The sequence below is a fragment of the Monoglobus pectinilyticus genome, from assembly GCF_002874775.1.
GTDB lineage: Bacteria > Bacillota > Clostridia > Monoglobales > Monoglobaceae > Monoglobus > Monoglobus pectinilyticus.
This window is the reverse complement of record NZ_CP020991.1, coordinates 461,373-519,043: the sequence shown is the minus strand read 5'-3', so window position 1 is coordinate 519,043 and position 57,671 is coordinate 461,373. Positions and strand designations below refer to the sequence as shown.

The following is a 57,671-nucleotide window of genomic DNA, read 5'->3' as shown; positions in this document are numbered from 1 at the left end:
GGTGTAGGAGACTGTAGATTGATAAGGACGCCAAACGGCGGCGGTACTGTTGGTATTATTATCTGTGATAACGAATATAGAGAACCGCCTCAAGATTTAGTTGACAGTGTTCAGACATTAATTGACCCGGTTATAAACAGCGGTGACGGTGTGGGAATGGCTCCTATAGGACATAGGGCAACTGTATCAGCGGTTGGAACAATGGGGATTGAGGTTATTGCTGATATAGAGTATCAAGACGGTTTTACATGGAGCGATATTGCAGACGGTTTTCAAAATTCGGTTTCAGAATATTTTGATGAGTTAAATGAATCATGGGGGGATTTAGACCCTGATAACATTGTTGTTAGGATAACACAGTTAGAACAAAAAATATTAGGTCTCAATGGGGTTTTGGACGTTAGAAACATAAAGATATACCCTTACGGTGAAGCGGTAACAACGAGCAATTTTATTGTTTCTGACAGTAAAATTATTAGCAACTGTTCTACAGGTTGGGAACCGTTATCATTAATTCAAGGTATATCAGCAGAGGCTACACATTCTCCGTCAGACAGTGGGAATGCTGTTGAATTCTGTTATGGTCCTGGAGTGAAAGGAAATGGTTGGTCTTATGATATAGTCAGACTTTTAGATACTAAACCGTCAGACTTTTCGACCGCAACAGGTTATTTAAATGTTTCTTTTGACCTTTTTCAATCGAATGATAATAGGGGAATGGGTAACTTTTTTATTGATTTAAGCGGAAATAAAACAATTAAATCAAGTGACGGAGGAAATTCATATACATATGGAAGATTAAGCGGATATGAACAAAACGAAACAGAAATTAAAATAATAGGTGGAAATTCTAAATCAAGTGATGGAGCAGACAAAGTATATACAGGCAATGATAAAGTTTTAGGTGAGTGGGTTAATGTTACTTTTAAAATTGATTTTTCTACACGTCAAAATTTTACATGCGTATACAATGGGACTGAACATACGGTTACAGGGTTCCCGGCAACTGTTGACCCGTCTACACTGTATCTTAATATACAGCTTACCGACAATTTACAACATACCAATGCCATAAAAACATATGTAAAAAATGTGTCAGCGGTATATATAACGGAGTAATAAAATATGGAAAAAATAAATACACTTAAAAATTTGCCTGAGCTTTTGCAGGATATAACGGAGTTCGTAGAATTATGTAAAACTTATGATGTAGAATTTGAACTTATTGAATCCGAAACCGAAAAATTGACAAACAACTTTTTTTTCGATACTCTTGATGAACAGGGGTGTAGGCGTTGGGAGGATATGCTCAATATTTCTCGGCGTGAGACGGACACGCTGGACGATAGAAGATTCAGAATAAAATCAATATATTTAGGTGACACACCATACACTGAAAGAACGCTGCTGGAAAAGCTTGAAATGCTTGTCGGAACGGGCAACGTTACGGTTGATATAGATGTGGAAAATAGCAAGGTTACGGTTAGATTATCTTTAAGCCGAAAAAACAAAATTGCAGAAGTCGAAAAAATGATAGATAGAATGGTACCGCTAAATATGGTTATAGACAGCGACTTGTTATATAATACGCACGAAAGGTTGGGGTTGTATACTCACGCATATTTAAGCAAGTTTACACATCAAGGATTAAAAGAAAACGTGCTGGGAGGTTAATAATGGCTACAACAACAAAAGTATATGGATTAAAAAAACCATCACTGACAGACATTTATAACATTATGGATTTTAATAATAATTTTGATAAAATTGACGATGTCTTGAATACAAAAACAGAAATTGAAGATATAGGAACATTAAACGGGACTGAAAGCGTATTTAATACACAAACAAGCCCGGGTTTTTATAAAGGAATATGGAATAATCCGTCTATGAAGCAAAAGGGTGATTTTACGCTTTTTGTTTTTGATGTATTATCTGCTAATACGGCAGAAGATACAAAGGAAACAGTAGTAATGCAAGTTTTATTTCATGAAAATCAAGTCTCGGTCCGTTTGGGTGTGTTAGGTGTTCCGGCGAATTGGGGTAATTTCTCTCCGATAGCAACAATGTCTAATATATCAAACATAGAACAAAAGATAGGCAATTTATCAAATCTTACTACAACGGCTAAAACAAATATCGTTACAGCGATAAATGAGTTGATAACGTCAATATCAAAAAAAGCGGATAAAGTTACAAATAACGGATTTATAGCCGGAGGAGCGGAGGCCGGAAAACTCGGAAGTATATCAATAGGAAGTGGTATAGGCTCCACCGGAGAATATGGAATAGCAATTGGCGCAGGAGCAGAAGGGGCAAATGACAGTGTGGCGATTGGACATGGGTCAATTGCTTCCGGGATTGATTCCGTTGCAATAGGAGATGTAGCGGAAAGTTTGGCTCAAAATGCTGTGCAAATATGCGAAGGCAGTAACAGCGAAAGTGAAAGTCTGCAATTTAGAAAATATAAAATAGTTAGATATGATACCACAGACGATGAATATTATTTGAAAGATGTTGGCAGGTTGAGCCGATTATATACTACTAATCGGTCAAACATCGTTGAAGCAATTAATGAATTAGACAATGAAGCGGAAAATAACACAACTGAATTACTATCAAAAATAACGGAACAAAATAATAGCTTGATAATGCTGATACAAATGCTTGCTAATACTGGGATTAACATAGTTCCATTACTCGAAATGCTGGGTAACACTATTACCGTTATTTCTGATACTGTAACTCAAATATATCAATACTCTGACAATAATAATCCTGATAATAAATTAAAAGGAATTGTTTATGCACCAAATCTTGAAACAGTTGAATCACGTTCGATAGACGATAATTCAGGCATGACAACAATAATCATGCCAAAAGTCAAGACAATTAAAAGTCAAGGCTTTTGGGCTAGTTATGGACTTAAAACGGTCTTTATACCTAATGCTTGTACATCTCTTGCCACTAACGCATTTTCTATGTGTGGAAATTTAACTAACATATATATTGATAATGTCGAAGGTACATTTGGAGATATAGCAGCAGATTCAAGTTTGCCTAATTTAAAAGTTACATATTTAAAAAAGTGAGGTGTCTAAAATGGAATACAGACTAATAAATGGTATTTGCCATATATGCAAATATAAAACGGTTGTAACAAATGAGAATGGTACAAAACTTGAATTTTATCATTTGGACGAGGTTGAAACTAATCAGTCATTGGAACTACATCAGCAACTCAGCGACTTGCCAGCTGAGATTGTTCCTCTTGATGTATCAGACTGTATTTGGCTTGACGGTAAAGAGTTCTCGTTTGATACAGAAATTATTCAGGCTTATGAAATGGGGGAAACAGAATATATAAAATATCTTTTGGAAAAATCCCGTCTTAACAATGCAAATCTGCTTAATGAAATTAAAACATTGGGTCAGGCTCAGACTGATTTAGAGTTAGAATTAATCGAACAGGGACAATACATAACAGACCTCGAATTACAACTTTTGGGAGGGGGTGAAAGCAATGTATGAAAAGATTAAAAACAGATACGAAAAAGGATATGTAACCAATAGTCAGCTTATGCGTTATATATCACTCGGAGTATTGACGGAAAAGCAGGCAGAAAAAATTAAGGCGTTGGAGAATGAATAATTATGATAATTGATTATAAAGTTGATTCGCAAATTTTACGCAGAACCAGCAGAAATTTAATAGTGGCGGACAGCATAAAATATTTGGCTGTCCGTTTTAATTTTTCTGATGAATGGAAAGGCACTAAAAAGACAGTTGTTTTTTTATATGATGGATATAGCTATAATGTTCTTTTGGATGAAAACGAAATAGCGATTGTGCCGCATGAAGTTATAAAAAGTCCTGGATTTAATTTATCTGCATATGGCACGAATAACGGAATGCGAATAACAACTAACACATGCAAAGTATCTGTTATAAAGAGTGGATATTGTGAGGGAGAAACACCACCTGAACCAACACAAAACGTATATGAGCAAATATTAGATAGATTAGATAATAGCGGTGGAGGAACAGAAAAAAACGGAAAATCAGCTTATGAAATAGCCGTAGAGAATGGATTTAACGGAACTGAAAGTGAATGGTTAGAAAGCCTAAAAGGTCAGCCGGGCAAAGACGGAATAAACGGAGCAGACGGCAAAGACGGAGCAGATATAACAGCTATAAATGATTCCGAAACCTCATCAGAGACCACGTGGAGCAGTGCGAAAATCACTACTGCTGATACGGAGCTACAGACACAAATTAATAATACATATAATCATCACCTGAACGATAGTAACAATATTGGCAATGAGGTATACGACGGAGCGGTTCTTACTATAGTTGATGATGACGGGTCCATTGAATTCTTAAATAATTTTGTGCCGATATATAAAGATAAGGGTGTTAGGTGCAGTTTTGCAGTCGTAGCTTGCAGAGCAGAAACACCAACAGGTACAACAACAAGCGGTGACCCTTACAAGGCTTTAAGCTGGACACAAATAAAAGAACTTGTGCACGATGGCTTCGACATGCAAAGTCACACATACAGTCATGATGTGAAAGTGTTTCGGACAGGCGAAAACTTAAACGAGGAACAACTTGAACATCAATTTGGTGACGCTGATAGATTATTTAGACAAAACGGACTTGATTATAACTGTATGGTGTATCCATGGGGTACGGCTCAACAAATTAAGAAAAAAGTTGCGAAGCGATATGCCAAATATGGAATGACGTTGATTAGCGGGGATACGGGACTAAATGATGAAATAAGCGAACCTATGGCAATATCAAGATTCACATTGCAAAGCGGTTCAACGAGTTTGGCAAGTGCTAAATCTCAAATTGATACAGCCATTGCCAACAAGCAATGGCTTATTTTATGCAGTCATGCAAATGCAAATCAACCTAGTGCCGACACGTTGGGAAATATTATTGATTATGCTATTAGCAAAAAAATACGCATAGAAACGTTTTCGAGAGCCGCAAGGCTCAAGGCTCCTGTGTATTATACAGGCGAGGGAGACAATATGTTTCGGGTTATGCCCAATGGTGATACTAAATGCAAGCCTGATGATGATACTGTGAGATATATCGTGCAAAGGGCTACAGTATTAGGATTATTTGAAGACACGGAAGCGAGCATATCGGCAAGTTACGGAAAAACTCAAAACATAGCAGGTGACACATTGGATAAGTCGCTTATAACAGTTATTGTGACAATGACGAGTGGTAAAACACATTCTGTAACCGATTATGCTGTAGAAGAAACGGATTTAACGTTGGCAGAGGGCGAAAATACGTATCATATAAAATATAAAGGACTTAGTTGCACATTAACGGTAACAGCGATAGCGGCGGCGGAAGCCGCAGAAATTACACAACAGCCGCAAGATGTAACAACAGAGGTCGGAGAAACTGCAAATATGTCAATAATCGCCAAAGGTACAGGTTTAACTTATAAATGGCAGTGGCTTGACGTGAGAGGTGATGACCCCGTTGGAATATGGACTAATTGTGCAGACGGCACATCAAGCATATTGCAATTTACAGTAGAGCCGTATCATAATTTACGTAAATACAGATGTATTGTAACAAGTAGTATGGGGGAAACGCTAACGTCAGATATTGCAACCTTGCATATAGGAAGCAAATACAATATGTTGATAGAGCACACCTCTGAATCAGAAGCTATCGAACGAACATGGTACAGTATCCCTTTATCGGCAGGTGCGTATCATTTTCGTGCTACTGTGGAAAAAGCTGAATACGCTTGTACATTCCAGCTTAAGACAGCTATCAATAATGTAGATGATAAAAATGGTACGGTTATGTTTATCGCGCCAACAGGCACGTTTAACGCCGCAAGCGCAATATATACGTTTGAGGGTGATTTTACGTTAGAATCAGGCACGGAATACCTATTTTTGTACACAAAAGGAATTACTGCCGGGAAAACAATAACTATTGAATATTATAAAACTAATTAGGAGGGCAGAACATGGACGAAAACGAAGCGGCAATCAGAGAGCGGCTGACGGCGGTTGAATCCTCCGTCAAGTCTGCTCATCATAGGATAGACAACATTGAAGAGCTGACCCAATCAGTGAAATCTTTAGCTATTGAAACTAAATATCTCAAAGAAGATATTTCTGATGTTAAAGAAAAAATAGACGTTATAGCCGGACGACCTTCACAGATTCTCACGGTTATTATAACAGCACTAATAACGGCGACTGTAAGCGGATTTGTAGGATTCGCAATCACAAATTTATTAAAATAAGGAGGCAAAAAAGCATGAAGAATAACATAACGGCAGGAACAATAGCAAGAACCATAGTATTAATATTAGCACTAGCAAATCAGGTATTGGCTATGTGCGGTAAGCAGGTGCTAAATATAGCGGACGATGATATATATCAGGTTATAAGCCTATTATTTACAATTGGTGCGGCAGTATGGGGCTGGTGGAAGAATAACAGTTTTACCCAGGAGGCTATAAAGGCGGATGAGGTAATGACAGAGCTTAAAGAAAACGAAAATTAGCGGTTGACAAATTGAATACATAAGTATATAATAATAGCAGATAAGAGATAACCGTTAAACGGTTGTCATAGTCGGGTTAAAATTTATATAACCGTCCTGTGCAAGAGGGCGGTTATACTGCTTTTATGGAGACAATCACAAAAATTATTATAATTGAAACAATTACTTTTAATAAGTATTTCCACATAAGCTACACCTCCTTTCAGCTGTGAGAAACAGCATATGGAGATGACAACCGTCCTTCAATTTCCTCTTACCTGCTCGACAGTATTATACAAGAATATACATAAAAAATCAAGTTAAAATAGCATTACGGGATGTCACTAAGTGGCATTCTTTTTTTGTTATAATATAATAGATTGGAGGAATATAAATGGCAAAGATATACATAGACCCGGGGCACAACCCAACCGGAAACGATACGGGAGCCGTAGGTTACGGACTAAAAGAGCAGGATGTATCTGTGCAGGTGGGAATAATCCTTAGAGAATTATTATTGGTTAGCGGACAAACGGTAAAAATGAGCCGTGAAAATATAACTGATACGGTATCAAGCAGTTTAAATGGAAGTCTTGCAGGCAGATACAACGCCGCCAACAGCTGGGACGCTGATATATTTGTTTCTATCCACTGCAATGCGGCAAATACGAAAGCATATGGCTGTGAGACATATTATTGCACAGGCAGTAATCAGGGTAAGGTGTTAGCGGAATGTGTACAGCCGCATATGGCCGCGGAGACGGAAAGATATAACAGAGGTGTCAAATCTGCCAATTTTGCGGTTATAAAACACACAAATATGCCGGCTATATTGGTAGAGACTGCATTTATAGATAACTATGATGACAACAGGTTTTTAGCCAGCGATGACGGAAAATATAAATGTGCAGTGGGAATTTATAAAGGAATTTGCGACTATTTGGGAATAGAATATAAATTAGAAAGCGAGGACAAACTAGTGAGCAGAGAATATGAAGAACTGAATGAAAGATTAGAAAAAGTGGAAAATCCAATGATTTATGATTACGTGGACGAAAATATGCCTGAATGGGCAAGACCAACAATTACTAAGTTAGTTGACAAGGGATTTTTAAAAGGTGATGAGGAAGGCAAGTTAGGTCTTACAGAAGACCTAATACGAATGTTTATAGTCAATGATAGAGCTGGGGTATATAGGGAATAAATGAGATATAACAAGTATTAAAATATTTAATTTTCATAATTCCACACCAAAATATTTATTAAAAAACAAAAATATGAGACTAATCACATATGTGTTTATGAGATAAATTGATAAAATATTTGTATATTTTATCAAAGGGTGTGGAATTATGGAACCTGTTGACATTTTGAAAATGTGTTTTAGTAATATCCTGTATTTTAAAAGAAAAGAATTTAATCTCAGTCAGGGAAAGATGGCTGAAAAATGCTGTATGTCATTAAGACAATATGCAGATATTGAAAGCGGGAAGAGGTTTCCATCTTCTATTAGCCTAATTAACTTTATAATAAATGGCGAGATAGATATAAATAAGTTTGTTTCTGATATTCAAAAGTTAGGTTATATGCCTAAGGACAGAGTTACAAAGTCTAAGAAATAACACAATAATTATTTGTAACTAAATAATTTTAAAATGAAAAAGGATAGTATACAAGCTATCCTTTTTTATAATGTGAATAATATGCTTATATTTCTGACTGACATTTGACTGACATTTATAATGAATTTTAATTAATTATACTAAACTTAAAAAAGTGTTATATATAACACAAAAGCCTTAAATGCGCTAAATACGTGCATTTAAGGCTTTTTATAAATGGTCGAGGTGACAGGATTTGAACCTGCGGCCCCTACGTCCCGAACGTAGTACTCTACCAAACTGAGCCACACCTCGAAATTTATATCAACAACTTTTTTAGTATATCATGGTTACCGAAATATGTCAAGAGTTATTTTTAAATAAATTTGTATTTTATTCTTGACCTTAGCTAATTGAATTGATATAATATTTCAATAGATTGTGATATTTGTTAACTATGCTAAAGTTATGAGTTATAGACGGTGCAGAATTTAATAATAAATTAAAATCAGTCTTTGCCATAAACAAAAATTTTCATTGTATACGTCGAAATTTGGCTCTTATAAAATTGTGAAAAAGTGGAACAATAAGAGTAAACTATGTGGAAGAAGGCGTATTATGAAAGATAACTCTGTTAAAAAAATGCATTGGTTAACGCTTGCCCTTATGTCGTTTGTACCTCTTTGGGGATTTAATAATATAACTCAGGGCTTTTTTTATTACAATGGTATGGGGGCTATTATCCCATGGATTGTTGTGCTGGTTCTGTATTTCCTGCCGTATGCGCTTATGGTTGGTGAAATGGGTGCCGTTTTCAAAAAATCAAGCGGCGGCGTAAGTTCTTGGGTAAACCAGACTATGGGCAGAAGAATAGCGTTTTATGCCGGATGGACTTATTGGGTAGTACATACCCCGTATCTGGCTCAGAAACCTACTAGAATTCTTGTTGCCTTGGGGTGGCTTTTTTCCGGAAACGGTAATTTTGTAAATGGGCTGGCTCCTATAATCGTTCAGGGAGTTGCTTTGATAATGTTTATTATAGCTATATTTCTGACGCTTCGCGGTCTTAATTTCTTAAAACATCTATCCTCGGTAGTTGGATTCTGCTCTTTCTTTATGTCTATTTTATTTATACTGATGATGTTTGCGGCTACTGCTATAAATAAGGATGTATCGTTTGCCGCTATCAACTGGGGATCTTCTGATACCTGGCTGTCCGGCATAAATATAAATTCACTTTTAAATTTGTCTATTCTTATTTTGGCTGTGGGCGGATGTGAAAAGATGGCGCCTTATGTTAATCATTTAGAGAAGCCGTCTAAAGGATTCCCAAAGGTAATGATTACTTTAACCATCATGGTAGCTTTTTGCGCTTTGCTGGGTACTATAGCTTTGGCAATGATGTTTCCTACGGGTATTCAAAAGGAATTTCTTGCAAACGGCGCTTATGAGGCTTTCAGAAACGTTGGAAATTATTATGGCGTTGGAAACTTGTTTACCTATATCTATGCAATACTTGAAACACTTCTCAATATGACAGTAATCATTGTGTCTATAGACGCTCCGCTCAGGGTTTTGCTTGGCAGCACAGATAAAGAATTCGTACCTGGCTGGCTTTTTAAGAAAAACAAGAAAGGTGTGTATATAAACGGCGTTATATTAGTTGCAATTATTGTTTCTATACTGATTATAATACCTGCGCTTGGAATTGGAAGCGTGGATTCTATGATAAAATATATTATAGAACTTAACTCAATCTGTATGCCGCTTAGATATTTGTGGGTATTCTTGGCTTATATTATGTTAAAGAAATCCGGAGAGTTTGCCAATGCTGAATATACTCTCACAAAGAATAGAGGATTTGGTATGCTGCTCGGAATATGGTGCTTTGCTATAACTGCTTATGCCTGCGTTTCACAGATGGTTACAGTGGATTATGGAACTGCGGAGGGCATATTTAAACTTGTTTTGAATTTGCTGACGCCGCTGATACTTTTGGGACTTGGTCTTATACTTCCGGTTATAGCTAGACGGAGTAACGGTGATGTTTATATAGACGGAAAATATCATCCCGAGCTGGATGAATACAATTTGGAAATACAAAGATTGAAAAAAGAGGCGGCAATTAAAGGTCACGAATAAGAAAGTAATGGAGGATAATTATGAGTAATACTGAAAATATTATATTAACTAATGAAATTATGAATTTCATAGAAAAGAGTCCTGTTTGTTTTCAAGCGGTAGAGAACATTTCAGATATATTGTTGTCTAAGGGTTACAGAAGATTGTATGAATCCGAAGCATGGGACTTAAAGCCCGGTGAAAAGTGTTTTGTTGTTAGAAACAATTCTTCTGTAATAGGGTTTAAACTGCCTGAAAATATTCCAGGTTCATTTATGATTATTGCAAGTCATAGTGATTCTCCGACTTTTAAAATAAAACCAAATCCGGAAATAGTTATTGAAAATAATTATATAAAATTAAATGTTGAAAAGTACGGCGGAATGATTTATACAAGCTGGCTTGACAAGCCTCTTTCTGTAGCTGGAAGAATTGTTGTAAAATCAGACAGCGGAGTGGAAACAAAATGTGTTAATATAGACAGGGATTTGCTTTCAATACCCAGTCTTGCAATCCATATGAACAGAGAGGTCAATGACGGGTATAAGTTTAATCCGCAGAAAGATATGCTTCCGCTGTTTGGTGATAGCCATAACGGGCATAAGTCATTTATTGACCTGATTGCTGCTGAGGCCGAAGTAACAGTTGAAGATATTTTAGGAACAGATTTGTTTTTATATAATAGGATGAAGGGTTCTATTTGGGGAAGAGATTCCGAATATTTTTCGTGTCCTAGGATTGATAATCTGGAATCTGCTTATTTGTCTTTAAAGGCGCTGCTCAATTCTGAATCTACCGCAGCGGTTCAAATGCTTTGTGTTTTTGATAATGAAGAGGTTGGAAGCGGTACCAAACAGGGGGCGAAATCCACATTTTTATATGACACAGTTATGAGAATTGCTGAGGATTTGGGTTTCTCAAATTATTCCAAACTGCAAAAAATTCTAGCGTCCAGTTTTATGGTTTCGGCAGATAATGGACATGCTGTGCATCCGAATTATCCGGAAATGGCCTGTCCGACCAACCGTCCTTATATGAACGGCGGCGTGCTTATCAAGTATAACGCACAACAGAAGTATACAACCGACGCTGTTTCGGAAGGCATTTTTAAGAGAATATGTGAAAAAGGCGGTGCAGAATATCAGGAGTATGTGAACAGAAGTGATATATTAGGAGGTTCTACGCTGGGTAATCTTTCGGGAGAGCATGTTTCCATTAACACAGTGGATGTTGGAGCGGCACAGCTTGCTATGCACTCGGCTTACGAAACCGCAGGAGTTAACGATACAGGATGTATATATAAATCGTTTAAAGAGTTTTATAGTTCTGAGATTATTGTAAAATCTGATACGAGTTATGAAATAGTATAATGTTTTATTTGCCGCACCGCAATTTATACAGATTGCGATGCGGTTTTATTTATATCTAGTATGATTTGTGAATTAATTATTAAATATAAAAATATATGTAGAAAAATCAATTTATATATGTTATAATAATAAAACAACTAAAATAATGGAGGTGTAATTATGAGTATGGGAAAGATTGTGGCTTTGATGGCAGCAACCAGTGCAGTGGCATTTACGGCGGCTACAATAGGGACAAAGGTTGTTATCTCGAAGCTGAATTTAAAGAATAAGAAGAATTCGATTGATTTGGGAGAGGTGACACAAAGTCAAAAATGCGGCTCAGAACAAAGCGGTGGACAGAATGACCGGTCTTCTGTTTCCGGCACCGGTAATTCACCTCATGAAAAATATGAAAATGGAAAGATAGTTGACTTTAAAGGGTTTACAGACGATGTCTTATATGCAATGATTGACACCTTTGAAAAGAAAATGCCCTATTCTGAAGGCCATTCAAAACGGGTTGCCGATATTTCAAAGGCTATAGGCGTTAAAATGGGTTATAAAGATTTGGATGGATTATATTATGCTGCCCTGCTTCATGATATAGGAAAGATTTATATGGCAGGAGAACTGCTTAATAAGTCGAAGCTCAGTATGACTGAGGCTGAAAAGGAATTATGGCATAATCATCCAAAGACGGGCGCGTCAATTGTAAAAAGTATTTCTGAGATAAGCGATTATGCTGAGGATATCAAGCATCATCATGAAAGGTTTGACGGCAGCGGATACCCTGACGGTTTAGTGGGTGAAGACATACCGTTGGGCTCCAGAATAATCGCGGTTGCCGACGCATATGAGGCAATGTCAAGCGAGCGTCCTGGACGTGAGGCCTACCCGAGAGAGTACATTATAAGCGAACTCAGCAAATGCAGCGGCAAACAGTTTGACCCTGCTGTTGCAAAAGCGATGATGGCTGTTATAGCGGATATTGAGACGAAATAATATAAGTCAGGTATTAAATTTTAAATGGGGTTGTATATAGAATGATAAGAAAATCACTTATTGAAACAATTTTTGATGCGGCTTCAATAGAGCGTTGGAACGACCATATAAGACCTTCCCGCGGTTTTACTGAGCTTGATAAGCAGGCTCATAAAATGGTTTATGCTTATACATTAGGTAAAATTAATAAAAATACTGATTGGAGAAAGCTGATTGAGGGAGGAATATTTGAGTTCCTTCACCGGCTTTTGCTGACCGATATAAAACCTCCGGTATATCATAAATTAATGGACAGAAAGGGAGACGAGCTCAATCATTGGTCTGTTGAACAAATAAAATGTGATGTGGAGCATATACCGCAGAACTTTTTGGAGAAGTTTGAAAAATATTTGATTGACCCAAAGTATTCTGAAAACGAAAAGGGCATTTTGAATGCGGCTCATTATTTGGCGACTAAGTGGGAGTTTGATATTATATATGATATGTGCCGCAGTTATTATGGTATAGATGATACCAGAAGGGAAATAGACAGCAAGATAGACTCGTTTTCCGATTTGGAATATTTTAAGACATATCAGAGCGACAATAATTTAAAGAGTTTTACAGCGCTTATAGGTCAGCTTAGATTTCAGCAGAGATGGTCGCGGTCTCCCAGAATACCGGCTACTTCGGTTATTTCACATATGCTGGTCGTGGCTGTGTTGTCTTACTTATGTTCATGTGAGATTGGCGCGTCGGATGAAAGATGCGTAAATAATTTTTTGGGTGGTTTGTTTCACGATATACCTGAGGTTTTGACCCGAGACATTGTTTCGCCGGTTAAAAATTCTGTTATCGGGCTTGATGAACTGATAAAAGAAATTGAGGATGAACAGATGGAAAGTGTTCTTTTTCCGCTTATTCCTGATGATTGGCGCAGCCAAATATCCTATTACACCAGTAACGAGTTTTCAAGTAAAGTAGTTGTTAATGGAGAGATAAAAACAGTAACCAGCAATGAAATTTCAAAAAACTATAACCGTGACGGTTTTTATGCAATTGACGGAGAGATAATAAGGGCGTGTGACCATTTGGCGGCTTGCGTTGAAACGTACATTTCTCATTTGTACGGAATATCTACCCGAATTCTTGTAGACGGCAACCGTTCGTTATATGAGAGATATAAAAACTCTGTAATAGGCGGAATAGATTTTGGTTCATTGTTTGATTATTTTAGAATTTAACATATTAATCTAATAACCCTGACATTTGTCCGGGTTCAGACCACTGACAGACCTGCCTCAAAAAGGCGGGTTTTACACTGAAGACAAACGCCATTTCGGAATATTCTGCAATGGCGTTTGTCTTTAGTCTGAGCGGTTAAGCTTTTGCTTAGCCGCTTTTATTTTCTACTTTAGAAGGTTCTTTCTTTTAAAAATCGCTTATTTAAAATATTTTTATCTTATTTATTATATATATTGACAAATTTCGTAAGTTATAGTAAAATTATACTATAAAATAAAAAGCCTGCTTAAAAAAGCAGGCAAAAGTTACAAATAAAATGCACAACTCTTGTGCGAACATAAAGAACGATTTGAAATAATTTTTATTTGAACTCGTAGTGTAAATTTATAGGGTAGTAAATCCTATAAGCAAATACTACCACAAGATAAGGGAGTTGTCAATATGCAAAAGAAAAATTTTTATGGCGATTGGCTTTTGGGGCTTGACATAGGTACAAACTCTGTGGGTTGGGCTGTTACAGATACTGGCTATAATATTTTAAAATATAAAAGCAACGCCATGTGGGGCGTTCATCTTTTTTTCCCGGCCAACCAATGCGAGGACAGGCGAAGCTTTAGAACAAGCCGCAGGCGCCTTGACAGACGGCAGCAGCGCATATCTCTTTTGCAGGAATTAATGGCAAAGCCCATAGCGGAAATCGATCCGGATTTTTTTATACGCTTAAAACAAAGCGCATTATACCCGGAGGATAGGTCAACCGGCACACAAAATATCTATTTTAATGATATAAATTACACAGATAAAGAATATTTTTCTGAATATCCTACAATCCACCATTTGATTGATGAACTTATGAAGAATACTTCACCTCACGATGTGCGGCTTGTTTACCTTGCCTGCGCATATATACTGGCGCATAGGGGTCATTTTCTGTTCAGCGTTGATAAAGACAATATTTCAGAAGTGCTGAACTTCGACAAAGTTTATCAAGTATTTACAAACTGGTTTAATAGCGCAGACAAAGCGCAGCCATGGGAATGCTCATCAGAAAAGTTTGCTGAAATATTAAAGCGTAATATAACCAAAACAGCAAAGGAACGTGATTTTAAGCTCTTGCTTTGGGACGGCAAAAAGCCAACGCTTACCGAAGAGTCTGCTATTAATCCGGTAACCGCCATTAAGTTAATTGTTGGCGGTAAGGCAAAATTGTCAGATTTATTTCTAAACGAAAGCTATAAGGAATTAGAAACAAATTCTATAACCTTTAATGACGATAACTTCGACGACTTATTTGAGTCGCTTATCCCCGCGCTCGATGACGGAGATTCCGACCTTTTAGCTTCAATAAAAGCAATATATGACTGGTCATTGCTAAGCGGGATTCTTAAAGAAAAGAGTTGCATTTCAGAAGCTAAAAAAGAAATTTATGAACAGCATAAATCAGATTTAGCCTTTTTAAAGTACGCCGTTAAAAAATATATTCCCGAAAAGTATGACTATGTGTTCCGCATTGCTGACAGCAAACTTCCTAATTATCTTGCATATTCGTATAACACCAACGACTATAAATCAAAAAACAAAACTATACCATCTGACCTTAAAAAAGCATCGCCTGAAGATTTTTGTAAATACATAAAAGGCATATTTAAAGAAACAAAATGCGATAATGCTGACCTCTCTAAATTTGATGATATGTTAAACCGTCTTGACTTATCAAGCTTTTGCCCTAAACAGGTCAATTCTGATAACCGCGTTATTCCTTATCAGCTTTATTGGTACGAGCTTAATTTAATACTTAATAACGCATCAGCATATCTTGATTTTCTAAATGATTCTGATGAATACGGCTCTGTTAAAGACAAAATTTTAAGCCTTATGGAGTTTAGAATACCCTATTATGTCGGACCATTAGTTTCATCAGATAAAAGTAACTTTGCATGGATGAAACGAAAAGCAGAGGGAAAAATATATCCGTGGAATTTTAAAGATATGGTAGATGAAGACGCAAGCGAAGAGGAATTTATCAGAAGAATGACGTGCAAGTGCACATATCTTCCGGGCAAAAATGTTCTGCCCAAAAATTCACTTCTATACTGCAGATTTAATGTTTTAAATGAAATCAACAATATAAAAATCAACAACAAACCCATCACTGTTGAATGTAAGAAATTAATATATAATGAGGTATTCTTAAAGCACGACAGAGTCACATTAAAACATATTAAAGATACCTTGCGTTCCCACGGCTGTTATGAAGACAAAGACTCTATTACGGGCATTGATATAACGGTTAAATCCTCCTTAAAGCCGCTCAGAGATTTTAAACCGTTGATTGAATCAGGCATGCTGACAGAAGAAGACGCAGAAAAAATAATTGAAAAGATAACTTTTTCAAACGATAAATTAAGGATTAAAAAATGGCTTAAGGAAAACTATACGCTTTCCGATGAAGTTATTAAAAAGATTGCAAAATCGAATTATAAAGATTTCGGCCGACTCTCAAGGGAGTTTTTAACAGAGGTCTTTGATATTGACCCCAAAACCGGCGAAGTTGTTAATCCAAATATAATCACCATGCTTTGGGAGACCAATAAAAACCTTATGGAGCTGCTGTCCCAAAGCTATGGATATTCATCAAATGTAAAGAAGCAAGCAAAGGAATACTATAATGCTTATCCCAAAAACGTTATAGACCGGCTAAATGAAATGTACATATCCAACGCCGTTAAGCGCCCTATTCTAAGAACCCTTGACATTGTTAAAGAATTAAAGTATATTATGCCCACGCCTCCAAAGAGAATATTTATTGAAATGGCGCGCGGAGAAGGTGAAAAAAAGCGCACAAAATCCAGACGCGACCTTATACTTGAAATGTATAAAAATTATGGTGAAGATGAAGTTGGAGAATTAAAAAAACAATTATTCCCGAAAGCTGACGGCGAGTTGCGCAGCGAACGGCTGTTTCTCTATTTTACTCAGCTTGGAAAATGCATGTATTCGGGTAAATCCATTGATATCAGCAACCTTGCAAGTAAGGCATATGATGTGGACCACATTCATCCAAGGTCAAGAAAAAAAGATGATTCACTTGATAATAAAGTTCTTGTGCTATCAGAAGAAAACGCAAAAAAAGGAGATAAATACCCGATTTCAAGCGAGATAAGGCATAATATGAAATCCATGTGGGAGAAACTTGCAAAAGGCAATTTGATAAGTAAAGAAAAGCTTCACCGGCTTGAAAGGGACACCGAATTCACTGATGAAGAGCTGGCTGGATTTATCAATCGCCAAATTGTTGAAACGCAGCAATCCACTAAAGCTATCGCTCATTTACTAGAGGAAATGTTCCCCGACACGCAAATTGTTTATGTCAAAGCCCGGCTTGTATCCGAGTTTAGGCAAACATATGATATGCTTAAATGCAGGTCTGTCAATGATTTGCATCACGCGAAAGACGCATATTTGAATATAGTCATGGGTAATGTTCAATACGTTAAATACACAAATAATCCTTTAAACTTTATTAAAAGCGGACAAAAATATTCACTTAAATTAGATTCACTTTTAAAGCATGACATTATTCGCGGCAATGATACCGCATGGCTTAAAGATGGCTCCAGTTTAACCACCGTTAAAAATACAATGGAAAAAAATAATATCAGATTTGTCCGATATTCCAGCTGTCAAAAAGGTGAGCTGTTTAATATAATGCCGCTTAAAAAGGGACTTGGTCAGATCAGCTTAAAGAAAGATAATATATCGGATATATCAAAATATGGAGGATATAACAGCGCCACATCAACTTATTTCTATTTGGTTAAGCATATTAAAAAAGATAAAGTTACCATATCCTTTGTGCCTATAGATTTAATATATGCAGGTCAATTAACATCAAAGCAAGAAGTTTTAAATCATCTATGTGAAAAACACGGTTTAATTGAGCCTGAACTGCTGCTTGGCGGCAGAAAAATTAAATATAATACTCTGCTTGAAATAGATGGCTTCCGTTCGCATTTGACATGTAAAACCAACGATAGAATTAAAATAAAGAGGGGCCTTCAATTAATTCTCCCATACGAATGGGAAAAATACATAAAACGCCTGGAAAAATATAATGACAGAAATTCTGAATATCAAAGGCTTAATAAAATGACCCTTGAAATCACTGTAAAAGATGAAATAACCAAAGAGAAAAACGTAGAACTATATAATATTCTGATGGACAAATTAAAAAACACTAAATACAATGTGTTTAAAACCCCCAGCGAAATTGTTAAAAAAGGTAAAGAGGTATTTGAGACTCTCAATGTTGAAGAACGAAGTATTGTACTTTTTAAAATGCTTGGACTTTTTAACTGCACCCTGCCAAGTGGAATTGACTTAAAGCTAATCGGCGGTTCACAAAGCTCTGCTATACTTAGCATATCCATGGATTTAAACAAGAAGAGCTTTTCCTCTATAAAAATCATTGACCAATCGCCAACGGGGCTTTTTGAGAAAAAGTCCCCTAATCTACTTGACCTATGAGCTGGCGCATAGTAGTAATATCAAAAAGATGCAAGCTGGATTTAAAAATGGGATATATGGTTGTCCGCTCCGAGGAAACTAAACGAATTTATCTTGATGAAATATCAATGGTCATCATTGAAAATATTGCCGTTTCTATAACAGGCTGTCTTTTAGCAGAGCTAAACGCACGAAAAATTAAAGTAATTCTCTGCGATGAAAAGCGTAATCCCGCATCGGAACTCGTTTCACTTTATGGCAGTCATGATTGCTCATTAAAAATAAAAAACAAATTGGGTGGACTTCTGATATTAAAGCTAGCGTTTGGACTGAAATAGTTTCAGAAAAAATACGCAATCAGTCCTTCTGTTACGTGAAGTAGAGCAAATTGAGGCGGCAGAAATGCTAAGCGGTTATATCAAAGAAATAGAATTTAATGACGCAACCAATCGTGAGGGACATGCTGCCAAAGTGTATTTTAACGCATTATTCGGAATGGATTTTAATCGAAACGCTGATAACGCTATAAATGCAGCATTAAACTATGGCTATAGAATAATTCTATCGGCTGTAAATCGTGAAGTTGTTTCTAACGGCTATCTGACACAGCTTGGATTATTTCATGATAACATGTTTAATCAATTTAATTTAAGCTGTGATATTATGGAGCCGCTGAGAATTTTGATAGACAGACTTGTTTATCACGAGAACTTTGCAATGTTTAACTCCGATGAAAAACATAAGGTAGTAAATATTTTAAATGAAACAATATACATAGACGGCGGCAAGTATACTTTTTTAAACGCAATAAAAATTTACTGCAAAAGTATATTTGACGCACTTAATGACAACGACACATCGTTAATACAATTTTATAGATATGAGTTATAGATTTATGAGAATATTCGTATTTTTTGACCTTCCCGTTGAAACCTCTGAAAACAGGCGGGATTACAGGCACTTTAGAAAATTTTTAATAAAAAACGGCTTTGTCATGCTGCAGGAATCAGTCTATTGCAGGATGGCTTTAAATCAAACCATTGTAAACTCTATCACGCAATTAATCAAGAAAAACCGACCGCCCAAGGGGTTAGTTCAAGTTATGAACGTTACAGAAAAGCAATTTTCAAGGATGGAATTTATTACAGGTAAGTTCACTTCCGATGTTATAGACAGCGATGAAAGGCTGGTGATATTATGATGCTCGTGCACCCTTATATAACAGAAGAAATCGTTTTTAACGAAAATATTATAAATATACTCGTGATAGAAAACCAGCCCTTTTTTGCTGAGATTATATCAGATATTTATAATCAAACACTCCGGCTCCCCGGAAGAGTTGTATTATCAGATGATAATATACCTATTGAAATACATAAACACATGAAACTATTAACACAAATAGTACCATTCGATATTAATGAAAGAACGTTAACGTCTAAGTTTTATTCTGCTTTAAAAAACATTGCCGTCGATGAGGAGCACTATTATAACACTCAAGAAATGATAGCTAAGATAAAACAATATATTTTTAATTTATACGATTCATTTGATTATGATTTAACAATTGAAGATGATATTGATATCTCTAACCTTTTAAAACTTTTCGGTTTAAAATTCAACGAAGAATGTTTAAGCATTTCCGAAAAAATTATTGAGCATATGCTGGCAGTCACTGAATTTGAAGGCGAAAAAATATTTGTTTTTGTGAATTTAAAAAGTTATATCCCCGAAGCTGAACTTGAGGCTCTTTATAAAACCGCAATTCATCATAAACTTAAACTGCTTTTAATTGAGAGTACAGACCGCGCATTATTAAAACATGAAAAAAAGCTTGTAATAGACAATGATTTATGTGAAATATAATTGAAAAATATTAATTATAATATATAATATAAATAGATAATTTTGCTTTCTATAAATTTCCGGCGGTGAGTAGTGTCTCCGCTTCAAACTGAAAATCTGACATTTGAGGTTTGAGAGTAGTGTAAATTTATAGGGTAGTAAAACTTATAGGGTAGTAAAACTCTTCCCAGCGTTTACACCCTTGCTCATCCGTTTGAGAGTAGTGTAAATTTATAGGGTAGTAAAACATATAAGGAGAATAAAAAATGAAAATGTCTGTTTGAGAGTAGTGTAAATTTATAGGGTAGTAAAACAGTGTAATTAATGCAGAAAACAGCAAACTAGTTTGAGAGTAGTGTAAATTTATAGAGTAATAAAACTCAATAATCCTATATCAATTGTTGGTCAAGGTTTGAGAATATTGTAATTATCAAAGCAAAAAACCGCCATTAGGTGGCTTCAGACCCCGGACATTTGTCCGGGCTTTTTTATTTTCTATATTTTTATGTTTTTACAGTTCATATAATTTTTTTAATTAAGAAACAAAACCGGTAATTAAATATTTTATTTGGAAATTAAACTTTCATTGTTAAATTAAGATGTCTCTAATTTCTTTAATATCGAAGCATATCAATTTAGTTATAAGTTCTAATTCAGGACAAAGCCTCATAGAATACTACAAATAAGAAACAAACAAGCTAAGAGCCGGTGATACAATGATTGAGTATGACACAATATTGGACTATATGCCTAAAAACGGGCTTAGAACCGTGGTGCATCAAGGTCTTAAAAATGCTGGATTTAATGTGGATGAAATCCGCGTCCGAACAGACAGACCTCTGTCTTTTGTTTCAGGTAACAAAATATATTTTGTGAAGCCTGACGGCGCTCTAACTGCTGGAATGGATAAGGGGTTTATTGTTGAGAGATTCAGCCTGAATACTTTGTTCCGTTCGATATGTGAAAATTCTGTTTACGCATATTTGGATGAGATAAGGCAGGGGTTTGTAACTCTCCGCGGCGGTCACAGGGTGGGGTTTGTAGGCAGGGCAATATGTGACAGTGATGGCAGAATTGAAAATTTTCGTGATATAAGTTCTGTTAATATAAGAATCGCCCGTGAAATAAAAGGAAGCGCGGATGATATAATGCCTTATATTCTTAGCGGAACGAGTATTAAAAGCACACTTATAGTTTCGCCGCCGGGAGTTGGCAAGACAACTGTTCTTAGAGATATGGCAAGACAGCTTTCGGGTTTTGGAATAAAGGTTGGCGTAGCAGACGACCGCGGTGAAATTTCTGCAATGTTTCAGGGCGTGCCATGCAATGATATAGGTGCAAATACTGATGTGATTGAAAACGCTCCGAAAGCTGATGGGATTAATATATTGCTTAGAACAATGTCGCCTCAAGTCATTATTACTGACGAGCTTGTAACAGACAGGGAGGTAAACGCTGTATGTTATGCGAAGGGGAGCGGCTGTGCTATTATAGCCAGTGTTCATGGAAGTACGTTTGAGGAGGTTAAAGAGAAACCGGCATTTTTGCCGCTATTTCAAAATCATGTCTTTGAGAATTTGGTTATATTGAGCATGAGCAATTCTGGAAGCCGGAGAGTAGAAACGGAGGTAAGACAGCTGAAATGACAATGAAATTATTATGTTCGTTTGCGATAATCGCAGGGTGTGGGTATATCGGACTTGTTGTAGCTTCTGAATATGAAGCCGGAGTAGTACAGATTAGAGAATTTATAAATGCTCTAAAATATCTTGAGACAGAAATTTCTATAAACAGCTCGGTGCTCAGTGAAGCGTCCCGTAGGGTTTCTGAAGTTGAGAATGGAGTGGTTTCAGATATTTTTTTGGAGTTATCTGATGGTATGACTGGTGCTCCCGGAGAAAGGGTTGACGAGATTTGGATGAGAGCGGTTGATAATAATAAAAAGCGTCTTTGTCTGAATAGAGAAACTATTGATGTAATAAAAGAGTTTTCAGTCTGTTTAGGGAGCGGGACTCGCAGAATGGAATCAGACAATATCAAAGCTGTATGTCAGAGATTGAAGCTGGCTGAGGAAGAGGCAATGAGAAAAAAAGCAAAAAATTCAAAGCTGTTTAAAAGTTTAGGTTTTGCAAGTGGAATATTAATCACAGTTCTTCTTTTATAACTTCGGAGGTATGGAATGACAGGTGTTGATTTGATTTTTAAAGTGGCGGCAATAGGTATTCTGGTGGCGGTTCTTAATATGCTTTTGTGCAGAGCCGGCCGTGACGACCAGGCGATGATGACAACAATAGCCGGATTGATTGTGGTTCTGTTGATGGTGATACAGGAGATAAGCAATCTCTTTACCACGATTAAGGATATATTCGGACTTTAACATAAGGAATGGATATAAAAAATGGAAGTCATGCGAATAGTTGGTATAGGACTGATAGGAGCAATTCTTTCGATACTTTTGAGAAATTCAAAACCGGAGTTTTCGATGCTCATACCTGTTGTGGTATCGTTTACAGTTTTGGCTTGCGCTATGCCGTATCTTATAAGAATCACGGAAGAACTGAGCAGAATGGCGTCAAGCGCCGGTATAAACAGTTCATATATGAGGATTGTTATAAAAGTTATAGGAATATCCTATCTTGTGTGTATTACAGCAGAGTTATGCAAGGATGCAGGTGAAAACGCCATAGCGGCAAAAATTGAGCTTGGAGGGAAGCTTATAATACTTGCTATGGCGATTCCAATCATAAACAGTCTTTTGAATTTAGTTAAAGAAATAATTATGCACAAATGATAGCTTACCGGAGGTGTACCTTGAAACATTATACTATATGCTGCATTATAATTGCCGCGGTTATAATTTTTTTTGGTTCGTCTGCGGTTATGGCGGAGGAGCAGGACGGAGAGGATTTAAGCGGAGAATTAATCAGTGGATATTCAGAACTGTATGGAGAACAAATTGAAGGCGGCGCCGGTGAAATAATAAACCAGTCGATTACGCCATATGCTAACGGAATGAATATCGGGGAGTTTATAAAAAGGGTAGCCTCAGGCGAAGTTCCGCTAAATCCGATCGGGATAGTAAAGGAGTTGTTATCAGCATTATTTGGGGAAATGCTGGGAGTGACGAAAAATATGCTGCTTGTAGTCGCTATGGTTATACTAAGCTCGGTTTTATCAGCTGTTGTGACCGGGTTTGAAAAAAACGCGACCGGTAAAATAGCATATTATGTGTGTTTTATAGCCGTTGCAGGGCTGGCTTCATCAACCTTCTACAGCTGTCTTGAGGGAGCTTCGGCAGCAATAGAAAATCTGACATTGTTTATGAGGTGCATAGTGCCGATAATGATTACGGCTTTACTGTCAAGCGGGGCAATCGTTTCCGCTACCTCACTGGAACCTGTGCTTCTCACAGTAATTGAAGCTGCGCTGACTTTAATAAAATCTATATTTATGCCGCTCGTTATGGTTGGCACAGGACTTGGAACAATAAACGCCCTGTCGGCTAATTTGAAAACGACCAGGCTGGTCTCTTTGATAAATAATACGGTTAAATATGGACTCAGCGTTTTACTGACAGTTTTTGTGGCATTTGCAGGGCTTCAAAGTATTGCTTCTTCCGGAGCTGACGCACTGACATTAAAGCTTACAAAATTTGCTTCGTCAAATTTGATTCCTGTTGTTGGGGGGATACTCTCTGAATCTGTTGAAACAGTGTTGAACTGCAGTTCGGTTATAAAAAACTCTGTTGGTGTTGTTGGGGTAATATTGGTGTTTTTTATCGCTGTGATGCCTATAGTAAATATTATAGCCGCAATGTTAACCTTCAGGCTGGTAGCAGCATTTTGCGAGCCTATAGCTCATAAGTCGCTTGTTGAGTGTATTTCATGTATGGCTAATGGGATATCAATGGTGTTCTCAATGCTAGTGTCGGTGTCAGTGATGTTCATAATAATTATTACTGTAATGATAAATATTTCAACGTAGAGGTGCTTTGTTGTGGACTTAATCAGAAATTGGGCATTTTCGGTTTCGGCTGTAGTCGTGTTTGGAACTCTGGCAGAGGCGGTTATGCCAAGCGATGAGTATAGAAAATATGTTCATTTGGTGCTCGGGCTTTTGCTGATTATAACTATATCTAGTCCTGTTATATCTTTGCTGGGAAATGGAGTTGATATAGAAAGTTTTTTGGATGCCGAAGGAGCCCGTACTTTGATGAGTTCTGAAATAAGTCCTGAAAGTATTGAAAAGAAACAAAAAGAGGATGTGATTACAATATACAAAAAAACTCTTGAAAATAATATTAAAACTAGAATTGAAACAAAAATCCCTGAGCTTAAAGATAATATAAAAGTCAGTGTTTCGGCAGCGGACGACGGAAGCGAATATGGGACTATTGAAGAAGTGGATGTAGTTTTGAGCGGAGATGATACCGAGAGGGCAGACGAGATAAAAACAATAGTATCAGCTATAACCGGGATTCCGGAGAACGGCGTGATAGTAACCAGAGAGTAATACACGGGTTTTATCCCGATAAAAAGGTACTAAGGATGTGCAGTGATGAATCTAAAAACTATTTTTTCAAAACTTAAAAGTCACAGCAGCGATCTTTATCAAAATTTTAAAGAAAACGACTCTCCCGGCGAAAAGAAACATATGAACATGATTGTTATATGGATAATTATAATAGCTATCATAGTGTTATTCTGCATAAGAAGTTTTGGCTCAAAAGACGTTTCAAAAACTTCGGAAGCAAAGAATAGTTATAATCAATATCAGACTGAAGCCGGATATAAAACGGAGCAGGAATATGTAAATAAAATGGAGGAAGATTTAAAGGGGATACTTGAGAAAATCAGCGGTGCAGGCAACGTCAGCGTCAGAATTTACATTGACAGCACCAATGAAAAAATTCTTGCCGCAGACAGCAAAAAACAAAGTGAGACAAGCGAAGATAAGGATGGAAAGAAAGAGTCCAGCTCATCAGAAAACGGACCGATTATGTCGTCGGGAGGAAGCCTTGGAGGAAACGCTTCTCCATATGTTGTTCAGGAAAAGCTTCCTTATCCTATTGGTGTCGTTGTTGTCGCGGAGGGCGCTAAAAACGATAATGTAAGAAATGAAATCTATGAGGCTGTGAAAGCTCTTTACGGCTTGGCGGCCAATAGAATTAAAATTACTTATTAATATATAAAAACGAAAAAAATTAAAGAAAATTTATAAATAAGGAGAGTACGCTTATGAACTCAAAAAAGAAGGCAAAATTTAGAGGCAAACAGGTATTGGTTGTTGGATTAATTGCGCTTGTGCTGGCGGCAGGGTATTACCGCTGGACTATAAGCGCTGTCAAATCAGACGCCGTCAGTGTTTCCAGCACTGCCGCGCCCGACGATGCGGAGACATTTTGGTCAAATAATAAAAATGATGAAAATAAAGATAATAACGATGAAAAACAAAATAACAGCGATAATAATGAACAGCAAAATCAGGATAATCAAAATAATCAAAGTCAAAGTGCCAATGTGATAACACAATCCCGTCAGGACAGAGATAAACTGAGAGGCGACACAATGGATAAATGGAAAGAGATTTCATCAAATAAAGACGCAACAGAATCAGCAAAAAAGGAAGCAGAAAGCAATATAGTTAAATTGACAAAATATTCCGAAAATGAAAATGCAATAGAGACCGGAGTAAAGTCAAAAGGGTTTGAAGATTGTTTTGCGCAAGTCAGCGACAGCGGAGTTTCAGTTGTGGTTAAAGGCGGAAACTTAGACAGCGCTTCTGTGGCTCAGATAAAAGATATTATAATTGCTGAGACCGGAGTTGCAGCTTCGCAAATAAAAATTAGTTCTGAACAATAAAAGTATGATAAAAATTAATAAAATCGCCTAAAATAATCATTGTAATCTTAAAATTGTTATGTTATAATCAAACGTAGTGTTTTGAAAATTGAATTAGGAGGTTTTATATTATGGCAGAAGACAACAATGCGCCTCAGGAGCAAGCTGCTCCAAAGACCGGAGATGTCAATATTTCAAACGATGTTGTTTCTATTGTGGCGTCGCTTGCGGCAAGCAGTGTTAAAGGCGTATCAGGAATGGTAAGCTCGATTTCCGGCGGAATAGCCGAGCTTCTCGGCAAAAAGAATATGTCAAAGGGCGTAAAGGTTAATGTGAACGATAAGGACGTAACGCTCGATTTGTCTATTATTGTTGAATACGGCGCTAAGATACCGGATGTTGCTTGGGAAATCCAGGAAAAGGTTAAGAGTGAAGTTGAAGCAATGACCGGTTTAACAGTTGTTGCTGTAAATGTCAGCGTTGAAGGCGTCAGTGTTCCAAAAGAAGATAGCGATAAGTCTCAGAGCGGGTCTGCAGCGTATACAGTCAGTGAAGCTGTAGATAATGCGGCCGAAGCAGCGGGAGAAGTGGTTGACAAGGCGTCAGACTATGTTCAGAAAGCAGGAACAAAAGCCGGGCAGTTTGTCGATTTAGCTAAAGATAAAGCAGAAGATTTAACCGGCTTAGCTAAAGATAAGGCGGAAGACTTAGCTGATATTGCTAAAGATAAAGCTGAGGATTTTGCCGATAAGGTTAAGGATAAAGCTGAGGAAGCTGTTGAAATAGGTTCTGATATCTTGGAAGATTTAAAGGATAGATTGAGCGAAGAGCCGGAAAAAGATAAAGCTGAATAGGCGTTTTTATTAAATTTGATTTAGAAGGGGCAGAATGTTATTCTGTGGTTGGTTATGGACAGAAGAAAAGCAAGGGAATATACTTTTATAATTCTCTTTCAATATAAGTTTCAGCCTGAAGATATCAGCGAAATATTAGATGATTTTTTCAAAGAGTATGATACTGGTAAACAGGGCGAATATATCAGCCAGGCAGTTGCCGGCGTTGTAAAGAATATTGATGAGATAGACAAAAAGATAACTGAGTTTTCAAACGGATGGGATATTGAACGTATTGGAGCTGTCAGCCTGGCGATTTTAAGACTGGGTGTGTTTGAAATGCTCTATATGGATGATTTGCCGCTGCCTGTTTCGGTTAATGAGGCTTCAAATCTTACCCGTGAATATGCCGGTGAAGAGGCGGTTTCATTTGTAAACGGAGTTTTGGGAAGTATCCAAAAACAGCTTGAAAACTAGATGTATAAACTTAATATTCAGACAGAGCGAGTTCTAATCCGGATTATAGCGGATTGCTTCCGCTCTGTTTGACGTATATAAAATATAAAGCATATTATATTTTGATGCCGTAAAATTTTGAGGTAAATTATGATAGAGAGACAAGCGTTGACTGTAACACAGGTCAATTTATATATAAAGCAGGTTATTGCGAGAGATGATATTTTAAATAACGTATTGGTTAAAGGTGAGCTTTCAAACTTTAAAGCTCATTCCTCCGGGCATATGTATATGTCACTGAAAGACGAAACCGGAGTTATGAGAGCCGTTATGTTTAGAAGCGCAGCTGCCAAGCTCAACTTCAGACCCCAAAACGGAATGAAAGTTTTGGCTAGAGGAAGAATTGGGGTTTATGAAAGAGACGGACAATATCAGTTATACATAGAACATATGGAGCAGGAGGGGATAGGCGACCTGCATGTGGCTTTTGAGAAACTGAAACAAAAACTGGATGCTGAGGGATTGTTCTCTCCTAAGTATAAAAAACCTCTGCCTAAGTACCCTGGGAGAATTGGAGTTGTCACTGCTCCTACAGGAGCCGCTATCAGGGATATTATGAATATACTGTCAAGACGTTTTTCATATTCTGATATACTGCTTTATCCGGTTCTTGTGCAGGGGGAAAATTCGGCTCAGAGTATTGTTGAAGCCATAAATTATTTTAACGATACTGATTCAGCCGACGTTCTTATTGTAGGCAGAGGCGGCGGCTCGATTGAAGATTTGTGGTCTTTTAATGAAGAAATAGTCGCCAGAGCAATTTTTGCCAGTCATATACCTATAGTGTCGGCTGTAGGTCATGAGATAGACTTCACTATATCGGATTTTGTCGCGGATTTGAGAGCGCCTACGCCGAGCGCTGCTGCAGAGCTTGTTGTGCCATCTCAGGTTGAACTTAGAGAAAAGTTCAATAATGTGTATTCCAGAATGTATACATGCGCTAACCGTATAGTTGAAAGAAGCAGAATGAGAGTAAAAATGCTGAGTGAAAATACTGTTTTGAAAAATCCTATGGTAAAAGTGGAGGATAATAGGATATATTTAGACAGCTTATATAAGAATTTTGAAAACGCGTTCCAGGGAATATTAAATGAGAAAAAGCAGAGTCTTGCGCTGAATGCGTCAAAGCTTGACGCTCTCAGTCCTCTAAGTTCGCTTCAAAGAGGATTTTCTGTTACTAAAGATACAGCGGGCAAAGTGGTAAAGAGCGTCGGCCAGATTTCAGACGGTGATGAAATCACAGTTTTAGTCAGTGACGGAAGCTTGCTTGCAGATGTGAAAAAAATAGAGAAAAATTAATAAAATAAATAGAAACGGTATAATTTGGAGATTGCTATGGAAAATAAAGAAAATAGAGAATTATTTGAGAAAAATTTAAAAGAACTTGAAGTTGTAGTAAAAGAGCTTGAAGGCGGAGACGTAACTCTTGACCAAATGCTGGAGCTCTTTGAAAAGGGAGTTAAGCTTACAAAACAGTGTACGGCAGCGCTTGACGCGGCGGAACAGAAAATTAATATATTAATAAAGAACAGGGAAACAGGGCAGATTGAGGAACAACCTTTTGCGGGAATGGGAGAACAAAACTAATGGTTAAGCCTTCAAAGGAATTTGAAAAAAAGCTGGAACTTTATATAAAATTGATTGAAGAAAAATTGCAGAGTATTGCTGCTGTGCCAAATTCACCTGATGCGATGGTCTGTGAGGCTATGAAATATAGTCTTTTAGCAGGAGGCAAGAGAATCCGTCCTGTTATTACTATTGCTTGTGCTGAGCTTTTCGGCGGCAATATTGACGATGCGGTAACAGTTGGCTGCGCTCTTGAGTGTATACATACTTATTCCTTGATTCACGATGATTTGCCCTGCATGGACAATGATGATTTAAGACGCGGAAAGCCTACCTGTCACAAAGTGTTTCCTGAAAATATTGCTTTATTAGCCGGAGATGCGCTTTTAAATAAAGCTTTTGAAATTATGTCCGATAAAGATAATTTTATATCTTTAAATGAAAGAACTATGATTGAACTTGTTAGAACACTGTCACAGGCTTCTGGAACAAAGGGTATGATTGGCGGACAGGTGATAGACCTTATAAACGAAAAAAGGGATGACGTTGATATTCAGGAGCTTATTTTAATGCACAAGAAAAAGACCGGGGCATTGATAGAAGCGGCAGCAAGTTTAGGCTGTATTATAGGCGGAGTTATAGAGAATGAAGAATTTAATAAAATAAGTCAATTTTCTTCAAATTTAGGGTTGGCATTTCAAATAAAAGATGATATACTAGACGTTACAGGCAATGAGGATATTCTTGGAAAACCGATTGGCAGCGACAAAGAGAGTGGAAAAAATACATTTGTTACTTTGCTCGGCTTAGAAAAAGCCGAATACATTCTGAAACGCCATACTGAGGTTTCTATCTCAGCTCTTGAATATTTTGGAGATAAGGCTTGGTTCCTAAAAGAATTGGCTGTATCTCTGCTTATAAGAGAAAAATAATTCGATTATTGCCTGTATAAACCAACCTAATTTTGAAAGTGGATGTGTATATGAGATATTTTGAGGAGTTTTTCAGCAACAGGATTTTCTTTATAGTCTTGTTTGCATGGTTATTATCCTGCGTTATCAAGGGAATAATTGAATGGATACGAAATAAAAAGATTAATTGGGGCAGATTTTTCGGCCCGGGCGGTATGCCGTCGTCCCACTCGACAATTGTGGCTTGTTTAGCTACTTGCGTTGGTATGTCTGAGGGCTTTGACACCGCTTTGTTTGTGGTATGCTGTGCTTTGGCGCTTATTGTTATGTATGACGCGTCGGGGATAAGAAGAGCTGCCGGTGAGCAGGCAAAGATGATAAATATGATAGTTGAAGCATGGGAAGAAAAAGACCCGGTATTGAAGGATGAAAAGCTAAAAGAGCTTTTAGGGCACACTCCGCTGGAAGTTTTGGGCGGTGCTGTTTTGGGTGTTTTTGTGGCACTGGTTTCAGGCGTGTTTTTGGGATTGTAAAATAGTATTTTATGATTTTGATAAGGAAGGATGATATAAAATGATAAAAGTTACTCTAAAAGGCGGAGACGTAAGAGAATATGAAAATGGGACAAACCTTCTTGATATGGCAAAAAGTATAAGCGAAGGATTGGCGCGTAACTGTTTGGCCGCTGATGTAAACGGCGAAACAAAAGAGATGAACTTTGTTCCCGAAAGCGACTGTGAGGTCAGTTTTCTGACATTTAATGATGAAAATGGCAGAAAGGCGTACCGTCACACCGCCTCGCATGTTTTGGCTCAAGCTATAAAGAGGCTGTATCCAAATACAAAACTAGCGATAGGTCCGGCTATTGAAGACGGATATTATTATGACTTTGAATTTGAGACTCCTATCACAACCGGAGATTTTGAAAAAATCGAGGCTGAGATGAAGAAAATAATTAAGGAAAATATTCCTCTCGAGAAATATGAACTTCCGAGAGATGAAGCAATAAAACTCATGAAAGAAAAGGACGAGCCGTATAAGGTTGAGTTAATAGAGGATTTGCCTGACGACGCGGTTATTTCTTTTTATAAGCAAGGAGATTTTGTTGACCTATGCGCAGGTCCTCATCTTATGTCAACCGGTAAACTGAAAGCTATTAAGCTGCAAAGCTTGGCCGGTGCTTATTGGCGCGGCAATGAAAAAAATAAAATGCTGTCGCGTATATACGGAACAGCTTTTCCAAAACAGTCCGAACTTAATGCTTATTTAGAAAAACTTGAGGAAGCCAAGAAGAGAGACCACAATAAAATAGGCAGAGAGTTAGGGTATTTTAGAACGGTTGACTATATTGGTCAGGGGCTTCCGATTATGCTTCCAAAAGGTGCAAGGGTTCTCCAGCTTTTGCAAAGATTTGTAGAAGACGAAGAACAGAAGAGAGGATATCTTTTAACTAAGACTCCGTTTTTGGCAAAGCGCGACCTTTATAAAATTTCAGGGCATTGGGATCATTACCGTGACGGAATGTTTGTTTTAGGCGACCCTGATGCAGAGGGAGAAGTTTTTGCACTTCGTCCTATGACCTGTCCTTTCCAGTTCCAGGCATATTTGGCTGATATGAGGAGTTACCGTGACCTGCCTTTGAGATATAATGAGACTTCTACTTTGTTTAGAAATGAGGATTCCGGTGAAATGCACGGATTAATTCGTGTGCGTCAGTTCACAATATCAGAAGGGCATTTGGCTTGCCGTCCTGACCAGCTTGAGGATGAATTTTCCGGATGTTTGGACCTTGCGAAATATATGCTGGAAGTATTAGGTCTTGATGACGACGTTAGCTACCGTTTTTCAAAATGGGATGAAAATGATAGGGACAAGTATATAGGAAGTCCGGAGCAATGGGAAGAAGTTCAGGACAGAATGCGTGTAATCCTGGACGACATGGGTATCGACTATACTGAAGAGGATGGAGAAGCCGCTTTTTATGGACCTAAGCTTGACATTCAGATAAAAAATGTATATGGCAAAGAGGACACATTGATTACTATTCAAATTGACTTTCAGCTAGCTGAAAGATTTGGTATGGAGTATGTTGATTCTGACGGTACTAAAAAATATCCTTATGTTATACACAGAACTTCTATTGGATGTTATGAAAGAACCTTGGCGTTACTGCTGGAGAAATATGCAGGCGCGCTGCCGACATGGCTCGCTCCTATACAGGTTAAAGTTCTGCCTATTTCAGACCACTATATGGAATATGCAAATAGCGTCAGCGAAGAACTTCAAAAGGTAGGAATAAGAGTTGAAGTAGACACTAGAAAAGAAAAAATAGGTTATAAAATAAGAGAGGCTCAGCTTGAAAAAGTGCCGTATATGCTTATTGTCGGAGAAAAAGAGCAGGCAGAAGGCGCCGTATCTGTACGAGACAGAAAAGAAGGCGATACAGGCTCAGTTAAGCTAAATGAGTTTATAGATACCATTTTAAAGAAAGTTGCGTCAAAGTCTAAAGACTAATATAGTAAATTTAAGTATTTTGATAATAAAGTTTTTTAGTATATTAAAAGGGTAAACAATATTGAACCGACCTCCTATTCGTTAGATTTCTAATCTAACTTTTGGGGGTCGGTTCAATTGTGTACCCTTTTTGTATATTAATTCTGTGTAAATTTAGTTTATTATTTGTTCTGTTTGTGGGTATATATTAACCGAAGCGTCAAACGGAATCATAGAATTTGGATTCTGCCACGCAAATACTTTTATAATATCATATTCAGAATCCGAGAATGCCTTTGAAAATATAATGGAGTTATTAGCTTCAACATTATAACTTTGGTCAAATATATCGGATAATATTTCTTCGCCTTCAACTATTTTGTAAGCTGCAATTACAATATAAGGTTCAACTTGAATTGAAGTATTATTATCAAATTCAACATCAATAGTGTTCATATCACCATCATTAACCGCTGCAAGCAGTTTATATTCAGGCTTAGGCTCAGAGGATGGAGAAGGGGAAGCTGTTACGTCAGGCTGTGCAGATGGAGTGGGTGAGGAAGTCGGATCAGGCGTTGGCAAAATTGTTGGGTCGCCTGAAAGGTCAGCGCCTATTTGTCTGTCCTTATATGTTGTTCCATCAGCTACTTTTAAAAAGTTACCCATATTTATACTTCCGTCAGGATTTCTCCATAACTTATGTACATTAGCCCCAAATTCCGGAACTTCCACTGAGACAAACGTAGAGTTGCTTACGGTTTCCATTGTGTCAGAAGGAAGAATAGTGCCTTCTTTGCTATTCCAATTGGTGTAAGGCATATCTTCATAAAAATAGTATATTTTTTTATCTTTGTTATAAAAAACAGAGTTTTTCATACTTCCAATAAACTTATCTGAACAAATTTGCTGCGGCGCATAGGATAAACAATTTGTGAGGCTGTTATTTGATTCCGGCAGTCTTGCAAAATCAAAATTGCTTTTGTTTGTTCCGCCTTTAAGTGCGTTATTGTATGAAGTACAGTTTGTTAATGTAATAGGTCCCGGGTTTGAATTATCTGTAAATCCATGGTTGGCATTTTCGAATGCAATACAGTTATAAAGAGAATGCGCAACAGCGATTTTCGTGCCGCCCATTTTAAAACCGTTCCCATCGCAATTTTCTGTGAATTTTCCGTCAGTTGTCTGACCGCTTCTGAATGCCACGCAATTTCTCATTACTAATGAACCTATTGGTCCTGTTGCAGTTTTGGTAAAACAATCCCATCCGTCATCACAGTTATTATATGCAATACATCCGTCAAAGACGTTGTTATTGCCGCAGGTGAGTTTTGCGGCAAATCCGTCAGCATTCTCTCCGGTTGCAGGGTCAAAACTGTCAAAAGAAGTACAGTTTAATATCAGATTATCGCTGGGCCAGTCATTAAAATTAGTTACAGTTGAAGCCCGTCGTGAAATCTGGATTCCTGTGTCGCGGTTACCATTTGCTACACATAATTCCAATGTATTATGTTTTCCTGCAATAAAGAAGCCGTTATCTGCTGCCTGATAGGCTTCAAGACCTTTAATGTACCAGTAGCTGCCGTTAATCTGTACTCCTCGAGCATTTGTTCCAACGTCGTTGGAGTACGGTTCTCCTGAAAAATTAAATAATGTATCATCTGAGCACTCTATGCGTTTTTCTTTGCCGTCCTGACCGCTGTTGTCTGCTCCGATTACCAAACAGTTGTCAAATTGATACTCGCCGCTGCAATAAATAGTACCTCCCGGAGCAATATTTAATATGGCGGAAGCTATGCTCATTGGTTCGTTTTGAGTTCCTTTTCCCTCGGCACTTGCTTTAGGTGCAGTGTAAATAGTGTTCATAGGTTCAAGCACAACGCCGTTCAGGTCTTCAAAATCATAGACCGGGTCGGGCGGCTGAACTTCATAAGTAAGTTTTAAATAGTATACATTTATACCGCTGTCTGTAGAATAAAACCAGTAATCTCCGGCTTCGGGTACAGTCATTTTTTTATAGGTAAGACCCGACGCAAATTCGCCTGAGGCGACTGTTTCTCCGGCTGAGTTTACCAAAACGCCTGTTCTGACAGCTGAAGAGTTAGCGCTCGCTGCCTCTATCATAAATGTTGCAGGCTCAGAAGCTGTAAATTTTATAGCTCTGTTGGTTTGATTTCCGGTTCCGTTTAGTTTTAATCTTTTTGTATATTTGATTCCGGTAGTTGTTGATGTTTTTTTATTTCCGTCAACAGCAATAGCAGTATTTCCGTCTGTAGCGGCAATAATAGAAAAATCACCGATTTGCGTATCTTGAGAGATAGTGCCCGTTGACATGTCAGAAATGTTGTAAACAGAGTCGGGCGGAAGAGCGCTTACAGCTGACATACAGAAAAATAATACTGCGACCGTTGACAATACAAACAGCAACATCTGTTTTTTGATAAAACTTTTCATAATGACCCCCTAAGTTTTGACATAAATCACAATATGTCAGTAATTTATATCAAAAATTATAACAATATTAATAGAATAGTTCAAGATATAAAGGAGTAAATAACAATAAATATATACAATAGAGAAAAAAGACTGTAATGTAAAAGAGGCATAATTCTACGTAAAAATGTAAGTTGTAAGAGGATAATATTACTTTCTTGTCTTTCTATAAATTTTTTGCTATTTATTTTGTAGTGAATATAATTACTTTTATTAATAAACACAAAAAAGTTTTCATATAAAAACTTTTTTCATAATAAGTGAAGATAATAATTTTGTAAAATAATTGCCCGGTCTTTGAATCAAGACCGGGCAATTATATGATGATTATTCATCCATTTCTATTAGAGCATAGTTTCCGTCTTTTCTTTTATACACAATATTCGGAGACATAGTATCCGGATTTGTAAAGATAAAGAATGTGTGGCCGAGCATATTCATCTGAAGAATAGCTTCTTCAACCATCATTGGTTTTGCAGAAAAACTCTTTCTCTTTATAATTTTGAATTCAGTTTCTTCTTCAACCTTTTCAGGCTGACCTTCAAGAGCGATATAATCGTCAAATCCGCTGTCACGCAGGCGTTTTGAAAGCTTTGTTTTATTTTTTCTGATTTGGCGGTCTATTGCTGCCAGGCAGTTGTCTACAGCAGTGAGCATATCATGGTTTTGATCCTCAGCTCGAATTAAGAAGCCTTTATATTTGAATGTAATTTCAACAGCTATATCGTCTCTTATTTCTGAAACAATAATTTTGCATTCATTTGAGTCATCGTCAAAAAACTTGTCCAGCTTTCTAACCTTATCCAAAATTTTTTCTTTGCTGGAATCCGCTAGATTAAATTTTTTAGTAATAATGTTGTAAGTCATAATACTACCTCCAGTCAATTGTGTAATATAAACTAAGAAATATTTTATATTAATACTTCTTATGTAGATATTATATAATATAATTAGACAAATAGCAATAGTAAATTGTAAATATTTTAAAAATTTTTTATGAATTTGTTATTTAAGACGGTTAGCATTAATAAAATTTATATGCTGAATTTTATAATATGGAAAAATTAATTGGAATCTACTATATCACAGATAGCCGAATACTTTATTTTGTTATAAACTGAAAATAATCAGCCTTTTTCTTGCATGTGAAGTTTAGTTATGATATAATATTATCTATGTTGGGTATTTTTAGTACTATTGCTATTTGTTTAAGTCTGTGGTGTCGGATATAGAAATAGTCTTTCCGTTTTTGGATAGGTCTGTTATATCCGCAGCAATTATTTGAGATTTATACACAAAAACATCAGCGCGTATTCTTCCGGTGCTGGAGAGCTTGTGATTTAATACCCTATATGAATAACGGGTAACATTTTTTCCGCAGTATTCCGAGAGACTGCTGCCGTCAACAGACGCAGTATCTGAGTATGTTTTGTACAGCGCGTTCAATTCTTCCGGTATGGTGAGATGTGATATATCTTTTGGAGAAGTTTCTGTTACCCAGCCGAAAGAGCTTATGTATTCAATATTTTTGGAGTTAGTTATATTGTCAACCGAAAACAGTGCGAAAACCACTGTTATTACGATTATAGCGGCCAGTATAAAAATTATTTTATATTTGTATTTTTTGAGCTGCTTTTTCATAACTGCCTCCTGATATTGTTTTGTTGGTCTTTACATTATATTAATGTTTTTGAGAATTATGAAATTTTTATATATTTTAATAATAAAAAGAGGGTAGAGAATGAGACTTGATAAATTTCTGTCATCAGCTATGGGACTCGGTTCAAGAACAGACGTTAAAAAGTTTATAAAAAATGGCAGAGTTGAGGTCATAGGTACTGATAATCCGAGACCTGAGCTCAGTATAGACCCTGAAAAATCCGAAGTGTATTTTGATGGTAAACTTCAGAAATACAAAAAATTTGTTTACTTAATGCTTAATAAACCCAAAGGATATGTGTCAGCTACTGTTGACAGAGATAATCCGACAGTAATAGACCTTGTGCCTGAAAATTTTTTGCGTTTTGAACTTTTTCCGGTTGGCAGACTTGATATTGATACTGAGGGTCTTTGTATATTAACAAACGACGGAGAACTGTCTCACAAACTTCTCAGTCCTAAAAATCATATTTCAAAAAAATATCGCGCTAAATTGGACGCAGTTCCAAAGGATGATGAGTTAGAAAGAATCAGAAATGGTATAATTTTGGAAGACGGATATAAATGCAAGCCGGCAATAGTCACATTTGACGTCGAAAATGAGGCGTTTTATATTACTATTTATGAGGGAAAATATCATCAGGTTAAACGAATGTTCGGAGCTATTGGCCGAAGGGTTCTTGAGCTTAAAAGAGTGGAAATGAATAAGCTTACTTTAGATGATAAACTGGCTCCGGGTGAAATTCGTGAGTTAACTGATGAAGAGTTAAAACTGCTTCAAGTTTAAAAATGGATTGGTGAAATTTGATGAAAAAAGATATAAAAGATACAGAGAGAAAAAATATAATACCGAGGGCGTGTGCTGTTCATGACTTATCCGGTTTTGGAAAGGTTTCTTTAACTGAGGTGATACCTATAATGTCCGCTATGGGAATAGAGGTCTGTCCTCTTCCGACAGCAGTTTTATCCACGCATACATATGAGTTTACCGACTATACGTTTTGTGATCTTACTGACCAAATGCAGGCTGTTATTGACCATTGGTATAACTTAGGTATAAAATTTGACGCTGTTTACAGTGGTTACATGGGAAGCCCGAGACAGCTGGATATTTTGAAGGACTTTATGATAAAATCAAAAGAAGACGGTGCTTTGATTGTGGTTGACCCTGTTATGGGGGATAATAATCTTGTTAAAGAGGATTTTTATTCAGAAAAGGTAAACGGAATGCTCGCAGGGATGCAGGATTTATGCAGCATAGCCGATATAATTACTCCCAATGTTACCGAAGCGTGTCTGCTTATTGGGGAAACATATCCCGATGGTCCGGTAAATAATGCAAAAATAAAGAGCTATCTAAAACGTTTGGCTGAGCTTGGCGCTAAAGATGTGGTTATAACCAGCGTTATGGATTCGGAAAATTCTATGTGCGTTGCAGTGTATGACAGTGAAAACGATAAGTATTATAAGGTTGACTGCGGATTTGTAAACAGGCCTTTTCATGGCACAGGAGACGTATATACATCTGTTTTGACCGGAGCATTGCTCAAAGGCAGTGATATTACTGAAGCCGCCAATATAGCGGCAGGTTTTGTATATAAAGCTATACAGGAAACAATAAAACATCCTGAAATTAAGGTTAGAGAAGGTGTTTTGTTTGAGCCGGTGCTTTCAACATATTTTTCCAGGGTTGACTATGATAAGAGGTATGTTGAGATATAATTTTAAGTATTGCGGAGTTATTATAAAAAGGCGGTGCGGTTTTTGATAACAAAAATAAACAGCTGTGGTCTTCGAGGGATAGACGGCTATATTATAAGTGTTGAAACTAATGTAAGCGGCGGTTTTCCGTCTTGGGAAATAGTCGGTCTGCCTGATACTTCTGTTCGTGAATCTAAGGAGCGTATAAGAAGTGCGTTAGGCAGTTTTGGGTTTGTGATTCCCGGAAAGAGGATTGTTATAAACCTGGCTCCGGCTGATGTGAAAAAGGAAGGGGCATATCTTGACCTTCCTATAGCAATCGGGCTGTTAACAGCGTCCGAGCAGTTATTTATTGATGAATCTGATTTGTGTGCTTTTATGGGAGAATTATCTCTTGACGGCAGTGTTCGGCGTATAACTGGGGTTTTGCCTATGGTTATTAAGGCTTATCAGTCCGGTATAAAAAAGATATTTGTTCCGTTTGAGAATGCGGAAGAAGCTGCCGTAGTCGAAGGAGCGGAAATTTATGGAGTTAAGAATTTACAGGAACTTATTGACCATCTTGTCGGTAATGAAGTTTTAAAACCGGTTTCTGTAGATGTGAATGAGATGTTTTCTCAGGCAGCACGGTGTGCTTTGGATTTTTCAGAAGTTAAAGGGCAGGAAAACGTAAAACGAGCGCTGGAAGTAGCAGCGGCAGGAGGACATAATTTACTGTTGATTGGTCCTCCGGGTTCAGGAAAGACTATGCTTGCCCAAAGGCTTCCGTCAATTCTTCCGGATATGACGTTTGACGAGGCGCTGGAAGCTACAAAAATACATAGTATAGCAGGAATTTTGCCAAAAGATATGCCTATGATTCTAAACAGACCGTTTAGAAGTCCGCATCATACGATTTCAGCTGTTGGGCTTTCCGGCGGAGGTACAAATCCAAAACCGGGTGAAATAAGTTTGTCGCACAATGGGGTTTTATTTTTAGATGAATTGCCTGAGTTTAAGAAAGACGCTCTTGAAGTTATGCGCCAGCCGCTTGAGGACGGAATGGTGACTATAACCAGAGTGCATGGGACGTATTCGTATCCATGCAATGTTATGATGGTTGCTTCTATGAACCCGTGTCCTTGTGGATTTTATGGAGATAAAAAACACGACTGTACTTGTACGTCAAAAAAGATAAATGCGTATCTGAATAAGGTGAGCGGACCGCTTTTGGATAGAATTGATTTGCATATTGAGGTTCCGGCTGTGGACTATAAGGATTTAGAAAATAAGGATAAGCCTGAACCATCTGCCTCAATAAAAAAGCGCGTGAATAAGGCAAGAAAAATTCAGCTTGAGAGATATAACGGCACGGGAATTTATTCTAATAGTCAGCTTACTCCTGGATTGATTGAGAAATATTGTGTTTTGGGAGAGGAAGCAAACGGTCTGCTAAAAAATGCTTTTGAAAGTTTGGGTTTGAGCGCAAGAGCGCATAACAGAATTTTAAAGGTGGCGCGGACAATTGCAGATATTGATGAAAGCCGTGATATTGAACCGAAACATATAGCTGAAGCAATTCAATACCGTTCCTTAGACAGGAAGTTTTGGGCATAAGTTTATTTTTGAATTCACCGGGAGGTGTATATATGGATTTTAATTGGATTGAAGAATATTGCCTTTCAAAGAACGGGACAGCAAAAGATTATAAAGAAGAATGGGATGCTGTCCGTTTCCAGATTGGAGATAAAATGTATGCTATGCTGGGGGAAATGAAAGGGGAACCGGTATTCACCTTGAAACTTCCGCCTGAATACGGAGAAACATTAAGACGCATATACAGCGGAATTATAATCCCGGGTTACTATATGAATAAGGTGCATTGGAATTCATTGCTGTTGAATAAAATTGATGCTGTAACTGAACAGTTGGTTATGGAAATGATAGACAGTTCGTATGACACAATATTGAAAAGTCTGCCAAAAAAGAAGCAGAAAGAAATAGAGGAGATGTGAAACATTGAAGTTAAATATAGTTCTTGTTGAACCTGAAATACCGTCAAATACCGGTAATATTTCCAGGACATGCAGTGTTATCGGAGCGGCGCTTCATTTGGTTCATCCTTTAGGATTCGATATCAGTGAAAAGCAGGTTAGGAGAGCAGGGCTTGATTATTGGTCAGACCTTGACTTGCATGAGTATCAAAGCTTTGATGAAGTGAGAAAAAAATATCCTGACGGCAGATTTTTTTATTGCTCAACAAAGTCTGAAAATGTGTATTCAGATATAGATTATAAAGCTGAGAGCAGCAATGGAGAAGAAATATTCCTTGTGTTCGGCAAAGAGACAAAAGGATTGCCGGAAAAGCTGCTGCATGATAATTATGGCGATTGCATAAGAATACCTATGCTGGAAAACATGCGTTCTTTAAATCTGTCAAATTCTGTTGCGATTATAGCATATGAAGTTCTGCGTCAGTTTGATTTTGAAGGATTGCAGGGTCAGGGTCATTTAACTCAATATTAGAAATAAGGAGAAAGTTATGATTAAATTTATGGTTGACCGTGCCGCCGATATTGAAAAAGAAACTGCGGAGCACTACGGTATAGAAGTTTTGCCGTTTATGGTTAATATGGACGGCGAGGGTATAGTTGCAGATAAAGATATGGATATCAAAGAGTTTTATGATAAGGTAAAAGCCTGTGATGAAATACCTTCAACCAGTCAGATGTCACCATATGATGTTGAAACTGCTTTCAGACGTATTGGAAAGGAACATCAAATTATATATGTTTCTATATCTGCCAGAGGAAGCGGAATAAATAATACAGCTAATATGGTTGCAGAGCAGCTTAAAAAAGAAGAGGGGTTTGACATTACTGTTATTGATTCCGGTATGTTCGCTATGGCTATAGGATACCCTGTTATTGAAGCTGCAAAACTAGCGGAGAAAGGCGCCTCGCTAAGCGAGGTTATAGATTTTCTTAATGAATCGTTTAAGCGTAACACGGCTTACTTTATTGTAGATGACTTAACGTTTTTAAAAAAGGGCGGAAGAATCAAGGCAACCACTATGGCGATAAGTTCGCTGCTCGATATAAAACCAATTCTTATGATAAACGATGGACTTGTTGAGGCGTATAAAAAAGTTAGAGGGCTTAAAAAGGCGATGTCTGTTTTAGTTGGATATGCAGAGGAAAGAATGGAAAACCCGGAAGAAAATGAAATTATAATTCTTGATACTGACGCGCCTGAAAAAGTTGAGATTTTGGAAAAGATGCTCAGGGATAAGGTGAACCCAAAAGGTTTTATATATAGTAAAGTTGGTCCGGTTATTACGGCTCATGCCGGTTTGGGACTCGTTGGAATTTATTTTAAACATAAAAAGCCATATACTGAATATGAAAAATAAGTTTTGGAGAGGTAAATATGTTTTTGGAAAATGATGAGATGAAGTTTGCGATTTTATATACTCTCAATGTATATAAATATCCGCTTTCAATTGAAAGATTTGCTGAATTGCTTACCTGGGATGAAGAGGTTATGAGCTATTTTGATTTAACGATCCTGTTGAGCGAGCTTATTGAAGACGAGTTTATTGAAAGACTTTATTATCGAAATGAAGAATGCGTCAAACTAACCCAAAAAGGCGAATCAGCCAACGAGTTTTTTTATGAAAGGGTTCCGCTCAGCATAAGAGAAAACATTAAAAGTCTGGCTGATAAGGAAGGATTTGATGAAAAGACAAATCCTAACGCTATATTAACTGATATATTGCCTGTTTCGAGAAACAGATATATGGCGTCTATGACAATTTTGGACGCTGGAACTCCGATTTTAGAGTTAAAAATTGATGTTGGGCACCGTTCAGAAGCAAATAAAGCAAAAAGTATTTTGAAAGACCATGCTGAGCAAATATATAAGTATCTATGTAAAACTATTGACGAGAATAAATAATATTGATATAATATATAGTTAATGAAATAAAATTAATAAAGAGGTATTGAGATGCAGAAATTAGGATTAAATGAAATTAGAGAAAAGTTCCTTTCTTTTTTTGAAAGCAAGGGTCATTTAAGGCTGCCGTCATTTCCGTTGGTTCCGCAGAATGATTCAAGTTTGCTTTTGATAAATGCCGGTATGGCGCCGCTTAAACCATATTTCACCGGTAAGGAAGTTCCGCCGGCAAAAAGAGTGACCACGTGCCAAAAATGTATCAGAACTCCTGATATTGAACAGGTTGGTCAAACTGCGAGACACGGCACATTTTTCGAAATGCTGGGCAACTTCTCTTTCGGTGATTATTTTAAGATGGACGCCACAAAGTGGGCGTGGGAGTTTGCTACTGAAGTTTTGGAAATGCCAAAAGACAGGATTTGGGTCAGTGTTTATAATGATGATTACGAGGCTGCTGATATTTGGACAAACCACGTTGGCGTTTCAAAAGATAGAATAGTGTATTTAGGTAAAGATGACAACTTCTGGGAAATCGGCACAGGTCCATGCGGTCCATGTTCAGAGCTTTATTATGACAGGGGCGAAGAGTATGGCTGCGGCAGTCCTGATTGTGCAGTAGGCTGTGATTGTGACAGATTTGTGGAGTTCTGGAATTTGGTGTTTACTCAGTTTGATAAAGACGAGAATGGAACATATAATAAATTAGATCACCCTAATATTGATACCGGAATGGGACTTGAGAGAATAGCTTGTATTATGCAGGGGACAACTTCAATTTTTGAGGTTGACACAATTAGAAAAGTTCTTAATGCAGCAGCCGAGATTGCCGGTGTTAAGTATGGTGAGGACAATCAGATTGATACTTCTTTAAGGGTTATAACCGACCATATAAGAAGCACTGTGTTTATGACAGCTGACGGAGTTTTGCCGTCCAATGAAGGCAGGGGTTACGTTCTTCGCAGGTTGCTGAGACGCGCTGCCCGTCATGGAAAAATGTTGGGTATAAACGAAATGTTTTTATACAAACTTGCTCGTGTTGTTGCTGATGAGTCTATGACCGCTTATCCCGAACTTGACCAGAACTTCGCTTATATAGAAAGTGTTATAAAGAGCGAGGAGGCAAGATTTGATGAGACTATCGACCAGGGAATACTTATACTCAATCAATATATGGAAGAGATGAAACAGAGCGGAACTAAGGAACTTGACGGTGAAAAGGCGTTTAAGTTATATGATACTTATGGATTCCCTATAGATTTAACAAAAGAAATCATGGGTGAAAATGGATTTGTTGTTGCAACAAAACTGTTTGATGATTTGCTCAACGAACAGAGGATAAAGTCAAAAGTTGCCCGCGGAAATATGGATGATGCGGCATGGGAAAATGATATATTTATAGATGTCGAAGGCTCTACTGTTTTTGATGGGTATGCGAAACTGAAAGGCACTTCAAATGTTTTGGCAATCGCAAAGGGTTCTGAAAGAGTAGAAGAAGCCGAGGCAGGAGAAGAAGTTACTTTAGTTTTGGATAGATCTACTTTTTATGCTGAAAGCGGCGGTCAGGTCGGCGATACCGGAATAATTGAAAGCGATGACGCGTCTCTTAAAGTTATTGACACCAAAAAGAGTAACGGAAAATTCCTTCATATATGTAAGGTAGAAAACGGCGTTGTTAAAGTTGGTGATAAAGTTACTACGCTTGTAGATAAAGAGAGACGGCAGTCCATAAAGAGAAATCACTCTGCTGTTCATCTTGTTCAGGCGGCGCTCAGAGAAGTGCTGGGAAAACATGTCGCACAGGCAGGCTCATATGTTGATGAATATAGGTTTAGATTCGATTTTTCACATTATCAGCCTTTGACTGAGGATGAGATACTAAAAGTGGGAATGTTAGTTAATAAAAAGATAATGGAAGCTATTCCTGTTGAATGTTTTGAGGAGGATGTTGCCACAGCTAAGTCGATGGGGGCTATGGCGCTGTTTAGTGAGAAGTATGGCAGCAGGGTTCGTGTGGTAAAAATGGGTGATTTCAGCACTGAATTGTGCGGCGGCTGTCATGTAGAAAATACCGGAAAGCTCGGGCTAATGAAAATACTAAGCGAAACCGGAGTTTCAGCCGGCGTCAGACGTATTGAAGGAGTGACAGGCTATAATGTTATTCTTCAGATGCGTGAGAAGAGTAAGCTTATTGATGATGTTTCCAGCGTTTTGAAAACTAACCCGTCAGATCTGCTTAACAGGGCTGAAGGCATAGTTGCGGAACTTAAGGATGCAAGACATGAGATAGACAGCTTAAAGAGCAAGCTTGCTAAAAACAGCGTTGATGATATTTTGGGAAATACTGAGGATATAGGCGGAGTTAAGGTAGTAACAAAAATTCTTGACGATAATATTGATATGAACACAATGCGTGAAATAGGTGATAATATTAAGAATAAAATCCCTAACGCTTTTGTAGTTCTTGCTTCCAAGATTGGCGAGAAAGTTAATCTTATTTCTATGGCTTCAAAAGAAGCGATAGATAAGGGCGCTAATGCGGGTGCGGTGATTTCTGAAATTGCTAAACAATTAGGCGGCGGAGGCGGCGGAAAGCCGGACAGTGCTCAGGCTGGCGGCAAGAAGCCGGAAAAAACAGAGGAAGTTATGAAAAATGTTTCTGATATCCTGAAAAAACATCAGGAGAAAAATAAATAATATATTTATTTATGAAAGTGAGGACAGATAATTATGGATGATTGTTTGTTTTGTAAAATAGCGGCGGGGGACGTGCCGTCAAATAAGGTTTATGAAGACGAATATGTGTATTCATTTTTAGATATTGACCCAAAAGCCCCGACGCATATAATTTTTATACCGAAACAGCATATTGGTTCCGCTAATGAGCTTGATGATAATAACGCTGAAATTATCGGCAAGATTTTTACTGCAATCTCAAAAGTTGCAAAGGAAAAGGGCTTTGATAAAGCAGGGTATAGAATAGTCAATAACTGCGGCGAAGATGGAGGACAAACGGTTGGGCATTTGCATTTTCATGTTTTAGCAGGCCGTTCTCTACAGTGGCCTCCGGGTTAAAAAATAAAAGGGTATCTTTTTGATACCCTTTTTGTTTAATAAAAATATTTTTAGAGGAAGTGATAAATTTGAAACCAATAATTCTATTGTATAATGTTAAAGAAGAAAAATATAACAGAATGAAACCTGTATTGGGACTAATGGGTATAAAGGTTAAGTTAGTTGATAACGGTTCTCTTGGAGACAAAGTTGAATATATTGCCTGGCCTGAGGAATATGCAAATGAGAAAGAGCCGGCAGTTCTATATTCAAATGATATTGATTTTGAGTTTATGTTATTATGCGGTTTAAGTAAAAGCGATCTTGATAAGGTGTTGAATTTTATGAAGAAAAATAAAATAAGTATATCTGCTAAGGCTATGCTTACAGATACAAACCGCCGCTGGAGTTTTATAAAGTTGATTCATGAGATAGATGCTGAAAGAAAGGCTATCTCCGGCAAGAATATATAAAAGATATTTTAAAAGAAGTATTCTGCCGAAAGTTTGCAGAAAAAAGTGTAAAAAAGTTATTGACATTTACTCCATAACCTGCTATAATATTACAAAAGTGTTACAAAAGGTTTTCTGAATGATTTCTGAAGATTGATATTGTATTTATTAACTGTTAATATTTAAGGTTAGTCAGGTTAGGAGTGTCGGTAATGAATTCAGCTGTTGTAAGAAGTTTTGTTAATAAGAGCGTTGGTAATATTGAAGAAGTAAAGCGTGAATCCAATGATTTAAGAAATGGAACAATGAGCAGAATTGATAAGATGAAAAGGGATATTGCTTTGATTATTTCAGAATACGACTGTGATGAAGTTCAAGAAATCCAAAGCACCTGTGCAAACAATTCTAAATCTAAGGATTTTACTTCTTTAAGTGAAAGCGTAAGATTAATAAAGCTGAAAAATAATTAAGACTTTTAACTTGATGATTAGCTATTGCTGATTAAAAAGACCACCCTGTGATAACGAACAATAAGTTCGCCGCAGGATGGTCTTTATTTTAAGTAATAATCTATTTAGTCGTCTTTTTTGCTGTAGTCTTTGAAGTTGTTTTTGCTGCAGCCGGTTTTGCGGCAGATATAGTTGCTTTTTTAGCAGCCGGTTCAGTAGATGCAGCCTTTTTAGCAGTTGTTTTCTTAGCAGCGGCTTTTTTAACTGCAGGCTTTTTAGCACATGAAGATATAGCTGAAAGAGCGTCAGCATTTCCTGTAACAGTAACAGTTCCTTTTTCAATAGCTGTAGCAGCATTGAGTCTGCCGGTTAAAATCTTTGTAAGGTCGCCATACATTAATTCTATTGCAGCGTCGCAGTCTTTATAGTCGTAGCCTTGAACGTCAATCTGACCGTTTTTTGTAGAAATGTACATTGTTCCCTCGCAGTCCTTATTAGTAAAATGAATCTGAATAGCAACGCTGTCCATATCATTTACATTTGCGTCTTTCATAATGCCTTGAACCTTTTCAACTGCCTGGTCAAAAGTCATTTAAAATCACCTATCCTTTGAATATAAATCTTTTCTATAAAGAGTATACCCTAACGAATTTCTTCTGTCAATGTTTGGAAAGCAATTTTTTACATTTTACACTAATGAATAGGCTAACTTTGTTTTATTTCGGTAATTTTTATCATAGAATTTACATAAAAAGGCTTATTATGGCGAATCCGTATTTTACTAAAAGACACAGCAGAATACCTACGACGCATGGAATCACTATTGATAAAGCAACGGTTTTTAAACTTTTGGTTTCACTATATATTGTGAGCAGTGTTGTTATACATGGTGAATGATATAATGTAAGAAGCATCATATTAATTGCGGTAACAATTGTCCAGCCGTTTGCGGTAAGAATATTTTTTAAGGTTTCCATATCGCTTATTTCTGTCATTGAACCTGTCGCTAAATATCCCATAACAAGTATGGGCAGAGTTATTTCGTTTGCAGGCAGAGATAGTATAAAGGCCAATATTATGAAGCCGTCAACTCCTAAAAATCTTCCGAATGGGTCAAGGGCGTTTGAAGCGTAGCTGAGTAATGTTATGCCGTCAATTTGTATATTTGCCATAAGCCAGACCAGTGCGCCTGTCGGAGCTGATACCAATAAAGCTCTGCCGACAATTTTGGCAGTTCGGTTTACAAGCGAGATTATCAGCGTCTTTGCAATTTCCGGTTTGCGGTATTCTGGAAGTTCCAGTGCAAAAATTTCATTGTCATTTTTGTATATTGTTTTTGTAAGACAATATGAAACGCACCAGGTAACAACAACCGAAAGACAAATAAGAAACAAAACGCATAGCATAGGTATTACTCCGGATACCTGAACGGCCATGGAGCCGCCGATAAAAATGGTTGACATTGCAATCAACAGAGCGAAGCGACCATTGCATGGCATAAGACTGTTTGTTAGTATTGCCACAGTTCTCTGAGTTTCGTTTGGCATTATACGAGCGCCTACAACTCCGACACAGTTGCATCCAAGCCCCATGCATTGTGTAAGGCATTGTTTCCCGCTCATGTTAGTTCGTGCATAGCATTTGTCAAGATTAAAAGCAATACGCGGCAGAAATCCGAAATCTTCCAGCAATGTAAAAAGAGGAAAGAAAATTGCCATCGGAGGCAGCATAACCGCGATTATCCAAGTTACAGTTTCGTATACACCGTCACACAAAATTCCAATCAGGAATTGGGGGAAGTGTAAATAAACAAAAAAGCCCTCAACATATGGTTTTAAAAACCCAAATAGTTTTGCTAAAAGGTCCGATGGATAATTTGCTCCGCATATTGTTAGCCATAAAATGAATCCAAGACACAGAATCATTATTGGTATACCGTATCTTTTTGAGGTCAGAATTTTATCGAATTTATATTCAAAGTTTTTTTCATTTTGGTCTTTTGTATATTTAACACACTCATTCATAATCTTTTTTGCTGTTTGCATACGTCCGGAGATTGAAGAAGAACAGTCATTTTTGAAGTTAACGGCGTCTCCGTCTAACCCGGATTTTATTTTAATATTTTTTGGATTCAGCATAAAATCATCTATTAATGTTTTTAGTGAATTGATGTCAGATTTTTTCTTAGCAGATATCCCGATAACGGGAATTCCAAGTGTTTTCTGAAGTTTTTCAAAATTTATTTCTATACCCTTTTTTTTCGCAATATCACAAAGATTTACACAAAATATAGCGTTGTTTCCGCACTTTTCTAAATAATCCAGAGCAAGCCCGATACTTCTTTCAAGACTGGTTCCGTCTCCGATTATAATAGTGGTTGAGCGGCAGACTGATTCCTGTGAATCTTTTGAGCCCAGCATAATTTCTGTTCCTGTAACTTCTTCTTCTGAAAAACAGGAGTTGACAGCATGTGTTCCGGGCAGGTCTATTATTTTGTGTTCGATATTGTTATATGTATATTTTCCGAATGCGGCGTCTACTGTTTTCCCGGACCAATTGCCTGTGTGCTGTTTTAGTCCGGTCAAAGCGTTAAAAACTGTGCTTTTTCCTACGTTAGGATTGCCTAGAAGGTAAAGAGTAAGCTTAGCCGCATTTTTTTCTCCGTTTCCGGATTTAAACCATTTCAGTTTCATATAAATCTCCTGTCACAAATATTTTTTTTGCCTCCCTCTCACGAAGAGCAATGCGAATACTTCTGCCAATGATATATGCAATCGGATCTCCCAGCGGGGACTTAAAAACCGGAGTTATTTTTTCACCGGGCATAAAGCCTAAATTGATTAGATGGTTTTTATGTTCTTTTATTTCAGAATCAATTTTTACTATTATAGCTGTCTCGCCCGGAACCAGTTTATTTAGTGGAAAAATTTGATATTCACTATTTTCACTCATATTATCACCCTTTTCTACAATCATACTATGCGTGCTAATTTCTTTTTGTCACATATTTATTTTGAAAAGTACTTGAAATAAGGGCAAAAGTTTGGTAAAATAAGTTACATTGTTATTTTTGTAGTCAAATGAGGGTGATTGGTTTGGAAATTGATATAGCGAATAATATTAAAACAGTAGAATTGCTTAAAGTAGAGCTTCTTCAAAAAGTAACAGATTTATTTGGTGATATTTCAGCGGAGACAGATTGTGAAACTCTTACAAATCTCACCGAGGATACTGCATGCCTTTTAAACGTCGCATATGTATTGGCGTTTAGATTGGGTGTTGATTTTGATGATATAAATGACGTTATGAAGCAGAAACTAAAATCTGAGATTGATAGTGAACATTTTATTGAGAGACGTTATGGAGATTTGTCTAAACTTCTTAAGTCTCTTTGATATATTTGTTTTATACAATCTTTAATTACAAGAAGGTCTGAATATGAAAAAAGTTACCGCAAGAGCGGTTTGTGAGGGGGCAATAGTTGCTGCGCTCACTGTTTTATTGATGTTTATGGGGATTTATGTTCCTGTTTTCAGAACGCTGGCAATGTTTGTCTGCGGTATACCTCTCGCATATTTGATGATACGGCAAGGCGTATATATATCTGCCGCTTCATTTATTGCGTCATTGCTGCTTATTTTTATTGTGACCGGTGATATAATTTCAGGTCCGTTATCAGGACTGATTACTTTGCTTCCGGGATTAGTAATCGGTTATTGTATGTCGCATAACTGCAGATACTATGTGACGCTGGCGTCCGGCATAGCTGCTGTTTTATTTGGTCTTGTCTTAGATGTCATGATTCTTAACGTTATGGCAGGCGGAGAAAACGGAATTGCCGGAATGCTTGACGAGACGATTAATTCCGTTCAGGGCGCTATGAACACGTATATTTCATCTGTTGAAAATTCTGCAGATATGGGAAATATAGTCAGCGAGGCGTTAAAACAAACTAAAGAAATAATATTAACTTATTTCCCGACAATACTTGTGGTTGCGGCTTCAGTAATGGGTTATATTATAACTTCTCTTTGTATTTTTTTTATGAAAAGATTTAGAGTGAAGAATTACGAGTATGTTAGGTTCTATATGATAAAAGTTCCTAAGAGTTTGAGCGTAGTGACTGTTCTTTTAATGATTGTGTCATTTATGTCAAATGACAGTTCGATATATACATTAGCTCTAAAAAACGTTGTTGCGGTTTTATCATTTGTCCTTGTTATTGACGGTTTATCGCTGGTGGATTTTTCTTTGCGGAAAAAGTTCAGAAGCGGTTATTCAAGGTTTGGGATATATTTGCTGATTCTTATTTTGGGATATTTCTTTATCTCAATAATTTTCTATATTTTAATGTTTGCGGGTATGCTTGATGCAAACATAGATATTAGAATGTTGAAAAAGGCTGGTGATGACAGTGAAAGTTAATAAGTCAAAAGATTATACTATTTCTGAAATCAGATCCGGTTTTTTTAACACTGTTGTCAGCTGTATTGTTGTTTTCCTCTTTGGTTTATTTACTATATTATTCAATAATAAACCTGGAAATGATATGTCAGCCTTTGGATTTGTGGAAATTTTATTTTCCATTGCGCTGCTTGTGTATGGAGTCGTAACTTTAAAATCCAGGAAGAAACGGTTTTATCATTATATGCAGAGTTACTCTTTTTGTGTTGACGCAGTCACACAGACAGCGGTCAAAACATTTGTTCATCCTATGGTAGTTATAAACTCAGAGGGAGAAATAAAATGGAGTAATGATAATTTTCTTGATATGATTGGCAGAGAGTCGCATTATGGAGAGTATATTCAGGATTTATTCAATAATCTTTCCATAAACAGATATCTTGAGAGTCAGGTAAATGTAGTAGATGAATTTGAATTTAATGGAAGAACATATTTAATAAATGGCAGAGCTGTCCATTCAGACTTGATTTCCGATACATTGGCAGGCTTATATTTTGTGGATATTACAGATTTTATGGAATTAAAGCAGGATTTTGACGATAAGCAGTGCGTTCAGTGTCTTGTTGTTATAGATAATTATGACGAGGTTCTTAAAGAGACTCCGAATTCAAATCATGGAGCTTTGCTTGGAGAGATTGAGAGGTGTGTTAACGCATGGGTTTCAAATGCCAATGGTGTATCCAGGAGATATGAAAGAGAAAAGTTCCTAGTCTTTTTTCATAATAAGGAATATAATGATATTATAGAAAAAGAAAAGTATAATGTATTAAACGACGTTAGAAATATAAATCTTGAGAATAAAATTCCGGTGACTCTCAGTATTGGAACAGGCAGAGGCGGAGAAACTTTAGATGAAAACAATAAGATGGCTAATCTTGCTTTGGAGATGGCTCTCGGCAGAGGCGGAGACCAGGTAGTTGTAAAATCACCAATCGCCTATAAGTTTTACGGAGCCAAAAGCCGGGAGGTTGAAAAAAGCACTAAGGTTAAAGCGAGGGTTATGGCACATGCTTTGCGTGAAGCCATCGACCAGTGTTCATGCGTTATGATAATGGGTCACAAAAATGGTGATATGGACTGTTTAGGCGCTTCTATTGGACTTTATCAGGCGATAAAAAGCCGCGGCGTAGACACCTATATTGTTATGAGAAAAAACAATACTAACGCAAAATTGCTTTTGAATAATTTTACTAATGATCCTAAATATATGAATAATATTATAACAGGTGATAAAGCGCTGACCTTAATGGATAAGCAAACACTTGTAATTGTAGTTGATACGCACAGGCGCAGCATGGTTGAATTTGAAGAGGTTTTGTCAGCCTCAAAGTCAATAGTTCTTATTGACCATCATCGCCGTTCTGAAGATTTTATTGACAATGCTGTGCTCACATATCATGAGCCGTATGCGTCTTCAGCATGTGAAATGGTAACAGAAATTCTACAGTATATTCAGGATAATCCTAAAATTGGTTTAAAGGAAGCTGAGGCGCTGTATGCAGGAATATTTCTTGACACTAAAGGATTTACCTTTAAAACCGGAGTCAGAACATTTGAAGCGGCTGCGTATTTGAGAAGAATGGGCGTTGACCCGGTTAATATCAGAAGGTTGTTTAAAACTGATATAAGGGATTCTGTAAGATTGTCTAAGGTTATCAGCAGTGCAAAAATATACCGAGATAATATAGCTGTTGCTGTTTGTGAAGATACCGGCAAAGATTTGCAGGTGTTGGTTGCAAAAGCGGCCGATGAACTTTTAAATATATCAGGTATAGAGGCTTCATTTGTTATAGCCCGGCTTGGTCACAAGATAATTATTAGCGGGCGTTCTTTGGAGACCGTTAATGTTCAGCTGATTTTGGAACGGCTGGGAGGCGGCGGACATATAACCATAGCCGGAGCGCAGCTTTCAAACCAAGATATGGATATAGCATTAGAGCAGCTTCAAAAAGCGATAGATGATGTGCTGGACGACCGTGAATAAATTTTAATTATATATAAATTTGGAAGGAGGATATGGACAAGTTTATTGTTCATGAATAGATAATATGAAAGTGATTTTAACGCAGGATGTTAAAGCCCAGGGGAAAAAGGGTGATTTGATTAATGTTAGCGATGGATATGCAAATAATTTTTTGTTAAAAAAGGGGTTAGCTAAGGTTGCCACTAAACAAGCTATAAATGAGCTTGAGGGTAAAAAGGGAGCGGAAGAATACAGACGTAATCAAGAAGAAGAAAAAGCCAAGAACATTGCCGATAGAATGAAAGAGTTTACGGTTAAGCTTACGGCTAAGAGCGGTAAGGAGGGAAAATTGTTTGGCTCAATTACGTCTAAAGATGTTGCGCAGGCTTTAAAAGAGCAGTATAATATTGAGGTGGATAAGAGAAAAATTGATCTCCCTGATGGAATAAAGACATGCGGTACTCGTGACGTCAATGTTTCATTATATCATGGAGTGACGGGAACTTTTAAAGTCCAGGTAACAGAGGAATAATTTTTTTATGAATTGAATTTAAGAGGTTAGGAGTTGAAATAGGGGTTGGAAGACTTAAATATTTATTCGGATAACGTTGATTCAGAAAATTCTGTTTCGGAGCTTAGAAGCATGCCTTTCAGTGATGAAGCTGAACAGTCTGTTTTAGGAGCGATGATAATTTCAAGAGATAGAATCCCTGATGTCATCGGCCTTATTTCCTCAGGTGACTTTTATATTGAAAGACATAGAGAACTTTTTGAAACTCTAACCGATTTGTTTAACATGGGTCAGCCTATAGATTTTGTTACAATAAAAAGACAGCTGGAAATGCGGGGAAGTATTGATAAAATCGGTGGTCTTGATTTTATATTTAAACTTATGGATTTGGTTCCGTCTACTGATGAGAACAGCGTCAGACACTACTCCAATATTGTGCGTGAAAAATCAGAGCTTAGAAAGCTTATAAATGTTTCAGAAGCTATAACTAAGCGCTGTTACGCTTCGGAGGACGATGTTGACGATATAATCGGAAGCGCAGAGCAGGGAATAATAAATATAACCCAGAACCGTAATACAACGGGATTGTCTCATATATCGGTTTATCTTGATGAAAGTATTGAAAAGCTTGAGAAGCTTTCAGATGCAAATGAGAGTGTGACTGGTTTGACAACGGGATTTGTTGACCTCGACAGACGTACTGCCGGACTGCACCCTGCTGAATTTATTTTGATTGCGGCACGTCCCGGTATGGGTAAGTCGGCTCTCGCGCTGAATATAGCACAGAATGCAGCTATAATGGACAGAGCTGCTGTTGCCATATTTAGTTTGGAGATGCCGGGAATACAGATTGCAAACCGTATGCTCTCAGCGCAGGCGAAGGTTAGCGCCGAACGCATAAAGCGCGGTGATTTAAAAGATGACGACTGGCCGAAATTGGGTGAAGCTTTGGCAGCTTTATCTGACACAAAAATTTATATTGACGATAATTCAAGTGTTACTGCTACGGAAATAGGAGCCAAATGCAGAAAGATGAAAATTGAGAAGGGGTTGGACTTGGTAATCATTGATTATCTCCAGCTTATGAGTTCAGGTATGAGCGGGGTTAATCGTCAGCAGGAAGTTTCTGATATTTCAAGAACTCTGAAGGTTATGGCAAATGATTTGGGGATTCCTGTTATTGCGTTGTCACAGCTTAACCGTTCGGTTGAGAAACGTGATGTAAAGGAGCCGGTTTTGAGTGATTTGAGAGAATCCGGTTCAATTGAGCAGGATGCTGATATGGTAATATTTTTGTATCGTGAAGGATACTATAATGAAGATTGTGAAGAGCCAAATAAGACAAAAATAAAATTTGATAAACATAGAAACGGTGAAGTCGGAAGCGAATTCTTATCGTGGCTTGGAGAATATACAAAATTTGCTAACTGGAGCGGTATGCGTGAATAATAATTTTGCAGATGATGTCCCTGTGATTATTTCATCGGTGACAAAGAAAATTGTAAATACAATCAATGTGCACGGTCTTGCTGAAAACGGTTCGTCCATTCTTGTTGCAGTATCCGGCGGTGCTGATTCTGTATGTCTTCTCCATGTTTTGAATCAAATAAAAACGAGTAATAATTTTAAAATATATGCCGCTCATTTAAATCATCAGATACGCGGTGACGAAGCAAATAGAGATGAGGAATATGTTAAAAAGCTGTGTTCTGAGTTTGGCGTTGAGTGTTTTACAGAACATGCTGATATTCCCAAAATGGCTTTAGAGCATGGTATGACAGAAGAAGAAGCAGGACGAGCAGCAAGATATAATTTTTTTAAGCGCATATGTAAAGAGAATGATATAGATTATATAGCAACTGCCCATAACAAGAATGACCAGGCGGAGACCGTCTTAATGAGAGTAATCCGCGGTAGCGGATTATCAGGGCTCAGAGGGATAAAATATAAAAGGGAAGACGGTGTTATAAGACCGCTTCTTGACGTCACAAGAGCCGATATAGAAAAGTATTGTGCAGAAGCCGGTTTAGAATATAAAACCGACAGCACAAATAATGATGACAATTATACTAGGAATAGAATTCGTCATAAGTTAATACCAATGATAGAGAAGGATTTTAATCCCAGTATAATAGACAGTTTATCAAATCTGGCCAATAATCTTGATGATGACGGAGAGTTTATAGATGGATATGTCTCAAGGCTTTATGAACGCTTAAGGTCTCCGATGCCCGGGGGAAATTTCAAAGCACTACATATTAACTCTATGAAACTTATAAAAAGCCGAGCAGTTTTGTCAAGACTTATTATATCCTGCGCAAGAGATGAGATGGGGCAGGATTATTCTCTTGAGAAAAAGCATATAAATTCTGTGCTGGCTTTAATGAGTGACAATGGCGGAGCAGCTGTAAACCTTCCGGGAGGGCTTAGAGTTGTTAAACGTTATGGCTGGCTTGAGTTTTGTTCAGAAGTCGAAAATGCTCAAAAAGATTTAAATTCTTCTAACAATGGTGATTTTTGTATTGAAGTTACTCCAAATAAGTTATATAATATAAAAAATGCCGGGGTAAACATATCTTATATTTTAGTGAATTCAAACGCACTGAAGCTCTCTGACGGCGATATTGCACTTGACGCCGATAAGTTAGGCGTTACTGAGACGTTTTCGACAAGCCGGTTTTATGTTAGAAATAGGCGTCCGGGTGATAAATTTGCCGTGTATAAGAACGGCAAAAGTAAAAAATTGAAAAATTTATTCATTGACTTGAAAATTCGGAGCGAAAAAAGAGACAGCGTTCCACTGTTTTGCAATGAGAACGGAGAAATATTAGCCATACTTGGAATAAGAGCTAATGAAAAATATAAAATGACCCGTTTTACTAAAAATATATTGGTGATACATTATGAAAAATATGAAGATTAAAGAAATAATGTTTACAGAAAATGATATTGACGGGATAGTTTCAGAATTAGCGGATAAAATAAACAGTGACTATAAGGATTGTCAAAGCCTTACTTTAATTTGTGTTTTAAAGGGGTCTGTAATTTTTACTGCCGATTTAATACGCAAACTAAAAATTCCGGATATAGATTTGAATTTTATATCTGCGTCCAGTTATGGGGATTCGGATATAAGCTGCGGAGAAGTTAAGTTTGAATCGGTTAAAGAATTTAATGTTTCAAATAATGATGTTTTGGTAATCGAGGATATTGTTGATACCGGAAAAACGTTAAAGAAACTGGTTGGATATTTAAAGGGCAAGAGTCCTAAAAGTCTTAAGGTGTGTGGAATGTTCGATAAGCCGGAGCGTCGTTCTGTTGAGTTTGAACCTGATTATATAGGCCGTTCAATCCCTGATAAATTTATAGTTGGATACGGATTGGATTATGCGGAAAAATACAGAAATCTGCCGTATGTTGCGGTGGTGGAAGAGGAAACTGTTTAAAATAATCGGCGGCAGGAAGCCGAAATAGAGAGTCAGGAGGAATAAATATGAAACATTTTAATGAGTATTCAGCTGTGTCTTTTGCTGAACCTTATGTTAAAAAGACCGCAGATTTTTTGGGTGACGCGAAGGAACGGGCAAAGTTCAAGTATTGCCAAGAAAAGAAAAAGATTGAACGCCGCCGCAAAAAAGCAAAAATAAAGGATTTTATTGAAAATAGTATCGGATTAATATTGATTATTGCCGGTATAATCGGTGGAATAACCGCTGCTATTTTCATTGCAAAAAAATGTTTGTCAGGCTCAGGCTGCTGCGGCAAGCATAAAATTGTGTCTTGCAGTGATAATGCTGAGCAAAATGAGGAGCAGGACGTACAGCCGGAAGAAAAGAAGAGAGAACATAAGAAAAATTCAGGGTATATAACCTTGTAATCTTAATAGAAAAAACCTATATGAAAGAAGGACATAACTAATATGGATATCAAAACTAAATTTTCTGATAAGGTAAAGGATTTGGAAGCGTCAGCAATACGTGAAATTTTTAAACTGCTGGATAAGCCTGGCATAATATCTTTTGCGGGAGGAGCTCCTGACCCGGAGCTTTTTCCGTGTGATGAGCTTTCGGAAGTTGCTGCCGACGTTTTAAAAAATAATGGCAAAATTGCGCTTCAATATGGTGTGACAGAAGGATATGCACCTTTGCGTGATTGGGTTAAAAACCGTCTTGTTTCACAAGGGATTATCAAAGAGAATGATAATAATGAGACAATAATAGTAAGCGGCGGACAGCAGGGAATTGATTTGGCTTCAAAATCTCTTTTGAATCCGGGAGACGCTGTTGTCTGTGAACAGCCAAGCTTTATAGGCGGTCTTAATTGTTTCCGTTCTTATAATGCAGAAATATATGGAGTAAAAGTTCAGAGCGATGGAATTGATATGGAAGAGCTTGAGGCGCTTTTGAAACAGCATAGCAATATAAAGATATTATATACAATTGCAACTTTTCAGAATCCGTCCGGAATCACAATGTCTCTTGAGAAAAGAAAAAAACTGCTTGAGTTGGCTGAACAGTATGACTTTATGATATTTGAGGACAACCCTTACGGAGAGCTTAGGTTTGCAGGAGATGATGTTCCAACAATAAAATCGCTGGATACTCAAGGACGAGTTGTGTATCTGGGTTCATTCTCAAAGATATTGTC

The 57,671-nt window shown here is 37.3% G+C and carries 58 protein-coding genes, 1 tRNA gene and 1 pseudogene (2 of these 60 cut by a window edge); 53 read left to right on the top strand and 7 right to left on the bottom strand.

The window, feature by feature from the left end:
- The 10 genes from B9O19_RS02315 to B9O19_RS02270 all read left to right on the top strand — a co-directional run.
- Window positions 1-1,119, top strand: the 3' portion of a protein-coding gene (locus B9O19_RS02315; RefSeq protein ID WP_102364933.1) for a baseplate J/gp47 family protein. The gene continues 606 nt to the left of window position 1, outside the view; the window shows 1,119 of its 1,725 coding nt (coding positions 607-1,725); the start codon falls outside the window, past its left edge; the stop codon is at window positions 1,117-1,119.
- Window positions 1,120-1,125: 6 nt separating this feature from the next.
- Window positions 1,126-1,674, top strand: coding sequence for a putative phage tail protein (locus tag B9O19_RS02310; protein WP_102364932.1), 549 nt, complete (start codon window positions 1,126-1,128; stop codon window positions 1,672-1,674).
- 2 nt (window positions 1,675-1,676) lie between these two features.
- Window positions 1,677-3,092: a leucine-rich repeat protein gene (locus tag B9O19_RS02305; RefSeq protein WP_102364931.1), complete on the top strand. Its 1,416-nt coding sequence runs from the start codon at window positions 1,677-1,679 to the stop codon at window positions 3,090-3,092.
- A gap of 10 nt (window positions 3,093-3,102) precedes the next feature.
- Window positions 3,103-3,531: a hypothetical protein gene (locus tag B9O19_RS02300; protein WP_102364930.1), complete on the top strand. Its 429-nt coding sequence runs from the start codon at window positions 3,103-3,105 to the stop codon at window positions 3,529-3,531.
- The gene (locus B9O19_RS02295; RefSeq protein WP_102364929.1) at window positions 3,524-3,652 is read left to right on the top strand and encodes an XkdX family protein; all 129 of its coding nucleotides are present in this window, start codon (window positions 3,524-3,526) and stop codon (window positions 3,650-3,652) included. The genes B9O19_RS02300 and B9O19_RS02295 overlap by 8 nt, the downstream gene beginning before the upstream one ends.
- 2 nt (window positions 3,653-3,654) lie before the next feature.
- Complete coding sequence (locus B9O19_RS02290) at window positions 3,655-6,006, top strand: polysaccharide deacetylase family protein (RefSeq protein WP_102364928.1); 2,352 nt, start codon at window positions 3,655-3,657, stop codon at window positions 6,004-6,006.
- A gap of 11 nt (window positions 6,007-6,017) precedes the next feature.
- Window positions 6,018-6,299, top strand: coding sequence for a hypothetical protein (locus B9O19_RS02285; protein ID WP_102364927.1), 282 nt, complete (start codon window positions 6,018-6,020; stop codon window positions 6,297-6,299).
- Window positions 6,300-6,313: 14 nt separating this feature from the next.
- Window positions 6,314-6,562: a phage holin gene (locus B9O19_RS02280; protein ID WP_102364926.1), complete on the top strand. Its 249-nt coding sequence runs from the start codon at window positions 6,314-6,316 to the stop codon at window positions 6,560-6,562.
- Window positions 6,563-6,935: 373 nt separating this feature from the next.
- Window positions 6,936-7,745, top strand: a complete 810-nt coding sequence (locus B9O19_RS02275; protein ID WP_102364925.1) for an N-acetylmuramoyl-L-alanine amidase family protein — start codon at window positions 6,936-6,938, stop codon at window positions 7,743-7,745.
- A 148-nt stretch (window positions 7,746-7,893) separates the two neighbouring features.
- A complete protein-coding gene (locus tag B9O19_RS02270; protein ID WP_102364924.1) occupies window positions 7,894-8,163 on the top strand; it encodes a helix-turn-helix domain-containing protein in 270 nt (89 codons plus the stop codon).
- Window positions 8,164-8,380: 217 nt separating this feature from the next.
- On the opposite strand, the gene B9O19_RS02265 is transcribed toward B9O19_RS02270, so the two are convergent.
- Window positions 8,381-8,457, bottom strand: a tRNA-Pro gene (locus B9O19_RS02265).
- Window positions 8,458-8,760: 303 nt separating this feature from the next.
- On the opposite strand from B9O19_RS02265, the gene B9O19_RS02260 reads away from it, so the two are divergent.
- The 23 genes and pseudogenes from B9O19_RS02260 (at window position 8,761) to thrS (ending at window position 32,369) form a co-directional block, all read left to right on the top strand.
- The gene (locus B9O19_RS02260; RefSeq protein WP_102364923.1) at window positions 8,761-10,284 is read left to right on the top strand and encodes an amino acid permease; all 1,524 of its coding nucleotides are present in this window, start codon (window positions 8,761-8,763) and stop codon (window positions 10,282-10,284) included.
- 20 nt (window positions 10,285-10,304) lie between these two features.
- The gene (locus B9O19_RS02255; protein WP_102364922.1) at window positions 10,305-11,633 is read left to right on the top strand and encodes a M18 family aminopeptidase; all 1,329 of its coding nucleotides are present in this window, start codon (window positions 10,305-10,307) and stop codon (window positions 11,631-11,633) included.
- A gap of 159 nt (window positions 11,634-11,792) precedes the next feature.
- Window positions 11,793-12,614 (top strand): HD-GYP domain-containing protein, encoded by an 822-nt coding sequence (locus B9O19_RS02250; RefSeq protein WP_102364921.1) that lies wholly within the window; start codon window positions 11,793-11,795, stop codon window positions 12,612-12,614.
- Window positions 12,615-12,655: 41 nt separating this feature from the next.
- Window positions 12,656-13,837 carry an HD domain-containing protein gene (locus B9O19_RS02245; protein WP_102364920.1) on the top strand — a complete coding sequence of 394 codons (1,182 nt, stop codon included), beginning with the start codon at window positions 12,656-12,658 and terminating at the stop codon, window positions 13,835-13,837.
- 442 nt (window positions 13,838-14,279) lie between these two features.
- Window positions 14,280-18,365: a type II CRISPR RNA-guided endonuclease Cas9 gene (gene cas9, locus B9O19_RS02240; protein ID WP_102364919.1), complete on the top strand. Its 4,086-nt coding sequence runs from the start codon at window positions 14,280-14,282 to the stop codon at window positions 18,363-18,365.
- Window positions 18,362-19,235: pseudogene (cas1, locus tag B9O19_RS12210) on the top strand (type II CRISPR-associated endonuclease Cas1). Before cas9 ends, cas1 begins: the two are co-directional and overlap by 4 nt.
- A gap of 4 nt (window positions 19,236-19,239) precedes the next feature.
- Entirely contained in the window at window positions 19,240-19,545 is a 306-nt protein-coding gene (gene cas2, locus B9O19_RS02230) for a CRISPR-associated endonuclease Cas2 (RefSeq protein ID WP_102364918.1), read from the top strand.
- Window positions 19,542-20,210 (top strand): type II-A CRISPR-associated protein Csn2, encoded by a 669-nt coding sequence (csn2, locus tag B9O19_RS02225; protein WP_102364917.1) that lies wholly within the window; start codon window positions 19,542-19,544, stop codon window positions 20,208-20,210. The genes cas2 and csn2 overlap by 4 nt, the downstream gene beginning before the upstream one ends.
- A 695-nt stretch (window positions 20,211-20,905) precedes the next feature.
- On the top strand, window positions 20,906-21,835 hold the full coding sequence (locus B9O19_RS02220; RefSeq protein WP_102364916.1) for a stage III sporulation protein AA: 930 nt from the start codon (window positions 20,906-20,908) through the stop codon (window positions 21,833-21,835).
- Window positions 21,832-22,353, top strand: a complete 522-nt coding sequence (locus tag B9O19_RS02215) for a stage III sporulation protein AB (RefSeq protein WP_102364915.1) — start codon at window positions 21,832-21,834, stop codon at window positions 22,351-22,353. Before B9O19_RS02220 ends, B9O19_RS02215 begins: the two co-directional genes overlap by 4 nt.
- A 15-nt stretch (window positions 22,354-22,368) precedes the next feature.
- A complete protein-coding gene (gene spoIIIAC, locus B9O19_RS02210; protein ID WP_102364914.1) occupies window positions 22,369-22,566 on the top strand; it encodes a stage III sporulation protein AC in 198 nt (65 codons plus the stop codon).
- Window positions 22,567-22,587: 21 nt separating this feature from the next.
- Complete coding sequence (locus tag B9O19_RS02205; RefSeq protein WP_102364913.1) at window positions 22,588-22,980, top strand: SpoIIIAC/SpoIIIAD family protein; 393 nt, start codon at window positions 22,588-22,590, stop codon at window positions 22,978-22,980.
- 20 nt (window positions 22,981-23,000) lie between these two features.
- The gene (locus B9O19_RS02200) at window positions 23,001-24,173 is read left to right on the top strand and encodes a stage III sporulation protein AE (protein ID WP_158648891.1); all 1,173 of its coding nucleotides are present in this window, start codon (window positions 23,001-23,003) and stop codon (window positions 24,171-24,173) included.
- Window positions 24,174-24,185: 12 nt separating this feature from the next.
- Complete coding sequence (locus B9O19_RS02195; RefSeq protein ID WP_102364911.1) at window positions 24,186-24,701, top strand: stage III sporulation protein AF; 516 nt, start codon at window positions 24,186-24,188, stop codon at window positions 24,699-24,701.
- A gap of 45 nt (window positions 24,702-24,746) precedes the next feature.
- A complete protein-coding gene (locus B9O19_RS02190; RefSeq protein WP_102364910.1) occupies window positions 24,747-25,373 on the top strand; it encodes a hypothetical protein in 627 nt (208 codons plus the stop codon).
- 53 nt (window positions 25,374-25,426) lie between these two features.
- Window positions 25,427-26,050, top strand: coding sequence for a SpoIIIAH-like family protein (locus B9O19_RS02185; RefSeq protein WP_102364909.1), 624 nt, complete (start codon window positions 25,427-25,429; stop codon window positions 26,048-26,050).
- 110 nt (window positions 26,051-26,160) lie between these two features.
- Window positions 26,161-26,883, top strand: coding sequence for an Asp23/Gls24 family envelope stress response protein (locus B9O19_RS12155; protein ID WP_102364908.1), 723 nt, complete (start codon window positions 26,161-26,163; stop codon window positions 26,881-26,883).
- 54 nt (window positions 26,884-26,937) lie between these two features.
- On the top strand, window positions 26,938-27,339 hold the full coding sequence (gene nusB / locus B9O19_RS02175; protein ID WP_102364907.1) for a transcription antitermination factor NusB: 402 nt from the start codon (window positions 26,938-26,940) through the stop codon (window positions 27,337-27,339).
- 129 nt (window positions 27,340-27,468) lie between these two features.
- Complete coding sequence (xseA, locus tag B9O19_RS02170) at window positions 27,469-28,677, top strand: exodeoxyribonuclease VII large subunit (protein WP_102364906.1); 1,209 nt, start codon at window positions 27,469-27,471, stop codon at window positions 28,675-28,677.
- Between the two features lie 36 nt (window positions 28,678-28,713).
- Window positions 28,714-28,965 (top strand): exodeoxyribonuclease VII small subunit, encoded by a 252-nt coding sequence (gene xseB, locus B9O19_RS02165; protein ID WP_102364905.1) that lies wholly within the window; start codon window positions 28,714-28,716, stop codon window positions 28,963-28,965.
- Window positions 28,965-29,876 carry a polyprenyl synthetase family protein gene (locus B9O19_RS02160; protein WP_102364904.1) on the top strand — a complete coding sequence of 304 codons (912 nt, stop codon included), beginning with the start codon at window positions 28,965-28,967 and terminating at the stop codon, window positions 29,874-29,876. The genes xseB and B9O19_RS02160 overlap by 1 nt, the downstream gene beginning before the upstream one ends.
- Window positions 29,877-29,926: 50 nt before the next feature.
- Window positions 29,927-30,388 (top strand): divergent PAP2 family protein, encoded by a 462-nt coding sequence (locus tag B9O19_RS02155; RefSeq protein ID WP_102364903.1) that lies wholly within the window; start codon window positions 29,927-29,929, stop codon window positions 30,386-30,388.
- A 40-nt stretch (window positions 30,389-30,428) separates the two neighbouring features.
- A complete protein-coding gene (gene thrS / locus B9O19_RS02150; protein ID WP_102364902.1) occupies window positions 30,429-32,369 on the top strand; it encodes a threonine--tRNA ligase in 1,941 nt (646 codons plus the stop codon).
- 153 nt (window positions 32,370-32,522) lie between these two features.
- Here thrS and B9O19_RS11880 read toward each other — a convergent pair whose 3' ends face one another.
- The 3 genes from B9O19_RS11880 to B9O19_RS02135 form a co-directional block, all read right to left on the bottom strand.
- A complete protein-coding gene (locus tag B9O19_RS11880) occupies window positions 32,523-34,799 on the bottom strand; it encodes a right-handed parallel beta-helix repeat-containing protein (RefSeq protein WP_179947308.1) in 2,277 nt (758 codons plus the stop codon).
- 366 nt (window positions 34,800-35,165) lie between these two features.
- Entirely contained in the window at window positions 35,166-35,705 is a 540-nt protein-coding gene (gene hpf, locus B9O19_RS02140) for a ribosome hibernation-promoting factor, HPF/YfiA family (protein ID WP_102364901.1), read from the bottom strand.
- A 333-nt stretch (window positions 35,706-36,038) separates the two neighbouring features.
- Window positions 36,039-36,479 carry a DUF4830 domain-containing protein gene (locus tag B9O19_RS02135; RefSeq protein ID WP_102364900.1) on the bottom strand — a complete coding sequence of 147 codons (441 nt, stop codon included), beginning with the start codon at window positions 36,477-36,479 and terminating at the stop codon, window positions 36,039-36,041.
- Window positions 36,480-36,579: 100 nt separating this feature from the next.
- Between B9O19_RS02135 and B9O19_RS02130 the strand changes: the two genes are divergently transcribed.
- The 11 genes from B9O19_RS02130 (at window position 36,580) to B9O19_RS02080 (ending at window position 46,107) form a co-directional block, all read left to right on the top strand.
- Entirely contained in the window at window positions 36,580-37,284 is a 705-nt protein-coding gene (locus tag B9O19_RS02130) for a pseudouridine synthase (RefSeq protein WP_102364899.1), read from the top strand.
- A gap of 20 nt (window positions 37,285-37,304) precedes the next feature.
- Window positions 37,305-38,219, top strand: a complete 915-nt coding sequence (locus B9O19_RS02125; RefSeq protein WP_102364898.1) for a pyridoxamine kinase — start codon at window positions 37,305-37,307, stop codon at window positions 38,217-38,219.
- A 42-nt stretch (window positions 38,220-38,261) separates the two neighbouring features.
- Window positions 38,262-39,794: a YifB family Mg chelatase-like AAA ATPase gene (locus tag B9O19_RS02120; protein WP_102364897.1), complete on the top strand. Its 1,533-nt coding sequence runs from the start codon at window positions 38,262-38,264 to the stop codon at window positions 39,792-39,794.
- A gap of 32 nt (window positions 39,795-39,826) precedes the next feature.
- Complete coding sequence (locus tag B9O19_RS02115; protein WP_102364896.1) at window positions 39,827-40,192, top strand: MmcQ/YjbR family DNA-binding protein; 366 nt, start codon at window positions 39,827-39,829, stop codon at window positions 40,190-40,192.
- 4 nt (window positions 40,193-40,196) lie between these two features.
- Complete coding sequence (locus B9O19_RS02110) at window positions 40,197-40,703, top strand: tRNA (cytidine(34)-2'-O)-methyltransferase (protein WP_102364895.1); 507 nt, start codon at window positions 40,197-40,199, stop codon at window positions 40,701-40,703.
- A gap of 16 nt (window positions 40,704-40,719) precedes the next feature.
- The gene (locus B9O19_RS02105; protein ID WP_102364894.1) at window positions 40,720-41,589 is read left to right on the top strand and encodes a DegV family protein; all 870 of its coding nucleotides are present in this window, start codon (window positions 40,720-40,722) and stop codon (window positions 41,587-41,589) included.
- A gap of 17 nt (window positions 41,590-41,606) precedes the next feature.
- Window positions 41,607-42,134 carry a DUF4364 family protein gene (locus tag B9O19_RS02100; RefSeq protein WP_102364893.1) on the top strand — a complete coding sequence of 176 codons (528 nt, stop codon included), beginning with the start codon at window positions 41,607-41,609 and terminating at the stop codon, window positions 42,132-42,134.
- A gap of 51 nt (window positions 42,135-42,185) precedes the next feature.
- Window positions 42,186-44,828, top strand: a complete 2,643-nt coding sequence (gene alaS, locus B9O19_RS02095; protein ID WP_102364892.1) for an alanine--tRNA ligase — start codon at window positions 42,186-42,188, stop codon at window positions 44,826-44,828.
- A 33-nt stretch (window positions 44,829-44,861) separates the two neighbouring features.
- Window positions 44,862-45,206 carry a histidine triad nucleotide-binding protein gene (locus B9O19_RS02090; protein ID WP_102364891.1) on the top strand — a complete coding sequence of 115 codons (345 nt, stop codon included), beginning with the start codon at window positions 44,862-44,864 and terminating at the stop codon, window positions 45,204-45,206.
- Between the two features lie 68 nt (window positions 45,207-45,274).
- Window positions 45,275-45,658, top strand: a complete 384-nt coding sequence (locus B9O19_RS02085) for a DUF3783 domain-containing protein (protein ID WP_102364890.1) — start codon at window positions 45,275-45,277, stop codon at window positions 45,656-45,658.
- 191 nt (window positions 45,659-45,849) lie between these two features.
- Window positions 45,850-46,107, top strand: coding sequence for a hypothetical protein (locus B9O19_RS02080; RefSeq protein ID WP_102364889.1), 258 nt, complete (start codon window positions 45,850-45,852; stop codon window positions 46,105-46,107).
- A gap of 100 nt (window positions 46,108-46,207) precedes the next feature.
- Here the strand turns inward: B9O19_RS02080 and B9O19_RS02075 are convergent, their stop codons facing one another.
- The 3 genes from B9O19_RS02075 to B9O19_RS02065 all read right to left on the bottom strand — a co-directional run bounded on the left by B9O19_RS02075 (window position 46,208) and on the right by B9O19_RS02065 (window position 49,038).
- A complete protein-coding gene (locus B9O19_RS02075; protein WP_179947307.1) occupies window positions 46,208-46,678 on the bottom strand; it encodes an SCP2 sterol-binding domain-containing protein in 471 nt (156 codons plus the stop codon).
- Between the two features lie 151 nt (window positions 46,679-46,829).
- Window positions 46,830-48,779 (bottom strand): ferrous iron transporter B, encoded by a 1,950-nt coding sequence (locus B9O19_RS02070; RefSeq protein WP_102364888.1) that lies wholly within the window; start codon window positions 48,777-48,779, stop codon window positions 46,830-46,832.
- Window positions 48,760-49,038: a FeoA family protein gene (locus B9O19_RS02065; protein ID WP_158648890.1), complete on the bottom strand. Its 279-nt coding sequence runs from the start codon at window positions 49,036-49,038 to the stop codon at window positions 48,760-48,762. Before B9O19_RS02065 ends, B9O19_RS02070 begins: the two co-directional genes overlap by 20 nt.
- Before the next feature lie 143 nt (window positions 49,039-49,181).
- Here B9O19_RS02065 and B9O19_RS02060 point away from each other — a divergent pair, with 143 nt between their 5' ends.
- The 9 genes from B9O19_RS02060 to B9O19_RS02020 all read left to right on the top strand — a co-directional run.
- Complete coding sequence (locus B9O19_RS02060) at window positions 49,182-49,481, top strand: MazG-like family protein (RefSeq protein WP_158648889.1); 300 nt, start codon at window positions 49,182-49,184, stop codon at window positions 49,479-49,481.
- 43 nt (window positions 49,482-49,524) lie between these two features.
- Window positions 49,525-50,511, top strand: a complete 987-nt coding sequence (locus tag B9O19_RS02055) for a DUF2232 domain-containing protein (protein ID WP_102364885.1) — start codon at window positions 49,525-49,527, stop codon at window positions 50,509-50,511.
- Complete coding sequence (locus tag B9O19_RS02050; RefSeq protein WP_158648888.1) at window positions 50,501-52,534, top strand: DHH family phosphoesterase; 2,034 nt, start codon at window positions 50,501-50,503, stop codon at window positions 52,532-52,534. Before B9O19_RS02055 ends, B9O19_RS02050 begins: the two co-directional genes overlap by 11 nt.
- A gap of 64 nt (window positions 52,535-52,598) precedes the next feature.
- Window positions 52,599-53,045 (top strand): 50S ribosomal protein L9, encoded by a 447-nt coding sequence (rplI, locus tag B9O19_RS02045; protein ID WP_102364883.1) that lies wholly within the window; start codon window positions 52,599-52,601, stop codon window positions 53,043-53,045.
- Window positions 53,046-53,090: 45 nt separating this feature from the next.
- Window positions 53,091-54,473, top strand: coding sequence for a replicative DNA helicase (gene dnaB / locus B9O19_RS02040; protein WP_245862975.1), 1,383 nt, complete (start codon window positions 53,091-53,093; stop codon window positions 54,471-54,473).
- Window positions 54,466-55,947: a tRNA lysidine(34) synthetase TilS gene (gene tilS, locus B9O19_RS02035; RefSeq protein WP_158648887.1), complete on the top strand. Its 1,482-nt coding sequence runs from the start codon at window positions 54,466-54,468 to the stop codon at window positions 55,945-55,947. The genes dnaB and tilS overlap by 8 nt, the downstream gene beginning before the upstream one ends.
- Window positions 55,928-56,470 carry a hypoxanthine phosphoribosyltransferase gene (hpt, locus tag B9O19_RS02030; RefSeq protein ID WP_102364881.1) on the top strand — a complete coding sequence of 181 codons (543 nt, stop codon included), beginning with the start codon at window positions 55,928-55,930 and terminating at the stop codon, window positions 56,468-56,470. Before tilS ends, hpt begins: the two co-directional genes overlap by 20 nt.
- Before the next feature lie 47 nt (window positions 56,471-56,517).
- Window positions 56,518-56,901, top strand: a complete 384-nt coding sequence (locus B9O19_RS02025; protein ID WP_102364880.1) for a hypothetical protein — start codon at window positions 56,518-56,520, stop codon at window positions 56,899-56,901.
- Window positions 56,902-56,943: 42 nt separating this feature from the next.
- Window positions 56,944-57,671 carry the 5' portion of an aminotransferase-like domain-containing protein gene (locus tag B9O19_RS02020; protein WP_245862973.1) on the top strand. 475 nt of this gene lie beyond the right edge of the window, so 728 of the gene's 1,203 nt are visible here — the first part of the coding sequence; the start codon lies at window positions 56,944-56,946; its stop codon lies beyond the right edge, outside the window.

Excerpts from the sequence above, each read along its gene's own strand:
- B9O19_RS02220 (WP_102364916.1), top strand. The coding sequence starts at position 20,906 with ATGATTGAGTATGACACAATATTGGACTATATGCCTAAAAACGGGCTT.
- B9O19_RS02105 (WP_102364894.1), top strand. The coding sequence starts at position 40,720 with ATGATTAAATTTATGGTTGACCGTGCCGCCGATATTGAAAAAGAAACT.
- B9O19_RS11880 (WP_179947308.1), bottom strand. The coding sequence starts at position 34,799 with ATGAAAAGTTTTATCAAAAAACAGATGTTGCTGTTTGTATTGTCAACG.
- hpf (WP_102364901.1), bottom strand. The coding sequence starts at position 35,705 with ATGACTTACAACATTATTACTAAAAAATTTAATCTAGCGGATTCCAGC.
- B9O19_RS02080 (WP_102364889.1), top strand. The coding sequence starts at position 45,850 with ATGAATTCAGCTGTTGTAAGAAGTTTTGTTAATAAGAGCGTTGGTAAT.
- nusB (WP_102364907.1), top strand. The coding sequence starts at position 26,938 with ATGGACAGAAGAAAAGCAAGGGAATATACTTTTATAATTCTCTTTCAA.
- B9O19_RS02255 (WP_102364922.1), top strand. The coding sequence starts at position 10,305 with ATGAGTAATACTGAAAATATTATATTAACTAATGAAATTATGAATTTC.
- B9O19_RS02205 (WP_102364913.1), top strand. The coding sequence starts at position 22,588 with ATGGAAGTCATGCGAATAGTTGGTATAGGACTGATAGGAGCAATTCTT.
- B9O19_RS02135 (WP_102364900.1), bottom strand. The coding sequence starts at position 36,479 with ATGAAAAAGCAGCTCAAAAAATACAAATATAAAATAATTTTTATACTG.
- B9O19_RS02275 (WP_102364925.1), top strand. The coding sequence starts at position 6,936 with ATGGCAAAGATATACATAGACCCGGGGCACAACCCAACCGGAAACGAT.
- B9O19_RS02190 (WP_102364910.1), top strand. The coding sequence starts at position 24,747 with ATGAATCTAAAAACTATTTTTTCAAAACTTAAAAGTCACAGCAGCGAT.
- thrS (WP_102364902.1), top strand. The coding sequence starts at position 30,429 with ATGATAAAAGTTACTCTAAAAGGCGGAGACGTAAGAGAATATGAAAAT.
- B9O19_RS02245 (WP_102364920.1), top strand. The coding sequence starts at position 12,656 with ATGATAAGAAAATCACTTATTGAAACAATTTTTGATGCGGCTTCAATA.
- csn2 (WP_102364917.1), top strand. The coding sequence starts at position 19,542 with ATGATGCTCGTGCACCCTTATATAACAGAAGAAATCGTTTTTAACGAA.
- B9O19_RS02125 (WP_102364898.1), top strand. The coding sequence starts at position 37,305 with ATGAAAAAAGATATAAAAGATACAGAGAGAAAAAATATAATACCGAGG.
- B9O19_RS02310 (WP_102364932.1), top strand. The coding sequence starts at position 1,126 with ATGGAAAAAATAAATACACTTAAAAATTTGCCTGAGCTTTTGCAGGAT.
- B9O19_RS02305 (WP_102364931.1), top strand. The coding sequence starts at position 1,677 with ATGGCTACAACAACAAAAGTATATGGATTAAAAAAACCATCACTGACA.
- alaS (WP_102364892.1), top strand. The coding sequence starts at position 42,186 with ATGCAGAAATTAGGATTAAATGAAATTAGAGAAAAGTTCCTTTCTTTT.
- B9O19_RS02250 (WP_102364921.1), top strand. The coding sequence starts at position 11,793 with ATGAGTATGGGAAAGATTGTGGCTTTGATGGCAGCAACCAGTGCAGTG.
- B9O19_RS02075 (WP_179947307.1), bottom strand. The coding sequence starts at position 46,678 with ATGACTTTTGACCAGGCAGTTGAAAAGGTTCAAGGCATTATGAAAGAC.
- B9O19_RS12155 (WP_102364908.1), top strand. The coding sequence starts at position 26,161 with ATGGCAGAAGACAACAATGCGCCTCAGGAGCAAGCTGCTCCAAAGACC.
- hpt (WP_102364881.1), top strand. The coding sequence starts at position 55,928 with ATGAAAAATATGAAGATTAAAGAAATAATGTTTACAGAAAATGATATT.
- cas2 (WP_102364918.1), top strand. The coding sequence starts at position 19,240 with ATGAGAATATTCGTATTTTTTGACCTTCCCGTTGAAACCTCTGAAAAC.
- B9O19_RS02290 (WP_102364928.1), top strand. The coding sequence starts at position 3,655 with ATGATAATTGATTATAAAGTTGATTCGCAAATTTTACGCAGAACCAGC.
- xseA (WP_102364906.1), top strand. The coding sequence starts at position 27,469 with ATGATAGAGAGACAAGCGTTGACTGTAACACAGGTCAATTTATATATA.
- B9O19_RS02280 (WP_102364926.1), top strand. The coding sequence starts at position 6,314 with ATGAAGAATAACATAACGGCAGGAACAATAGCAAGAACCATAGTATTA.
- B9O19_RS02130 (WP_102364899.1), top strand. The coding sequence starts at position 36,580 with ATGAGACTTGATAAATTTCTGTCATCAGCTATGGGACTCGGTTCAAGA.
- B9O19_RS02070 (WP_102364888.1), bottom strand. The coding sequence starts at position 48,779 with ATGAAACTGAAATGGTTTAAATCCGGAAACGGAGAAAAAAATGCGGCT.
- B9O19_RS02185 (WP_102364909.1), top strand. The coding sequence starts at position 25,427 with ATGAACTCAAAAAAGAAGGCAAAATTTAGAGGCAAACAGGTATTGGTT.
- spoIIIAC (WP_102364914.1), top strand. The coding sequence starts at position 22,369 with ATGACAGGTGTTGATTTGATTTTTAAAGTGGCGGCAATAGGTATTCTG.
- xseB (WP_102364905.1), top strand. The coding sequence starts at position 28,714 with ATGGAAAATAAAGAAAATAGAGAATTATTTGAGAAAAATTTAAAAGAA.
- B9O19_RS02065 (WP_158648890.1), bottom strand. The coding sequence starts at position 49,038 with ATGAGTGAAAATAGTGAATATCAAATTTTTCCACTAAATAAACTGGTT.
- B9O19_RS02090 (WP_102364891.1), top strand. The coding sequence starts at position 44,862 with ATGGATGATTGTTTGTTTTGTAAAATAGCGGCGGGGGACGTGCCGTCA.
- B9O19_RS02260 (WP_102364923.1), top strand. The coding sequence starts at position 8,761 with ATGAAAGATAACTCTGTTAAAAAAATGCATTGGTTAACGCTTGCCCTT.
- B9O19_RS02160 (WP_102364904.1), top strand. The coding sequence starts at position 28,965 with ATGGTTAAGCCTTCAAAGGAATTTGAAAAAAAGCTGGAACTTTATATA.
- B9O19_RS02115 (WP_102364896.1), top strand. The coding sequence starts at position 39,827 with ATGGATTTTAATTGGATTGAAGAATATTGCCTTTCAAAGAACGGGACA.
- B9O19_RS02215 (WP_102364915.1), top strand. The coding sequence starts at position 21,832 with ATGACAATGAAATTATTATGTTCGTTTGCGATAATCGCAGGGTGTGGG.
- B9O19_RS02300 (WP_102364930.1), top strand. The coding sequence starts at position 3,103 with ATGGAATACAGACTAATAAATGGTATTTGCCATATATGCAAATATAAA.
- cas9 (WP_102364919.1), top strand. The coding sequence starts at position 14,280 with ATGCAAAAGAAAAATTTTTATGGCGATTGGCTTTTGGGGCTTGACATA.
- B9O19_RS02025 (WP_102364880.1), top strand. The coding sequence starts at position 56,518 with ATGAAACATTTTAATGAGTATTCAGCTGTGTCTTTTGCTGAACCTTAT.
- B9O19_RS02055 (WP_102364885.1), top strand. The coding sequence starts at position 49,525 with ATGAAAAAAGTTACCGCAAGAGCGGTTTGTGAGGGGGCAATAGTTGCT.
- B9O19_RS02100 (WP_102364893.1), top strand. The coding sequence starts at position 41,607 with ATGTTTTTGGAAAATGATGAGATGAAGTTTGCGATTTTATATACTCTC.
- B9O19_RS02270 (WP_102364924.1), top strand. The coding sequence starts at position 7,894 with ATGGAACCTGTTGACATTTTGAAAATGTGTTTTAGTAATATCCTGTAT.
- B9O19_RS02155 (WP_102364903.1), top strand. The coding sequence starts at position 29,927 with ATGAGATATTTTGAGGAGTTTTTCAGCAACAGGATTTTCTTTATAGTC.
- rplI (WP_102364883.1), top strand. The coding sequence starts at position 52,599 with ATGAAAGTGATTTTAACGCAGGATGTTAAAGCCCAGGGGAAAAAGGGT.
- B9O19_RS02285 (WP_102364927.1), top strand. The coding sequence starts at position 6,018 with ATGGACGAAAACGAAGCGGCAATCAGAGAGCGGCTGACGGCGGTTGAA.
- B9O19_RS02295 (WP_102364929.1), top strand. The coding sequence starts at position 3,524 with ATGTATGAAAAGATTAAAAACAGATACGAAAAAGGATATGTAACCAAT.